This is a genomic window from Shimia biformata, from assembly GCF_016888515.1.
Taxonomy (GTDB): domain Bacteria; phylum Pseudomonadota; class Alphaproteobacteria; order Rhodobacterales; family Rhodobacteraceae; genus Shimia_A; species Shimia_A biformata.
Window position 1 is genome coordinate 1 of the sequence record NZ_JAFEJK010000005.1, and the last position, 57,671, is coordinate 57,671.

General features: G+C 65.6%; 49 protein-coding genes and 2 pseudogenes (1 of these 51 running past the window's edge). 24 read left to right on the forward strand and 27 right to left on the reverse strand.

What is annotated here, in order from left to right; translation table 11 throughout:
- On the reverse strand, positions 1-1,722 hold a 1,722-nt coding region (locus JQ863_RS18895), incomplete at its 3' end, for a glycosyltransferase family 2 protein (RefSeq protein ID WP_204115909.1).
- 266 nt (positions 1,723-1,988) lie between these two features.
- Here JQ863_RS18895 and JQ863_RS18900 point away from each other — a divergent pair.
- Genes JQ863_RS18900 through JQ863_RS18910 form a run of 3 tightly spaced genes read left to right on the forward strand, consistent with a single transcriptional unit; the run spans position 1,989 to position 5,988 of the window.
- On the forward strand, positions 1,989-3,410 hold the full coding sequence (locus JQ863_RS18900) for a mannose-1-phosphate guanylyltransferase/mannose-6-phosphate isomerase (protein WP_204115910.1): 1,422 nt from the start codon (positions 1,989-1,991) through the stop codon (positions 3,408-3,410).
- Between the two features lie 23 nt (positions 3,411-3,433).
- Complete coding sequence (locus JQ863_RS18905) at positions 3,434-4,360, forward strand: hypothetical protein (RefSeq protein WP_204115911.1); 927 nt, start codon at positions 3,434-3,436, stop codon at positions 4,358-4,360.
- Entirely contained in the window at positions 4,357-5,988 is a 1,632-nt protein-coding gene (locus JQ863_RS18910; protein ID WP_204115912.1) for a sulfotransferase family protein, read from the forward strand. The genes JQ863_RS18905 and JQ863_RS18910 overlap by 4 nt, the downstream gene beginning before the upstream one ends.
- A 163-nt stretch (positions 5,989-6,151) precedes the next feature.
- On the opposite strand, the gene JQ863_RS18915 is transcribed toward JQ863_RS18910, so the two are convergent.
- The 3 genes from JQ863_RS18915 to JQ863_RS18925 all read right to left on the reverse strand — a co-directional run bounded on the left by JQ863_RS18915 (position 6,152) and on the right by JQ863_RS18925 (position 7,685).
- Positions 6,152-6,361, reverse strand: coding sequence for a DUF2793 domain-containing protein (locus JQ863_RS18915; RefSeq protein WP_204115913.1), 210 nt, complete (start codon positions 6,359-6,361; stop codon positions 6,152-6,154).
- Between the two features lie 81 nt (positions 6,362-6,442).
- Positions 6,443-6,619: a hypothetical protein gene (locus JQ863_RS18920; protein ID WP_204115914.1), complete on the reverse strand. Its 177-nt coding sequence runs from the start codon at positions 6,617-6,619 to the stop codon at positions 6,443-6,445.
- A 25-nt stretch (positions 6,620-6,644) separates the two neighbouring features.
- Positions 6,645-7,685, reverse strand: coding sequence for a replication initiator protein A (locus tag JQ863_RS18925; RefSeq protein ID WP_204115915.1), 1,041 nt, complete (start codon positions 7,683-7,685; stop codon positions 6,645-6,647).
- Between the two features lie 511 nt (positions 7,686-8,196).
- Here JQ863_RS18925 and JQ863_RS18930 point away from each other — a divergent pair.
- Positions 8,197-9,594: an AAA family ATPase gene (locus tag JQ863_RS18930; protein WP_204115916.1), complete on the forward strand. Its 1,398-nt coding sequence runs from the start codon at positions 8,197-8,199 to the stop codon at positions 9,592-9,594.
- A gap of 85 nt (positions 9,595-9,679) precedes the next feature.
- Complete coding sequence (locus JQ863_RS18935; protein ID WP_204115917.1) at positions 9,680-10,729, forward strand: ParB/RepB/Spo0J family partition protein; 1,050 nt, start codon at positions 9,680-9,682, stop codon at positions 10,727-10,729.
- A 66-nt stretch (positions 10,730-10,795) separates the two neighbouring features.
- Here the strand turns inward: JQ863_RS18935 and JQ863_RS18940 are convergent, their stop codons facing one another.
- From JQ863_RS18940 to rfbC, 6 genes are all read right to left on the reverse strand, one after another.
- Positions 10,796-12,124 (reverse strand): UDP-glucose dehydrogenase family protein, encoded by a 1,329-nt coding sequence (locus JQ863_RS18940; protein WP_204115918.1) that lies wholly within the window; start codon positions 12,122-12,124, stop codon positions 10,796-10,798.
- Positions 12,125-12,235: 111 nt separating this feature from the next.
- Positions 12,236-13,111, reverse strand: coding sequence for a glucose-1-phosphate thymidylyltransferase RfbA (rfbA, locus tag JQ863_RS18945; protein WP_204115919.1), 876 nt, complete (start codon positions 13,109-13,111; stop codon positions 12,236-12,238).
- Positions 13,108-13,974: a dTDP-4-dehydrorhamnose reductase gene (rfbD, locus tag JQ863_RS18950; protein ID WP_204115920.1), complete on the reverse strand. Its 867-nt coding sequence runs from the start codon at positions 13,972-13,974 to the stop codon at positions 13,108-13,110. The genes rfbA and rfbD overlap by 4 nt, the downstream gene beginning before the upstream one ends.
- Before the next feature lie 83 nt (positions 13,975-14,057).
- Positions 14,058-15,041 (reverse strand): UDP-glucose 4-epimerase GalE, encoded by a 984-nt coding sequence (gene galE / locus JQ863_RS18955; RefSeq protein ID WP_204115921.1) that lies wholly within the window; start codon positions 15,039-15,041, stop codon positions 14,058-14,060.
- Positions 15,042-15,198: 157 nt separating this feature from the next.
- Positions 15,199-16,239: a dTDP-glucose 4,6-dehydratase gene (gene rfbB / locus JQ863_RS18960; protein WP_204115922.1), complete on the reverse strand. Its 1,041-nt coding sequence runs from the start codon at positions 16,237-16,239 to the stop codon at positions 15,199-15,201.
- Positions 16,236-16,805, reverse strand: a complete 570-nt coding sequence (gene rfbC, locus JQ863_RS18965) for a dTDP-4-dehydrorhamnose 3,5-epimerase (RefSeq protein WP_204115923.1) — start codon at positions 16,803-16,805, stop codon at positions 16,236-16,238. The genes rfbB and rfbC overlap by 4 nt, the downstream gene beginning before the upstream one ends.
- Before the next feature lie 197 nt (positions 16,806-17,002).
- On the opposite strand from rfbC, the gene JQ863_RS18970 reads away from it, so the two are divergent.
- Positions 17,003-17,977, forward strand: coding sequence for a glycosyltransferase (locus JQ863_RS18970; protein WP_338055553.1), 975 nt, complete (start codon positions 17,003-17,005; stop codon positions 17,975-17,977).
- Between the two features lie 32 nt (positions 17,978-18,009).
- On the opposite strand, the gene JQ863_RS18975 is transcribed toward JQ863_RS18970, so the two are convergent.
- Entirely contained in the window at positions 18,010-18,840 is an 831-nt protein-coding gene (locus JQ863_RS18975; protein ID WP_204115925.1) for an ABC transporter permease, read from the reverse strand.
- A 33-nt stretch (positions 18,841-18,873) separates the two neighbouring features.
- Here JQ863_RS18975 and JQ863_RS18980 point away from each other — a divergent pair, with 33 nt between their 5' ends.
- The 3 genes from JQ863_RS18980 (at position 18,874) to JQ863_RS18990 (ending at position 22,493) form a co-directional block, all read left to right on the forward strand.
- Positions 18,874-20,220 (forward strand): KpsE/RkpR family capsule polysaccharide export protein, encoded by a 1,347-nt coding sequence (locus tag JQ863_RS18980; protein ID WP_239113641.1) that lies wholly within the window; start codon positions 18,874-18,876, stop codon positions 20,218-20,220.
- Positions 20,221-20,233: 13 nt separating this feature from the next.
- Positions 20,234-20,890: an ABC transporter ATP-binding protein gene (locus JQ863_RS18985; protein WP_204115926.1), complete on the forward strand. Its 657-nt coding sequence runs from the start codon at positions 20,234-20,236 to the stop codon at positions 20,888-20,890.
- A gap of 139 nt (positions 20,891-21,029) precedes the next feature.
- Positions 21,030-22,493, forward strand: a complete 1,464-nt coding sequence (locus JQ863_RS18990) for a calcium-binding protein (protein WP_204115927.1) — start codon at positions 21,030-21,032, stop codon at positions 22,491-22,493.
- A gap of 9 nt (positions 22,494-22,502) precedes the next feature.
- On the opposite strand, the gene JQ863_RS18995 is transcribed toward JQ863_RS18990, so the two are convergent.
- Complete coding sequence (locus JQ863_RS18995) at positions 22,503-24,440, reverse strand: M10 family metallopeptidase C-terminal domain-containing protein (protein WP_204115928.1); 1,938 nt, start codon at positions 24,438-24,440, stop codon at positions 22,503-22,505.
- A gap of 272 nt (positions 24,441-24,712) precedes the next feature.
- Here JQ863_RS18995 and glf point away from each other — a divergent pair, with 272 nt between their 5' ends.
- Positions 24,713-25,852 (forward strand): UDP-galactopyranose mutase, encoded by a 1,140-nt coding sequence (glf, locus tag JQ863_RS19000; RefSeq protein WP_338055554.1) that lies wholly within the window; start codon positions 24,713-24,715, stop codon positions 25,850-25,852.
- Between the two features lie 44 nt (positions 25,853-25,896).
- Here the strand turns inward: glf and JQ863_RS19005 are convergent, their stop codons facing one another.
- The 13 genes from JQ863_RS19005 to JQ863_RS19065 all read right to left on the reverse strand — a co-directional run bounded on the left by JQ863_RS19005 (position 25,897) and on the right by JQ863_RS19065 (position 42,813).
- Positions 25,897-27,057: a hypothetical protein gene (locus JQ863_RS19005; RefSeq protein ID WP_204115930.1), complete on the reverse strand. Its 1,161-nt coding sequence runs from the start codon at positions 27,055-27,057 to the stop codon at positions 25,897-25,899.
- The gene (locus JQ863_RS19010; protein WP_204115931.1) at positions 27,051-28,049 is read right to left on the reverse strand and encodes a hypothetical protein; all 999 of its coding nucleotides are present in this window, start codon (positions 28,047-28,049) and stop codon (positions 27,051-27,053) included. Before JQ863_RS19010 ends, JQ863_RS19005 begins: the two co-directional genes overlap by 7 nt.
- Before the next feature lie 3 nt (positions 28,050-28,052).
- A complete protein-coding gene (locus JQ863_RS19015; RefSeq protein WP_204115932.1) occupies positions 28,053-29,915 on the reverse strand; it encodes a glycosyltransferase in 1,863 nt (620 codons plus the stop codon).
- A 14-nt stretch (positions 29,916-29,929) separates the two neighbouring features.
- A complete protein-coding gene (locus JQ863_RS19020; protein ID WP_204115933.1) occupies positions 29,930-31,108 on the reverse strand; it encodes a hypothetical protein in 1,179 nt (392 codons plus the stop codon).
- Positions 31,109-31,228: 120 nt separating this feature from the next.
- The gene (locus JQ863_RS19025) at positions 31,229-34,312 is read right to left on the reverse strand and encodes an FG-GAP-like repeat-containing protein (protein ID WP_204115934.1); all 3,084 of its coding nucleotides are present in this window, start codon (positions 34,310-34,312) and stop codon (positions 31,229-31,231) included.
- Positions 34,313-34,414: 102 nt separating this feature from the next.
- Positions 34,415-35,419 carry a hypothetical protein gene (locus JQ863_RS19030; protein ID WP_204115935.1) on the reverse strand — a complete coding sequence of 335 codons (1,005 nt, stop codon included), beginning with the start codon at positions 35,417-35,419 and terminating at the stop codon, positions 34,415-34,417.
- Between the two features lies 1 nt (position 35,420).
- Positions 35,421-36,281: a sulfotransferase family protein gene (locus tag JQ863_RS19035; RefSeq protein WP_204115936.1), complete on the reverse strand. Its 861-nt coding sequence runs from the start codon at positions 36,279-36,281 to the stop codon at positions 35,421-35,423.
- A gap of 68 nt (positions 36,282-36,349) precedes the next feature.
- Entirely contained in the window at positions 36,350-37,291 is a 942-nt protein-coding gene (locus JQ863_RS19040) for a sulfotransferase family protein (RefSeq protein WP_204115937.1), read from the reverse strand.
- A 103-nt stretch (positions 37,292-37,394) separates the two neighbouring features.
- On the reverse strand, positions 37,395-38,345 hold the full coding sequence (locus JQ863_RS19045; RefSeq protein ID WP_204115938.1) for a hypothetical protein: 951 nt from the start codon (positions 38,343-38,345) through the stop codon (positions 37,395-37,397).
- Positions 38,346-38,399: 54 nt separating this feature from the next.
- On the reverse strand, positions 38,400-38,837 hold the full coding sequence (locus tag JQ863_RS19050) for a hypothetical protein (protein ID WP_204115939.1): 438 nt from the start codon (positions 38,835-38,837) through the stop codon (positions 38,400-38,402).
- 183 nt (positions 38,838-39,020) lie between these two features.
- Entirely contained in the window at positions 39,021-40,274 is a 1,254-nt protein-coding gene (locus JQ863_RS19055) for a tetratricopeptide repeat protein (protein ID WP_204115940.1), read from the reverse strand.
- A complete protein-coding gene (locus JQ863_RS19060) occupies positions 40,271-42,007 on the reverse strand; it encodes an SEL1-like repeat protein (RefSeq protein WP_204115941.1) in 1,737 nt (578 codons plus the stop codon). The genes JQ863_RS19055 and JQ863_RS19060 overlap by 4 nt, the downstream gene beginning before the upstream one ends.
- A 44-nt stretch (positions 42,008-42,051) precedes the next feature.
- Positions 42,052-42,813 carry a prepilin peptidase gene (locus JQ863_RS19065; protein ID WP_204115942.1) on the reverse strand — a complete coding sequence of 254 codons (762 nt, stop codon included), beginning with the start codon at positions 42,811-42,813 and terminating at the stop codon, positions 42,052-42,054.
- A 153-nt stretch (positions 42,814-42,966) separates the two neighbouring features.
- Between JQ863_RS19065 and gspG the strand changes: the two genes are divergently transcribed.
- From gspG to gspM, 7 genes are read left to right on the forward strand one after another with little or no spacing between them, the layout of a single operon-like run.
- Positions 42,967-43,446, forward strand: coding sequence for a type II secretion system major pseudopilin GspG (gene gspG, locus JQ863_RS19070; protein ID WP_204115943.1), 480 nt, complete (start codon positions 42,967-42,969; stop codon positions 43,444-43,446).
- Positions 43,443-43,928, forward strand: coding sequence for a prepilin-type N-terminal cleavage/methylation domain-containing protein (locus JQ863_RS19075; protein WP_204115944.1), 486 nt, complete (start codon positions 43,443-43,445; stop codon positions 43,926-43,928). Before gspG ends, JQ863_RS19075 begins: the two co-directional genes overlap by 4 nt.
- Positions 43,913-44,284 (forward strand): type IV pilus modification PilV family protein, encoded by a 372-nt coding sequence (locus JQ863_RS19570; protein ID WP_204115945.1) that lies wholly within the window; start codon positions 43,913-43,915, stop codon positions 44,282-44,284. The genes JQ863_RS19075 and JQ863_RS19570 overlap by 16 nt, the downstream gene beginning before the upstream one ends.
- The gene (locus tag JQ863_RS19085) at positions 44,281-44,946 is read left to right on the forward strand and encodes a type II secretion system protein GspJ (RefSeq protein WP_204115946.1); all 666 of its coding nucleotides are present in this window, start codon (positions 44,281-44,283) and stop codon (positions 44,944-44,946) included. Before JQ863_RS19570 ends, JQ863_RS19085 begins: the two co-directional genes overlap by 4 nt.
- 8 nt (positions 44,947-44,954) lie before the next feature.
- On the forward strand, positions 44,955-45,941 hold the full coding sequence (gene gspK / locus JQ863_RS19090; RefSeq protein ID WP_204115947.1) for a type II secretion system minor pseudopilin GspK: 987 nt from the start codon (positions 44,955-44,957) through the stop codon (positions 45,939-45,941).
- A 60-nt stretch (positions 45,942-46,001) separates the two neighbouring features.
- Positions 46,002-47,213: a type II secretion system protein GspL gene (gene gspL, locus JQ863_RS19095; protein ID WP_204115948.1), complete on the forward strand. Its 1,212-nt coding sequence runs from the start codon at positions 46,002-46,004 to the stop codon at positions 47,211-47,213.
- On the forward strand, positions 47,210-47,707 hold the full coding sequence (gene gspM, locus JQ863_RS19100) for a type II secretion system protein GspM (RefSeq protein ID WP_204115949.1): 498 nt from the start codon (positions 47,210-47,212) through the stop codon (positions 47,705-47,707). Before gspL ends, gspM begins: the two co-directional genes overlap by 4 nt.
- A 36-nt stretch (positions 47,708-47,743) precedes the next feature.
- Here gspM and JQ863_RS19105 read toward each other — a convergent pair whose 3' ends face one another.
- The gene (locus tag JQ863_RS19105; protein ID WP_204115950.1) at positions 47,744-48,259 is read right to left on the reverse strand and encodes an outer membrane protein assembly factor BamD; all 516 of its coding nucleotides are present in this window, start codon (positions 48,257-48,259) and stop codon (positions 47,744-47,746) included.
- A 90-nt stretch (positions 48,260-48,349) separates the two neighbouring features.
- Here JQ863_RS19105 and JQ863_RS19110 point away from each other — a divergent pair, with 90 nt between their 5' ends.
- The 4 genes from JQ863_RS19110 to JQ863_RS19125 all read left to right on the forward strand — a co-directional run bounded on the left by JQ863_RS19110 (position 48,350) and on the right by JQ863_RS19125 (position 53,692).
- Positions 48,350-48,850 carry a hypothetical protein gene (locus tag JQ863_RS19110; RefSeq protein ID WP_204115951.1) on the forward strand — a complete coding sequence of 167 codons (501 nt, stop codon included), beginning with the start codon at positions 48,350-48,352 and terminating at the stop codon, positions 48,848-48,850.
- A 106-nt stretch (positions 48,851-48,956) separates the two neighbouring features.
- Complete coding sequence (locus tag JQ863_RS19115) at positions 48,957-50,954, forward strand: secretin N-terminal domain-containing protein (protein WP_204115952.1); 1,998 nt, start codon at positions 48,957-48,959, stop codon at positions 50,952-50,954.
- A 64-nt stretch (positions 50,955-51,018) separates the two neighbouring features.
- The gene (locus JQ863_RS19120; protein WP_338055555.1) at positions 51,019-52,461 is read left to right on the forward strand and encodes a GspE/PulE family protein; all 1,443 of its coding nucleotides are present in this window, start codon (positions 51,019-51,021) and stop codon (positions 52,459-52,461) included.
- A 31-nt stretch (positions 52,462-52,492) separates the two neighbouring features.
- A complete protein-coding gene (locus JQ863_RS19125; protein ID WP_338055556.1) occupies positions 52,493-53,692 on the forward strand; it encodes a type II secretion system F family protein in 1,200 nt (399 codons plus the stop codon).
- Here the strand turns inward: JQ863_RS19125 and JQ863_RS19640 are convergent.
- Positions 53,683-53,904 (reverse strand): annotated as a pseudogene (locus JQ863_RS19640) (helix-turn-helix domain-containing protein); the annotation flags it as partial. The gene JQ863_RS19125 and the pseudogene JQ863_RS19640 sit on opposite strands and share 10 nt — an antisense overlap.
- Before the next feature lie 204 nt (positions 53,905-54,108).
- Between JQ863_RS19640 and JQ863_RS19135 the strand changes: the two are divergent.
- The 3 genes and pseudogenes from JQ863_RS19135 to JQ863_RS19145 all read left to right on the forward strand — a co-directional run.
- Positions 54,109-54,255: pseudogene (locus JQ863_RS19135) on the forward strand (transposase); the annotation flags it as partial.
- Between the two features lie 117 nt (positions 54,256-54,372).
- On the forward strand, positions 54,373-55,080 hold the full coding sequence (locus JQ863_RS19140) for a hypothetical protein (protein ID WP_204115954.1): 708 nt from the start codon (positions 54,373-54,375) through the stop codon (positions 55,078-55,080).
- A gap of 335 nt (positions 55,081-55,415) precedes the next feature.
- On the forward strand, positions 55,416-57,671 hold the 5' portion of the coding sequence (locus JQ863_RS19145; RefSeq protein ID WP_204115955.1) for a calcium-binding protein. 399 nt of this gene lie beyond the right edge of the window; only the first 2,256 of its 2,655 coding nucleotides appear in the window; its start codon is at positions 55,416-55,418; the stop codon falls past the right edge of the window.

A 57,671-nucleotide genomic window follows, 5' to 3' on the forward strand; every position in this document is an offset into this window, starting at 1 on the left:
CCGCAGCCGGTTGCCCAGCCCGTGCTGGGCATCGATGAACAGCCGGGCCCGGCCGGACGTCACCGCTGGCGCGGCCCTGTCTGCCCCGGCGCCAGTCCCAGCACCAGTCAGCGCGGCCACCGCCGCGCCATCGAGGATGATACGCAGATCCGGCCCTGATGTTGCGGGCAGGTCACCACGCATCAGCGCCTCGGTCGTGATCGAGGCGGGCGTGCCGATATTCTCCCAGGTGGGGACGAATGGCAGGCTGCAGGCCAGGGCGCTGGCCTCTGGCGGCAGGGCCATCAGATCGGCGCGCAGCACCAGGTCCTTGCCCTGTTCCGCGGCCAGACCGTCCAGCCGTTCCAGGGCACGGGCAGAGGCGTTGTCCCCCGACGGGATCTCGGTCTCGAGATCGACCACCAGGTAGCCCCCCGGCGCCGGGGACATCCCGGGCCGGCCGGCCAGCAGCACCTCGACGGTCAGCGGGCTGAGCCGGTCGAAGGGCTGGCTGGTCAGGGTCTGCAATCCGGCGCGGTCCAACCCCAGCACCCGCCATCCCAGCCGCCAGGCGGTCATTTCCAGCAGTGCGTAGTAATCGGCATCGGCGTCGATCTGCGGCGGCACCGGGTTGGGCAGCCAGCCCGACCGCACCAGCCGCATGTCCCCGCCGGTATCGGCATCGCCTTCCAGCGGCAGCGGAATCTTGTTCCTGTCCCAATAGGGCATCACGTTGGCCAGGAACCGGTTGCGGCGGATCCGGTACATGGTGCCGCCGGTGATCTCGCCGCGAGCCGAGACCTCCTCGTCGCTTCCGGCGCCAATCCGCTCGGCATCCGAATGAGGCAGGTGGAAGATGGTCCGGGGGTCGACATCGCGCCGGTCCGCCCCATGCGCGGTCAGCCGTTCATAGATATCGTCATCGTCCCAGCCATAGGTGGTGATGAATTCGTTGAAGCCGCCGACCGCCGCCAAGTCCGCCTTGTGCAGGTAGAAAAACCCGTTCACATGGGCCTGATCTTCCTGCGCCCGGCGCCAGTTCCCGGCGATGAAACAGCCGGGATCAAGCCGGTTGCGGGCAAAGAAATCCGAACTCAGCGTGATATCGGCATCCGCTTTCAGGATCCGCCCGCCCCGCGCCACGCGGAAACCGATATTGAAGGCATAGGACAGGATCCAGCGCGGTTCGCCATCGACGCGGATCACCCGGACCCGCGCATCGTCGACCCCCGCTGCGTCCAGCGCCGCGCGCACCGGGACGTCGGAACTCCAGTCCACGATCACGATCTCGGCGATCTCGGGACAGGCCAGCCAGGTCGGCAGCGCCTTGAGCAGGTTCTCGGTCCGGTTCATCGCGCAGGTCACCAGGCTGACGCTGTTGGTGCCATCCGCGGTGATCGGTCCCAGCGCAACCGGCGCCCCGGTTGACGCCCCGGTCGGGGCCGTCGGACCGGGCTCCGCCATCGCGGGTCTGCCTGTCGCTTGCAGGTCATGTGAATCGCCCGGATCGCTGTCTGCATCACCGGTCCCGGTCAGGGTCAGCTTGTAGGTGCGCGCCAGAAGAGAGACCACATTGCGGCGCTGGGAATCAAAATCGGCGTCACCGGTCTTGCCAAGCGCATTGGCGCGGTTCAAACCGGCTTCCGCAGCAGCCAGATTCCCTGCAATCGCCGCCTTTTGCGCGGCATTGATGCTTTTCCAGAATTCAACAAAATCGGGCACAAACAATCCACTCTGAAACATCGCGGCAGTCCCCTTGCCCGGCGAATTTGCACAAAAAACAGACAAGGTACCGATACCGGGGCTTCAAACCACACTCACCTTTAGGTTTCAAGGCGCTCAATTTCCCTGCCTGCGTATATGTCCGCCCCTACCCCCCGCCCTGCCCCGGTCTGCCCGGTGGCGGGCAGGGCGCACAGATTTTCATCCGGCCAGAGACAGGCTTGCAGACCCGCTCAGATTTAACGATACCTTGTACAAATTTTTGACCCGATCGGAGTACATTTTATATGATCGTTCCCGTTCTGCTGTGCGGCGGCTCTGGTACCCGGCTCTGGCCGCTCAGCCGGAAGAGTTACCCCAAGCAATTCCTGCCCCTGACCAGCAAGGACACCCTGTTCCAATCAACCCTGGGGCGTTTGTCCGGTCCCGGGTTTGCCGCCCCGCTGGTGCTGACCAATGACGCGTTCCGCTTCATCGTCTCTGAACAGCTGTCCGAGCAGGGCATCGACCCGGCCGCCATCCTGATCGAACCCTCCAGCCGCAACACCGCGCCGGCGATCCTGGCCGCCGCCCTGTGGCTCGAGCGCACCGATCCCGAGGCGCTGATGCTGGTGGCTCCCTCGGATCACGAGATTCCCGATTCCGAGGCGTTCCACGCCGCCGTCGCCGCCGGTGAAGCCGCAGCGCGGGCCGGCCAGATCATCACTTTCGGCATTCAGCCCGACCGCCCGGAAACCGGCTATGGCTATCTTGAGCTGGACCATGCCCCCGGCACCGGCGTCCACTGCGCCATCCCGCTGCGCCGCTTCGTCGAGAAACCGTCTCTTGAGCGCGCCGAAGCGATGCTGGCGGCGGGCAGTTACCTGTGGAATGCCGGGATTTTCCTGTTTTCCGTCAAATCCGTGATCGCGGCGTTCCGCGCCCATGCCCCGGCCCTGCTGGAGCCGGTCGGCGCCGCAGTAGAGAAGGCAACCGCCGATCTCGGGTTCATCCGGCTCGATCCCGCCGCCTGGGACGGCGCCGAGGACGTGTCGGTCGATTATGCGATCATGGAACACGCGCCCAACCTGTCGGTGGTGCCCTTTGCCGGCAAATGGTCGGACCTGGGCGGCTGGGATGCGGTGTGGATGGATTCGGGCCGGGACGGGCGCGGCGTGGCCGTGTCGGGCCACGCCACGGCGATCGACTGCGACAACGCGCTCCTGCGCTCCGAGGACAGCCGCGTCGAGCTGGTCGGCATCGGACTTGAGAACATCGTGGCCGTGGCCATGCCCGATGCCGTTCTGGTGGCCGATCTGTCGCGCACGCAGGACGTCAAGCAGGCGGTCACCGCGCTGAAGGAAAAGGGCGCGAAACAGGCCACCGAATTTCCCAAGGACCACCGCCCCTGGGGCTGGTTCGAAAGCCTGGTCATCGGCGACCGCTTCCAGGTCAAGCGCATCCACGTCCATCCCGGCGCCGCACTCAGCCTGCAAAGCCATCACCACCGGTCCGAACACTGGATCGTGGTCGAGGGCACGGCGAAGGTCACGATCGACGACGAGGTCCGGCTGGTCAGCGAGAACCAGTCGGTCTACATCCCGCTCGGCGCGGTGCATCGGATGGAAAACCCCGGCAAGGTGCCGATGGTGCTGATCGAGGTGCAGACCGGCAGCTATCTCGGCGAGGATGATATCATCCGCTACGAAGACATCTATTCCCGCGGCTGAAACGCGGAAGACAGGGACCCAACATGCTGATCTGGCACAATCCGCGCCATGACCTCTCGACGCTGGCCGACTGGCTGGCGGCGGCGGCCGGGGCCGCCGTGGTCCGGGACCTGACGGCGGCGGAAACCGCGCTGGACCAGTCCGGCACCCCCCCGCTGGTGCTGCTGAGCGCGGATCCGCGGAGCGTGATTGCCACGGCGCTGGACCGGGGCACGCCCCCGACCGAAGCGCTGCGCGACTGGAGCGCCGAGACCGAGGCGATGCTGGGGCTGTTCCGCCGCCACCGGCGCCTTGTCCACCTCGTCGATGCCGCCAGCGCCCGCGCCTACCCCGAGGCGCTGGCCGACCTGCTGGAGCTACCCGGTGATCTGCCCGATGTCCCCGCCGACGGGTCCGGGCCGGACCCGCTGTCGCTGGTTCTGGCCGAACACAGCCTGCGCGCTGATCTCACCGCCAGCCTGCTGGCCGACGAACTGGCCGCCAGCACCCCCGATCTCACCGATGGCGCGCTGCCGCTGCCGGCTGACCCGGCCGCGGCCTTCCTGTCCCTCCAGCTGTCCCGGTCGCAGCTGACCGAGATGACCCGCCGCGCCGAAACCGCCGAAACCGCGCTGAACGTCCAGCTTCGGCTGACCGAGGCCGCCACCAACGAGATGGACCGGCTGCAGCAGCGGCTTGAACAGGTCAATGCCGGGCTGGACAGCAGCCAGGCGCAGCTGGACGAGGTGACCACGCAGCTGGCGCGGCGCGACAATCAGATCACCGCCCTGTCCGGCCATCAGCAGACCCTGCGCGCCCAGATCCGGGACCGAGAAGAGGAACGGGCCGCGATCCAGGCCGAACTGGACCGGGTGATGGCCTCGCGGTCGATCCGGCTGACCGCCCCCCTGCGCCAGCTCGGGGATCTTGTGCGGCGGGCCCAGCAACGCCTAAGACGAGGCCGGACATGACAGGGTTTCGCGCCGGTATTCTGGGCGCGATCGCCGAGGGCGGCTCGTATGACGTGCTGCTGCACCTGGGCGCGGGATCGGGGCGCGACCTTGCCGCCTGCCTTGCCACCGACATCCCCCGGCTGGTGCTGACCGAGGCCGACCCGGTCCGGGCCAGGGCGCTGCGCCGCGCCGCCGGCAAGGACCCGCGGGTCGAAATCCTCGATCTGGCGGTCACCGATCACAACGGCCCCGCCACCCTGCACCACCTGTCCCTGCCCGACCGCTCGGGACTGCGCGCCCCCACCGGATTGAAAACGCTTTATCCCGGGTTGCGCGCCCTTGGCGAAACGGATGTCGAGGCCATCGACCTGCCAACCCTGCTGACGCGCACCGCGCTTCCCGATCCGCGGTCGCCCTCGGGCCCGGGAACCGGCATCCTGATCCTGGACGGGCATGGCGAAGAGGCGGTGATCCTGGAGCAGCTGGACGCGGCGGGACGGCTGATCGGCTTTACCGACATCCTCCTGCGCCTGCCCGCGCTGCCGCTTTACGAGGGCGCGCCGGACGGCGATGCGCTGCAAAGCTGGCTCGAGGCCAGGGACTACCGGGTGGCGGCCGAGGATCGCAGCGACCCCGACCTGCCCGAGATGCATTTCCGCTTTGGTGCTCAGACCGGCCGTTCGGGCCGGGCCGGGCAGGTTCCCGACACCCCGGACAGCCCCGACAAGATCCTGACCCGCCTGGTGGCCGATATGGACCTGGCCGTGGCGCGGCTGGCCCGGGATCCGGGCGCGACGCAGGGGGTCGCCACGCGACTGGCCGACCTGCGCGACCAGGCCCGCGCGCTAACCGGCACCGCCCCGCGCCACCTGCGCTGCCTGCATCACCTGGCCTGCACCGGTGGCACCTTGATTGCCCAATGTCTCAGCGCCCAGCCCGACACCTGGCTCCTGAGCGAGGTCGACCCGCTCAGCCCGATTGCCCATACCCACCCCTTTGTCCCGACCGACATGATCGGGCTGGCGCGGTTCAGCTCGCAGCCGGGTGGGGATGACCTGGACCTGGCCCTGTTCCGGGCCGGGCTGGACGTGCTTTACGACACCGCCCGGGACCGCGGCCTGTCGCTGATCCTGCGCGATCACGCCCACGGCCATTTCAGCCACGGCCCGGAGATTCCCGACCGTCCAACCCTAGACGAGATCCTGCTTGAGACCTACCAGCCGACCAGCCTGGTCAGCGTCCGCCATCCGCTGGATTCCTATCTCAGCCTGATGAACAACAAATGGGTGCATTTCACCCCCGGCACGCTGGCCGAATATTGCCGCCGCTACCATGTCTTCCTGGACCGGCACCAGGGCATGGCGCGCCTGCGGTACGAGGATTTCGTGACCGAGCCCGACCGCCACATGGCCTGGATCTGCGACCTGTTCGACCTGGCCTATTCGCCCGATTACGCCCGGCTGTTCCCGGACATCATTCTGTCGGGCGGCAGCGGCCGTGTCAGCCGGACCATCGGCCCGCTGCGGCCGCGCCGCCCGATTCCAGCCGACCTGACTCCCGAGCTGCGCGACAACGCCCCCTACGAGGCGCTGTGCGACCGGCTTGGATATGACCCGGACCCCGAGGCCCCGTTCCAGCCGACCTGATCTGACCGGGCGGGCTAAGGGGGCGCGGCAGGGTCGCACCCTCGGGCAGGCCCGAGAAATCGAACGTCTCGCCGTTCAGCGTCAGCACATCGCCTGCGACACTGGCCGCAAGCGGGGTGACAAAGCGCCAGGCAGTGTCGTCGCAGATCGCCAGCAGCCCGCCCTACCCTGCCCAGTCGCCCAGCGGGGCCGGGCCCAGGGCGTGGATCTCGCCCGGTTCGGGCACCGGCGGCGGGGTCTCGGCATCAAAGGTGGCAACCGTCATCTGGACCAGCCCGTCAAACTGCAACAGTGCTGTGTTGTGGGTCACGTGTTTCTGCGCCTGAGAGGGTTGCAGATAAGGCAGGCCCAGCCGGGCGGAAAGTTCGGGCATGACGTCTTCCTAGAACAGAGATTGCAGGCCCGGTTCTAGGGACAGGCGGTTAAGACTTGGCCGCGCGGTCGTGCGCCGGGTTTACCCCTGCTCAACCTCCGGCGGGGTCTGCTGTGCCGCCGCAGCCTCTTCCTGCGCGGCCAGCTGCTTTTCCAGCGCGATCCGCGCGCGGGTCTCGCGTTCCAACATCATCTGCGCCAGTTCAAGCTGTGCCCTGAGAAGTTCAATCTCGGCCTTGGGGTCAATATCGGAACCCATGCTCACCTCTTGCCATATCCGCGCCTCACCCTGCCACCGCCCGCTTGCGGACCCAGCCCAGGAAGGCCGTGTCGGGGGTCTGCGCCCCCGGCTGGCGGCCCAGGCTGCGCCATTCCGCCTCCAGCGCATAGACATCGGCGCCCGGCATTAGCGCCCGCGCCTGTTGCAGCGTTTCCGGTGCCAGCGGCCCGTCCTCGACCACCTGGCCGAGGCGGGCAAAGCGGATCAGGTCGCCCTCCTGTTCCGTCATCTCGTAATCGGGCACGTTGGCTTCTGCGATCATCTTGCGCAGCGCCGCCCGGAACACCCGCACCGGCGCGGTCGATCCCGACTTCTTGTGCAGCACCTTGACGCTGACCCGCCACTCGGGCTGACGGCCGCAATGTTTGCGCACCAGTTCATAGATCCGCCGCTCCAGCGGTTTCCTGAGCCGGAAGTAATCGCGGCTGAGCGTCAGCACCGATTTCGACAAGACCGCGCGGTAAAGCCAGTCGCTGAGGGTCACGGTCACGCTGACCATGCGCCCGCCCCCCTTGCTTGACCTTGGTGACTTGCGCACGATTTCCCAGCTTTCGATCAGGCCGAAGCCGGTGGTAGTCTCGGTGCCGCCGGTCTCAAGATTGGTGGTGATGCGCGTGCCCGCCAGCCGTTCAAACGCCTCGCGCAACCGGCCATAGCCGTCGCCCGAAGTGTCGCGATTGGTCGCCACCAGCAGGTCATGCGCCTTCAGCGTCAGGGTGCGGCTGATCTGGCGCCCGGCATTCAGCGCCGCCATCAGCTGGCTGATGCAATAGATCAGGATATCCTTGTCATGGATCGTGGCGCGGCCCTTCACGCTGGGCGTGACCTGCACGGTGGTGCCATTGTGTTCATAAGACAGGATGCGCCGGTCGGGTCGCGTCGAAAGCGAAAAGATCGGATGCTCCATCGAGGCCAGATCATCCTTGGGGCTGGCATCGAAAATGTCACAGATGAAGAAGTCGCCATTGGGATGACGGTCCGGCAGCAGGCCACCCGCCTGCACCACGCCCTGCCCCGCTTTCGCGGTCCCGCCTGTCACGGTCATGCCTGCCTGTCCCTCCGGCGCCGTCTGCCCCGCGCCATCTACCCTGACCATTCGGTCTTGTTTGTGTTCGATGGGGCCGCGCGAATCCCCGCCCCCGTTTTTCGGGGTTTCAGTGACACTCACCCTAAAGTTATCCACAAGCTGCGTCCAGCATCGCCCCGCCCCCGATCGTCGGATCAGAGTCGGCGCAACGTGGGATCAGAGTCATTCTATCGGGGTTTCAGAGTCAGACAGCCCCAAAAAAAACGCCGCAAACCCTTGGAAATCAGGCTGCTGACAAATACCACCAATCCCTGTAACCTCTATATAACAAAAAAATAACAGGATATGGCGGAACAAAGCACCGGGCGGCGACTGTCCTGATCCCTATCCCTGGCCTCAAACCCCGGAATTTACTGAGAAAAGCTCAAAAAACGGATCGGTGTGCGCAAAAAACTTCCATGTGCGGGGTTTTTCGGTATTCTGGCAAAAAAGGCGAACATCGCCAAAACCAGATGCACGAGCAGAGCAGATGAAGCCCGACACCGCCACCCCCCTGCCCCCCTATTTCAACATCAATCCCGACCAGGCGCTGGCGCAGCTGGGCGAGCCGGCCACCACCGCCGGGTTCGAACGCATTGCCCGCGCCTGCGAAGCCGGGCGCAGCGACCTGGCCAGCCGGGGTCTTGAGGAAAGCGGGACGCGATCCCTGCGGCTGTTCTCGACCTGGGAAATCACCCGCTATCTGATCCCCGTCGCCACCGGCCATTTCCGCCGCGTGCTGAAACAGAACCCCGACCTGCCGCAGGGCCGGTCGGAAACCCAGGGCGGCGCCAAGTGGTTCACGCTCGATGAGGTCTTGCGCCTGCGCGCCCATTTCGCCGCCGAAGGTTCCAAGGCCAAGGACTACCAGCCCTATCGCCCCGAAGGGCAGCCCGCCAAGATGGTGGCCGTGGCCAATTTCAAGGGCGGGGTGGGCAAGACCTCGACCGCGGCGCATCTGGCGATGTCGGCGGCGCTGGATGGCTACAGGGTGCTGGTGGTGGATCTCGATAGCCAGGGGTCCATGACCTCGATCTTCGGCGGCAAGGTGGCGGATGAATGGCAGACCGTCTTTCCGCTGATCGCGCGCCACTATGGCCGTCAGCTGCAATCGGACAACCAGCGTCGGCTGGACCGGGGCGAGGCGCCGCACCCTCTGGATGACAGCCTGGCCGAGGCGCTGGATGTCTCCGCCCAGTCGCTAGTGCAGAAGACCCACTGGCCCAATATCGACCTCATTGGCGCGCAACTGAATCTTTACTGGGCCGAGTTCCAGATCCCGGTCTGGCGCATGGCAGCGCGGGGCTGGAAACTGTGGGACGCGCTGACCGAGAGCTTTGTCGCCGACGGTATCCTCGATCAGTATGACGTGATCTTCCTCGATACGCCCCCGGCACTTGGCTACCTGACGATCAACGGGCTGGCGGCGGCGGATATACTTTTGGTACCGCTTGGAGCATCTTTCCTCGAGTTCGACTCGACGGGGCGGTTCTTTGACATGCTGCATTCGACCTTTTCTTCAATCGAAGAGGCCGAGAACATGGCTGCGCGTGCTTTGGGGCGCGAGGGGCTGAGTTTCGAATGGGACGCGGTGCGCGCCGTGGTCACCCGCTATGACGGTAGCCAGCAGGCCGAGCTTGCGGCGCTGATGCAGGCCTATCTTGGCCCCACCCTGTCGCCGCACCGACAGGATTTCACCGCGCTGATCGGTCAGGCCGGCGAACAGGTGCAGGGCATCTACGAGGCCGATTACCGCGATTTCAACCGCGAGACCTATGTCCGTGGCCGCGAGACCTTTGATGCCACCTATGCCGCGTTCAAGCAGCTCCTGATAGGAGCCTGGCGGCGTGACGAGATGGCAGAGCAGGCGGCGACGGCGGCCGAATGAGGTGTTTCGCGCGCGAAACGAGTCGGCGCGGTGACCATCTGTTCATTGTTAACGGGCAGGATCGGGCGAAAGAGGAGACAGAGACATGGCCAAACGCAAACGTCTGAGCGGCCCCAACCCCGACTACCTGCCGAAGGGCGGGCTTGAAACCGAGGCGATGTTCCCGGCCTATGCCGACGGGGGCTATCTCCGCCCTGCCCCGCCCATTGCCGAGGTTGCCGGCGAAGCCGCGGCGACGGCTGCGCTGGACGAGGTATCTTCGGCCTGGGAAACCGCGCGGCTGAACGGGCGGCTGGTGCTGGAACTGCCGCTGTCGGATGTGCAACTGGATTACCTCGTGCGCGACCGGGTGGCCGAGGATGATGACGAGATGCGGTCGCTGATGGCCTCGATCGCGGCGCGTGGCCAGCAGACCCCGATCGAGGTTGCGGACCTTGGCGACGGTACGTTCGGCCTGATCTCGGGCTGGCGGCGCTGCCGGGCGCTGGACCGGCTGCTGGAGGACACTGGCGAGGACCGGTTCGGCACGGTGCTGGCGCTGTTGCGGCGCCCCGAGGAGTCGTCGGATGCCTATCTTGCCATGGTCGAGGAAAACGAGATCCGCGTCGGCCTCAGCTATTTCGAGCGCGCCCGCATCGTGGCGAAATCCGTAGATCAGGGTGTGTTCGTGACACAACGGGACGCGCTGCAGGCGCTGTTTGCCAATGCCAGCCGCGCCAAGCGGTCCAAGATCGGCACATTTCAAAGCATCGTGCGGGCGCTGGACGGGCACCTGCGGTTCCCCGAGGCCATCGGCGAACGGCTGGGCCTGCAACTGGCGAAGGCGCTGGATGGCGACGGCGAGTTTGCCTCCAGGATCATCACCGACCTTGAACGTGCTGCGCCAACATCCGCCGAGGCGGAACAGGCCATCCTGCAGGCGGCGCTGGCCCCTGCCCCCGTTTCGGCACAAAAACAGTCCCTAACAGGCGGTTTAGAGACTGATATTGCGGTTTCTGACAGGTCGGAGACGGTCCAGCTGCGGCCCGGTCTTCAGGTGCAGACCCGTGTCGACGGCAGCCTTGTGATCAGGGGCGCGGCGGTGGATGCGGATATGCGCGACGCGTTGATTGGTTGGCTGGAGCAGAATTTCTGACAAATCGCCGTTTGTCTTGAAAAGGCAAAGGTCAAATTTTCGTAAAATGTTTCGCGCGCGAAACACTCACTCGGCGCTGTTCAAAAATCCCGTGCGTCCGATGCCTTCGTAGCCGATGAACCCGGCGCGCTTTGCATCCCGGGGATCATAGATATTTCGGAAATCGGCCAGCAGCGGGGTTTCCATCTTGCGGGCCAGCTTTTTCAGGTCCAGCGCGCGAAACTCGTTCCACTCGGTCAGGATCACCAGAAGATCGGCCTTCTGCGCCGCCCTATAGGCATCTTCGACCCAGGTGACACCGGGCAAAAGCGCCTCGCCCTCGTGGCGGCCCTGCGGGTCGGTGACGCGCACCTTGGCCCCGCCGCCGACCAGTGCCGGTACGATGGTCAGGCTGGGCGCGTCGCGCATGTCGTCGGTATTGGGTTTGAAGGTCACGCCGAGGATGCCGATGGTCTTGCCGTTGAAGCTGCCGCCGCACAGGTCCAGAAGCTTGTCGACCATGCGCCGCTTGGTTTCCTCGTTCACCTTGATCACGGTCTCGGTGATCTGCATCGGCACCGCGTTGTCCTGACCGATCCGCGCCAGCGCCTTGGTGTCCTTGGGGAAACAGGACCCGCCATATCCCGGCCCGGCATGCAGGAACTTGTTGCCGATCCGCCCATCCAGCCCCATGCCCTTCGACACCTGCTTGATATCCGCGCCCACCCGTTCGCACAGGCTGGCGATTTCATTGATGAAGGTGATCTTGGTGGCAAGGAAGGCATTGGCGGCGTATTTGATCATCTCGGCCGACTCCAGGTCGGTTGTGACAATCGGAAAATCGCGCAGATAGAGCGGGCGATAGATTTCGGCCATCACCTGTGCCGCGCGGTCGTTCTGGACGCCGACCACAACGCGGTCCGGTTTCATGAAATCCTCGATCGCGGCGCCTTCGCGCAGAAACTCCGGGTTCGAGGCGACGTCGAAGTCAAGCTCCGGGTTGGCCTTGCGGATCGCCTGCTTGATCTGCCGGTTGGTGCCCACGGGCACGGTCGATTTGGTGACCACGACAAGATAGCCGCTGGCGGCGTGGGCGATCTCTTCCGCGGCGGCCATCACATAGGTCAGGTCGGCATGGCCGTCGCCGCGCCGGGTTGGGGTGCCAACGGCGATGAACACCGCCTCGGCGCCCTCGATCGCGGCGTTCAGGTCCAGCGTGAACGACAGGCGTCCCGCGGCCACGTTCTTGGCCATCAGCGCATCGAGGCCGGGCTCATAGATCGGCACCTCGCCGCGCTCCAGCATCTCGATCTTCCTGGGATCCTTGTCGACACAGACGACCTCGTGTCCGAAATCCGAAAAACAAACCCCCGAGACCAGGCCGACGTAGCCCGTGCCGATCATTGCGATTTTCATGTCTGTGCCCCTTGCCGTCGGCTGTCACAGCCTGCCCTGTTTGTCGGCAATATATGGTCTTGGTTGCGTTACTTGAAGCTGAAACCACACCGCATCGGGCCGGGTCCTGACCTAGCCGTCTAGAAGCCGCAGCAGGTAGGCACCATAGCCGTTCCTGCCGACGGTTGCGGCGCGTGCGCGCAGTTGGTCGGCGGTGATCCATCCTGCGGCAAAGGCGATTTCCTCGGGGCAGCCGACCTGCTGGCCCTGGCGCTCGGACAGGGTGCGCACGAAGTTTCCCGCGTCCAGCAGGCTGGCATGGGTGCCGGTGTCAAGCCAGGCAAAGCCGCGGCCCATCTGCTCGACCGTCAACAGGCCGTCTTTCAGGTAGCTGTCCAGCAGGTCGGTGATCTCAAGCTCGCCGCGAGCTGACGGGGTGACGGCGCGGGCGCGGGCCGGGGCATCGCCATCCAGGAAATAAAGCCCGGTGACCGCAAAGGGCGAGGGCGGATGTGCCGGTTTCTCGACAATGGCGCGGACCTGGCCCTGGCTGTCGCAATCGACCACGCCATAGCGTTCGGGATCGGCCACGCGATAGCCGAACACGGTGCCGCCACTGGTGCGGGCATCCGCCGCCGCCAGCACCTCGGGCAGGCCGTGGCCAAAGAAGATGTTGTCGCCCAGCACCATGGCGCTGGGGGCCCCGTCGAGGAAGGCATCTGCCAGAAGATAGGCCTGCGCCAGCCCGTCGGGAGAGGGCTGTTCGATGAAACTCAGCGACAGCCCCCACTGGCTGCCATCGCCCAAGGCGCGGATGAACTGGTCACGGTCCTGGGGGGTGGTGATCACCGCGATCTCGCGGATGCCGGCCAGCATCAGCACCGACAGCGGGTAATAGATCATCGGCTTGTCATAGACCGGCAGAAGCTGTTTCGACACGCCCATAGTGACGGGGTAAAGCCGGGTGCCCGCGCCCCCCGCCAGGATGATGCCCTTGCGCTGTGTCATGCTTGTCCTTCCAGCCTGTCGATCACACGGGCCAGCCCCGCCTTCCAATCCGGTTGTGTAATGGCGAAATCGGCCTGAAGTGCGGCGCAATCCAGCCGGGAATTGAGCGGCCGTCGCGCCGGGGTGGGGTAATCGGCGGTGGTGATCCCGGTGACGTCGACGGCGCGACCCGCGATGCGGAATGTTTCGCGCGCGAAACCGGCCCAGCTGACCGCCGGGGCGCCGGCATAGTGATAGATCCCGCCCGGATGTCCCGCGATCAGAGCTTGTGCCAGCGTGATCAGGGTCTTGGCGATGTCATCGGCGGCGGTCGGGCCGCCGATCTGGTCGTCCACCACCCAGAGCGCCGACCGGGTGTCCGAGAGCCGCAGCATGGTTTTGACGAAATTCCGCCCATGGGACGAGAATACCCAGGAGGTGCGCAGGATCAGCGCCTGCCCACCAGCCGCGGCGATCGCCAGTTCGCCTGCCCGTTTCGAGCGGCCATAGGCATTCAGCGGTGCGGTGGTGGCGTCCGGGGCAAAGGCGGTGGTGCCGCTGCCGTCAAAGACGTAATCGGTCGACAGGTGCAGGAAGGGCAGGCCGCGCGCGGCGGCGGCCCGGGCCATGGCGCCGGGGGTGTCGCCATTAACGCGCGTGGCGGTGGCTTCGTCCCGTTCGGCGCCGTCGACATCGGTATAGGCGGCGGCATTGATCACCGCATCGGCATCGGTGGTGGCGATCCGGGCCATGCAGGTCTCGGGATCGGTCAGGTCGGCCTGGTCCCGGCCCAGAGCGGTGACATGCAGGCCGGCATCTGCGGCCGCCAGCGCCTGCAGCACATGGGCCACCTGCCCGGTCCTGCCAAAGACCAGAAGCTTCATCCCTGCCCCGCTGCCGTGACCATTGCGCCGTCCCTTGCTGCCCCGTCCGTGCCGCCCATGCTACGCGCGCGCCGGGTCCGGGTCTATCTTTCGAAATGTCCGGTCTGATGCCAGCGCCAGGCGTCGGCGATCATGGTCTGCAGGGTCGAGCGGTCCGGCCGCCAGCCCAGCTCGGCCTCGGCGCGGGTCGAGCCCGAGACCAGCCGGGTGCAGTCGCCTGCCCGCCGTGGCCCCTCGGTAAAGGGCACATCGCGGTTGGTTACGGCGCGGGAATGGTCGATCACCTCGCGGACCGAGAACCCCTTGCCGGTGCCCAGGTTGAAGACGCGGCTGTCCTTGCCCGCCAGCAGCCATTTCAGCCCCAGCACATGGGCATCGACCAGGTCACAGACATGTACGTAATCGCGGATGCAGGTGCCGTCGGGCGTGTCGTAATCGGTGCCGTAGATGGTGAGCGCGGCGCGCTTGCCGGCAATCGCGTCCAGCATCAGCGGAATGAGGTGGGTCTCGGGCTGGTGGAACTCGCCGACCTCAGCCTCGGGATCGGCACCGGCGACGTTGAAATAGCGGAAGATCACGTGGCGCAGCCCGGTTGCGGCGCCGAAATCGCGCAGCATGTCCTCGATCGCCCGTTTCGAGCCGCCATAGGCGTTGATCGGCAATTGCGCACAGTCCTCGTCCAGCGTGACCCCGTCCTGTTCGCCATAGGTGGCGCAGGTCGAAGAGAAGACGATGTTCAGGCAGTCCGCCGCCACCGCCGCCTCGATCAGGTTCAGCGCACCGGTCACGTTCTCGCGCCAGTAGCGGCCCGGGTCGGTCATGCTTTCCCCGACCTGGCTGAGCGCGGCGAAATGCATCACCGCAGCCGGGCGATAGGTGGCAAAGACCTGCTCCAGTCGCGCCCGATCCAAGAGGTCGCCCTGCTCGAAGGGGCCGAATTTCACCGCCTCGGCCCAGCCGGTCGACAGGTTGTCATAGGTGACCGGTGTGAACCCCGCCGCCTTCAGCGCCTTGCACGCATGAGAGCCGATATAACCGGCCCCGCCCGTCACGAGGATATGTGTCACTGTTCCACTCCGGCTTGTCCCTGGCGCTTGTTGCCGGCCCCTTTCTGGCGGCAATCGAATCCGCATTCAACCGCCCGTGCGCCGGCTTGTGTCAATTTGTGACAGAGGGGGCAGGGCAGGGGGGGCGGTCCTCTGTTCAGCCCCCGTCAGCTTTCCGTCAGCCGCCCGTGCCCAGCCGTTCCCCGACTCCGTCCCGCGCCTGCAGCGCGCGCCACCAGTCTTCGTTGTCGAGATACCAGCGCACGGTGCGGCGCAGCCCCTCGTCCAGCGTTACCGAGGGCCGCCAGCCCAGTTCGCTGCGAATGCGGGTTGGGTCGATGGCATAGCGCAGATCGTGGCCCGGACGGTCGGCGACAAAGGAAATCAGGCTGGAATAGGGTCTGTTCTGCGGGCGCATCCCGTCGAGGATGGCACAGAGCTTGTGGACCAGGTCGATATTGGTGGCCTCATTCTCGCCGCCGATATTGTAGCTGCGCCCGACCACGCCCTTTTCCAGCACCAGAAGCAGCGCCTCGGCGTGGTCCTCGACATAAAGCCAGTCGCGCACATTTTGCCCCTGCCCATAGACCGGGATCGGCTTGCCGGCCAGCGCGTTCAGGATCACCACGGGGATCAGTTTCTCGGGGAAATGATAGGGGCCGTAGTTGTTCGAACAATTTGTGATCACAAATGGCAGGCCATAAGTTTCGCCCCAGGCGCGGACCAGGTGATCGCTGGCGGCCTTGGACGCGGCATAGGGCGAGTTGGGCGCGTAAGGGGTGTCTTCGGTGAACTGCCCGGTGGGGCCAAGCGTGCCATAGACCTCGTCGGTCGAGATATGGTGGAAGCGGAACCCGGCGGGCCGTCCCGCGCGTTCCCAGTGGCGGCGCGCCGCCTGCAACAGGGCCATGGTGCCGGTCACGTTGGTCTCGACAAAGGCGGCGGGGGCGTCGATCGAGCGGTCGACATGGCTTTCGGCAGCCAGATGCATCACCGCATCCGGGGCAAATTCGGCGAAAACAGTGTCTAACATGGCGCGATCGCGGATGTCGGCATGGACAAAGTGATAGTTGGGCGCATCGGCGACGGGGGCGACATTGTCGAGGCAGGCGGCATAGGTCAGCGCGTCGAGGTTGAGAACCTCGTGGCCCATCGTGACCGCGCGGCGCACCACGGCGGATCCGATGAACCCCGCGCCCCCGGTGACCAGAAGCTTCATGGCGTGACCTCGTATCGGAAGGGGCTGGGGCTGTCGGCCAGGGTCGGGGCGGCGGCGTCCTTGTCAGACAGGATCGCCGCGGCGCGCGTCACGCCCCAGTCGATTGCCAGCGCCGGATCGTCGAAGGCGATGGCGCGGTCGCAGTCGGGAGCGTAGTATTCCGAGCATTTATAGACGATCTCGGTCTTGTCCATCAGCGTCACGAACCCATGTGCGAAACCTTCCGGGATCAGCAGTTGGCGGCCGTTTTCCGCGCTGAGTTCCTCCGCCACCCATTGGCCATAGGTCGGTGATCCGGTGCGGAGATCGACCGCGACATCCAGAAGCGCACCCTGCCCGCAGCGCACCAGCTTGGCCTGCGCATGGGGCGGCGCCTGGAAATGCAGCCCCCGGACGGTGCCTTTCTGCGCCGAGACCGAGTGATTGTCCTGCACGAAATCAATCTCGATCCCGGCTTCGGCCATCCGCTGGCGGTTCCAGCTTTCGCTGAAAAAGCCGCGCGCATCGCCGAACCGCGCCGGGGTCAGGATGATAACGCCGGGAAGGGGGGTGGTTTCGATCTGCATGTCCGCCCTGTGCCTGCCTTCCTGTCCGTGCCGTGTCGCTGCCTTGTGCCCGCCCAGCAGTAGCAAGCCAGCCGGGACCTGTCACGGGAGCAGTGGCGGGAGGGTGACGGTGGCGCGGCTTGGTTTGACAGGGCTTGGTTTGACAGGGGCGGCATTTCATGGTGACTGCCGACATAGGACGAGTGGAAGGACGTTTCGTGGCAGGTGCAGGACAGCTGGCAGCGGTGATCGTGACCTATAACCGGCTGGACAAGCTTCAGGCGACGGTGGCCCGGTTCCTGGAAAGCCCGGCCTTAGAGCTGGCGCATCTGGTGGTGGTCGACAATGCCTCGTCCGATGGCACGGCAGACTGGCTGGCGACCCAGACCGATCCCCGGCTCTCGGTCCTGCGCATGGCCAGCAATACCGGCGGGGCAGGCGGGTTCGAGGCCGGCATGCGCCACGCGGTGGCGGGTTTTGATCCCGACTGGCTTCTTCTGACCGATGACGATGGCCGCCCGGCCCCCGGCGCGCTGGCAGCGTTTCACGCGCTGGACCTGTCACGCTGGGACGCGGTGGCGGCGGCGGTCTATTTCCCCGATGGCGCCATCTGCGAGATGAACCGCCCCTCGCGCAACCCGTTCTGGCATGGGCGCGAGTTCCTGCGCACCCTTTTGCGCGGCGGCGGGCGCAACGGGTTTCACCTCGACCCGGCGGCCTATGACGCCGGGGTGGGGCGGCCGGTCGACATCACCTCATTTGTCGGTTTCTTCATCTCGCGGGCGGGGGTGGTCCAGGCGGGATATCCCGACCCGGGGCTGTTCATCTATGGCGATGATGGCATCTACACGCTGGAACTCAGCCGCCGCGGGGGGCGTATCGGCTTTGAGCCCTCGGTGCGGTTCGAGCATGACTGCTCGACCTTCGGCAGCGATCAGCGCGGTCGCTTCCGGCCCCTGTGGAAGGTCTATTATTATCACCGCAACCTGTTGCTTCTCTACCGGCTGGCGGCGGGTTGGCTGTTCTGGCCGCTGATGTGCCTGATCCTGCCGAAATGGCTGCTGAAGGTGCGCTACCACAAGGGCGAGCGGCGTGCATTCCTGCGGCTTCTTGGCGCGGCGGTCGGAGACGGGCTGCGCCGGCGGCTGGGGCGCGGGCTGGCTGCGGTCACGGCCCTGGCCGGGGTGAAGTGACGCCCGTCAGTTGGTCCGGTCAGTTGGTCCGATCAGTCGTTCAGGATGTCGCGGTGATAGCGCCCGATCAGGATGACTCCGAAGGCCAGCAGCACCAGCCCGACAAACAGCACATAAGCCACCGAGGGGTAATCGGGTTGGTAATTGGGGTAGAACCCCATGCGCATGTAGCCGGTGATATGGAGGACCGGGTTGTACCACAGGATGTCCTGCGCCGCTTTCGGCATATCCTCGTAGAGGAAGAACACCCCCGAGGCCAGGAACAGCGGCCGGGTTGCGATCGACCAGACCCGGTCCCAGGCCGGGATCTTGCCGATGAGGGCGCAGTTCAGCGTGCCCATGCCCAGCCCCACCAGAAGCGCCAGCGCCAGCGCCAGGAAGATCGGCGGCGCGTCCAGCACGATCCTGGTGTCCAGCGTGAGGATGATCCCGGTCATCAGCAGGTAGATCACCAGAAGCCCGGTCAGGCTGTTCAGGATGAACCGGGCCAGGATCGCGTCGACCCAGGTGACCGCCGGGTAGAACAGCAGGGCCTTCGAGAACTGCAGTGACCGCGCCACCGTGTTTTCGATGCCACCATAGAGGCTGAAGGGCAGGAAGCCGGTGGAGAAGAACAACAGGAAACTGCTGCCCAGCGGCGGGGTCCGCACCACCAGCGCAAAGGCAAAGCCCAGGACGACGATGCCGCCCAGCGGTTCGAGGATGGCCCAGAGATACCCCCCCGGCGAGCGGCCATAACGCGACGACATCTCGCGCAGGATCAGCGCCATGATGGTGCGCAGGGTGGCGAAACTGCGGGTCGGCAGGGGCTGGGCAGGGGTGTCAGGAAGCGATGACGGGAAAGCATCAGGAGGCGACGACATCTTGAACCTGTTCTAGCGTTTGGCACGGCGATTATGTACAACAACCAGGATGTTTTCAAACTGACAATGCCGGGCAAGTTTTTGACGGATAACGCAAATACCGATGAATCGCCGAAGGCCGCCGCTGGCGCCGGGGCAGAGACCAATGGCGCGGCCAGTGCAGGTCCCGATGCGGGGCTAAATCCCGGCCAGAAACCGGGCCAGAAATCGGGCAAAGGCGGCAAGCGCAAGGGCCCCCCGGTGGTCGAGATTCGCCCGCAGGCGGAACCGGCGCGGATGAAGCGGCGGCATTGGCGGCTGATGCTCAGCTTCGTGATCCTGGTGCTGGTGCCAACCGTGCTGGGTGGGATCTACCTGTTCGGGGTGGCGCAGGATCAGTATGCCTCGACCGTTGGCTTTACCGTGCGCAGCGAAGAGGGGGCGGATTCGGCCGACCTGATCGGCGGCCTGGCGCAGTTTGCCGGGGCCAGCGCGGGCACCGGGGCCGATGGCGACGTGCTTTATGAATTCATCCAGAGCCAGGGCATGGTCGAGCGGATCCAGGACCGGCTGGACCTGAAGGCGCATTACGCCGCCTATCACGATGTCGACCCGCTGTTCTCGTTGACGCCGGATGCCAGTATCGAGGACCTTCTGGATCACTGGTCACGGGTGGCGCGGGTGACCTATGACCAGGCCACCGGCCTGCTGGAATTGCAGGTCCTGGCCTTCGATCCCGATTTTGCCCAGGAGGTCGCGCAGCAGGTGCTGAGCGAAAGCCAGGAGATGATCAACGCGCTCAACACCCAGGCGCGCGATGATGCCATGCGCTATGCGCTGACCGATCTCGACACTGCCGTCGCCCGCCTGAAACAGGCACGCGAGGCGCTGACCGCCTTCCGCACCCGCACCCATATCGTCGATCCCGCCGCCGATGTGCGGGGCCGGATGGGGGTGCTGAACAACCTGCAGCAGCAGCTGGCCCAGGCCCTGATCGAATATGACCTTCTCAGCGAGACCGACGTGCGGCTGCCGCAGGCGCGCCAGCGCATCGCGGTGATCCGCGAGCGCATCGAGGAAGAGCGCGCTTCCTTTTCCAGCGACTCCGGCAGCACCGCCACCCGCGAGGATTACCCCGCGCTTCTGGCCGAATACGAGGGGCTGGTGGTGGACCGGGAGTTTGCCGAGGAAAACTATCGCGCGGCCCTGGCCGCGGTCGAGGGCGCGCGGGCGCAGGCCTCGCGGCAGAGCCGCTACCTGGCCGCCTATATCCAGCCCACCCGCGCCGAGACCGCGGAATATCCGCAGCGGGCCATGGGGCTGGGGCTGTTGGGGCTTTTGCTGCTGCTCAGCTGGGCGATCCTGGCCCTGGTCTATTACTCGATCCGCGACCGCCGCTGACCGGGAGGGGGGCATGATCCGGTTCGAGAACCTGACCAAGAGCTTCTGGGTCAACGGCAGCCGCAAGGTGGTGATCGACAACCTCTCGGCCACCCTGCCGACCGGCAAGTCGCTGGCGCTTCTGGGGCGCAACGGGGCGGGGAAATCGACCCTGCTGCAGATGATCGCGGGCACGATGCGCGCCGACAGCGGGCGGATCATCTCGGAGGGGACGATCTCGTGGCCGGTCGGGTTCGGCGGGTCGTTTCACCGCCAGCTGACCGGCGCCCAGAACGTACGGTTCATCGCCCGGATCTACGGCGTCGACACCGAGGAGCTGATCGAGTTCGTGCGCGTCTTTGCCGAGATCGGCAAGCATTTCCACATGCCGGTGCGCAGCTATTCCTCGGGGATGAAATCGCGGCTGGCCTTCGGCACCTCGATGGGAATCCGTTTCGACACCTACCTGGTGGACGAGGTGACCGCCGTCGGCGACGCCAGGTTCAAACGCAAGAGCCGCGCGGTGTTCCGCGAACGGATGAAGAAATCCAGCGCCATCCTGGTCAGCCACGACATGCAGCAGGTCCGCCAGTTCTGCGATGCCGGGCTGGTGCTGGAACATGGCAAGATCCAGTATTTCGACGACCTCGACGAGGCGATCGCGCTGCACGAGCGCCTGATGCGCCTGTAATCCTGCCTGTAACCCCCGCGAAGGGCCGCCAAGATCGGGGGCATTTTCCCTAAACGCCGCAATTCCGCCCGGATCGAAACCGCATTGCCGGCACCCGTCCCGGCCAGGGTGACCGGGTTGGGAAAACCGTGGGGCGGGTATGGACAGTTTAGGCTGGACCGATGGGATTGCGTCCAGGGCCGATGTGACCAGCATCGGCATCCGGGATCTGGAACATGTGACGGTGGCGGGGCAGGAATTCGTGGTCGCCACCACCGGCGATGGCGGGGTCTGCCTGTTTTCGCTGCTGCCCACCGGTGCGCTGGTGCATCTGGGTACGATCGTGCGCGCGCCGGGACAGGAGCTGGGCGGGATCACCGCGTTCGAGGTGCTGGAGGCGGTGATCGGCGGCCCGGACCGTCCACCCCTGGTGATGGCCGGGAACGCGGGGCCGGGACCGTTCCCGAACCCCGCTCCTGATCCGACACCGGATCCCGAGCCGACGCCCGATCCAGACCCCGAACCGGCGTCGGTCCCCGGGGTCGCGGTCACCGGGTCCGCCGGGGCGGATACGCTTGAGGGCACCGCGGGCAATGACACGCTGACAGGGCAGGGCGGCGCGGACTGGATCACGGGCGCGGAGGGCGATGACCTGATCCTGGCCGATGGCGGCGCGGATACGGTTGCGGGCGGCAGCGGTGATGACAGCATACTTGGCGGGCCGGGCCGCGACGACCTGCGCGGTGGCGGGGACGAGGATACGTTGCGCGGCGGTGCCGGGGACGACCTGCTGTATGGGGGCGAGGGCGCGGACTTCCTGCAGGGCTGGACCGGCGATGACACTGCCGATGGCGGCGACGGCAATGACACGCTGCAGGGCAATGAGGGCGCGGACTGGATGGACGGCGGCACTGGCAATGACTGTCTTTTAGGCGGCGGTGGGAACGATACGCTCTTGGGCGGTGACGGTGCGGACGTCCTGCGCGGGGGCAAGCTTGACGACAGTCTTGAGGGTGGCGACGGCAACGACAGCCTTTATGGGGGCGACGGGGCGGACACGCTGTTGGGCGGCGGCGGCGCGGACGTCCTGCGCGGGGGCAAGCTTGGCGACAGTCTCGACGGCGACGGCGGCGACGACAGCCTTTACGGGGGCAGCGGGGATGACACGCTCAGCGGCGGGCTGGGTGATGACCTGCTCAAGGGCGGCGGCGGCGTGGACGACCTGCGCGGCGGCCATGGCAATGACGAGATGCACGGCGGCGCCGGTGCCGACCGGCTTTTCGGCTATTACGACGACGATCTGTTGATCGGCAACAACGGCGAGGATGTGCTGAACGGGGATGCGGGAGACGACACGCTGGATGGCGGCTCCGGGCGCGACCGGCTGACCGGCGGCGCGGGCGCGGATTGCTTTGTCTTCCGGCCCGGCGGCCACCGCGACCGGATCACCGATTTCACCCCCGGCACCGACCGGGTCGAGTTCCACATTTCGGGCCTTGGCTGGGATGACCTAGAACGGTTCGACCGGGACGACGGGGTGCAGATCGTCTGGGATGGCGGCGGGGTGCTGCTGGAAGGGATGGTGGAAACCGCCCTCGACCCGGACGATTTCCTGTTTTTCTAGGGTCGGGAGTCAGACCAGGGCGATGTCGTCGGCCAGGTCCGCGGTGCTGGTCAGCCCCTCAAGGGTGATGCTGTCGCTGCCGCCGAAGTCGAACACCACGTCGCCGCCGATCACCGAGGCGAATTGCGTGACCACCTCGACCGCGGTGAGGGCGCCGCTCCAGAGACCGGCATCCAGTTCCAGCATGTCATGTCCAAGCTCGAAATCGGTGACGGTGTCATGGCCGATCTCGCCCTTTTTCAGCAGGAAGCGGAACTGGTCGGCCCCGGCATCGCCGGTCAGGATGTCATCCCCGGCATGGCCCAGCAGCCGGTCCTTGCCCGCCCCGCCGATCAGCGTGTCCTTGCCCGCCCCGCCATTGAGCCGGTCATGGCCGGTGCCGCCTTCCAGGATATCCTTCCCTCCGCCGCCAAGTAGGAGGTCGCCCTGGGCGTCACCCTGCAGCTCGTCCGCGCCGCCGTGACCATAAAGCTTGTCCCGTCCGCCGCCGCCGCTCAGCTCGTCGCCGCCGGTGCCACCAAACAGCTGGTCGTTGCCAGCTTCGCCCATCAGGATGTCGGCCTTGGCGTTGCCGCGGATCACGTCATTGCCATTGCCGCCAAGGATCTGGTTCGCGGCGCCGTTGCCGGTCAGGATGTCATCGGCGCCGCCGCCTTTCAGGTTCTCGATCACGGTGTTGGCGTCGATGACCACATTCCCGGCAAGCCCGGCGAGATTCAGGATTGTGCCGGGCGCGAGGTCGATGACCTGGGCCGTGGTCGCGGTCTCGAGGTTCAGCGTGTCGATGCCGCCGGTGTCGTAGATGGTGAAGCCGATCGGCCCGCCGTCATAGATCGCGGTGTCGATGCCCAGGAATAGCTCGTTCATGACATCTTCCAACCAGCCGCCGACATTGGAATGCGCGCCCCAGACGGTGTTGCCGCCATAGACCGAGGCGGCCCCGTAAAGCGCGGCGATGGCGGCGATATCGGCCGACATCGGCGACACGACGGTCACGTCATCACCCGAGACATTGGGGTTCTCAGCGACCGAGAAATAACTCATCAGCGTCATCTGGGTGCTGTCGTTGACATAGACATTGTCGACCCCGAATGTCGCCGATCCGTCATAGGGCCCGGCATGGCCGATCCCCAGCGCGTGGCCGATCTCGTGCAGGAAGGTCTGGAAGGAATAGCTGTCGATCGTGGACCCATAGGCCGAGATCCAGGTGGTCGAGATATTGACCGTCGAGGCCGCGTTGATCCCGTCGACCGGGTTGAAGGAACTGGGTCCGGCAAAGGCGCCGGGCTGGCTGTCGTCAAAGACGATATCGGCCGAGGAGGAAGAGGTGCGCCGGAAGGTGATCCCCAGCGCGGTGCCCCAGGTTTCAAGCGCCCATTCCGCCAGCGCCTGGCCATCGGAGGTGAGACCCGAGATATTGTAGGTCAGCGTGTCGCCGGGACCGGCGTCGAAGTGGATCGGCACGCTGTAGCCCCAGCCGAACTCGGTCATGTAGGTGGCGATCTGGTCGACCGAGAAGGTCGAGGTTGACACTTCCAGCGCGTAATCGCCGGTATTGGTGCCGAAGCTGCCGACATTCAGGTAATAGGTGCCGGTTGTCGGAGCGGTGAACTCGACCAGCGAGAACAGGTTGTTGATCTCGACGTCGTCATTGAAGGCAAGCTGGGTGCCGGAACTGTTATGGACCGCAAGCGTGGTGTCCGAGAGCCCGTCGAAATAGCCGTTCACCCCGCGCACCCAGAAGACGTAATCCTCGCCGGCGGTCAGTTCGACCGCGATCCAGTCCTGGTCGCTGCCCGACCCGATCGTGCCCAGGAACGTGTCGTCCACCGACACCGAGGCCGTGGTCGCCGTGCTTGCGGCGGCATCGCCGGATTCGGCGATATCGGCCCCCAGAAGGGCGCTGCTGGTGGGATTGAACCCGTCAGGGCTGGATTTGGCAGTCATGTTGTCGCTCCGCTTGAGTGCCCCATGCTGGTGGTCTCGGGCTGTGTGTTGTCCGGTTACGTCTCCGGCGGCTCCGCAAGGCATGGTTCCGGGGACCAGTTCTAATCTAACTTGCGGTCGTGTTTATAGACCTGATTTGATGGCAAAAATGGGGCGTTCCGTTGCGGGTTTGGCGATGGTTCGCCCAAATGCGCAATTGCCAAGCCCGTGGTGACATGGGAAACGACATCCGGGGGGCGGCGCCCCATGACCACAGGCAGGAGACAGGACGCGTGGAAATTTTGCTGGTTGGCGCGGGGCTGAGCGGGGCGGTCACGGCGCGGGGTCTGGCCGAGGCCGGGCACCGGGCGCGGATCGTGGAAAGCCGCGACCACGTGGCCGGCAACTGCCATACCGAGCGCGACCCCGAGACCGGGGTCATGGTGCATGTCTATGGCCCGCATATCTTTCACACCGACGACACCGGGGTCTGGGACTATGTCACCCGGTTCGCCCGGTTCCGCCCCTACAAGAACCGGGTCAAGGCGACCACCCGCGGCGAGGTGTTTTCCCTGCCGGTCAACCTGCACACGATCAACCAGTTCTACCGCAAGACCCTGCGCCCCGACGAGGCCCGCGCCTTTATCGAGGAACAGGCCGATACCTCGATCACCGACCCGCAAAGCTTCGAAGAGCAGGCGCTGCGCTTTGTCGGCCCTGATCTCTACGAGGCCTTCTTCAAGGGCTACACGCTGAAGCAATGGGGGTTGCACCCGCGCGAGCTTCCGGCGTCGATCCTCAAGCGCCTGCCGGTGCGCTTCAGCTATGACGACAATTATTTCGCCCATGCCCACCAGGGCATGCCGGAAGAGGGCTATACCGCGCTGGTCGAGAAGATCCTCGACCATCCCGGCATCAGCGTCGAATTGAACACCCGCTTCAGCCGCGACATGGGCGCAGGCGCCGACCACGTGTTCTATTCCGGGCCGCTGGACGGGTATTTCGACTATCAGCTCGGGCATCTTGGTTATCGCACGCTGGATTTCGAACGCTTCACCTATCAGGGCGACTGGCAGGGCTGCGCGGTGATGAATTACGGCGAAGAGGACGTGCCCTTCACCCGGATCACCGAACACAAGCATTTCGCGCCCTGGGAGGAGCACGCGGGCTCGGTGCTCTATCGCGAGTATTCCCGCGCCTGCGCCCCCGGCGACATCCCCTATTACCCGATCCGGCAATTGCGCGAGAAGGCGCTCCTGGCCGATTACGTGGCGCTGGCGGAACGGACCAGCGGCGTCACCTTCCTCGGCCGGCTGGGGACCTATCGCTATCTCGACATGGATGTCACCATCCGCGAGGCGCTGAACGTGGTCGAGATGTTCAACACCCGCGGCGCCGACGCGATGCCCGCCTTCGCGGTGCCGCCGCTTTAGCAACAGTATTTGTCAATCGGCTGACCGGGATAACGGATCGGGGATCAGCCCCGGGTCAGCGCCTTGATCCGGGTTTCGCGGAAATGCTTGGGCCAGGGCTGACGCTTGTTGTGCATCATCTCGGAAATGAGATTGGCCAGGGCCACGAGGTCGCGGATCTCGTCGGCGCTGAAATGGTCCTCGGGGCGCAGGCTCTGGGCGGTTTCGGGGGCCTGGTCGACGGTCTTTTCCAGCTCGGTCTGCAACAGCGGCCTCCCGTCAAAGAAGGTGCCGTCCATGTCGCGGGCATCGGTCATGTAGACCTCGGCCATCCGTCGGGCCAGTCCCTTGTGGATGCGCAGCTTCTCGTCACTGGCGCCGGGGGCCGTGCCCAGGTGCCGCGCCACCGCCCAGCCCAGAGCCAGCCGGTGTTCGCGCGGGATATCGCGCACCCGGTCTTGGATCAGCCGGACGATCATCAGGTCGCGCAGCGGCAGCGATTCATTGGCCGCCGTCACCTGGTCCAGCCGATAGGGGGTGCCGTCCAGGGTGGCCTGCAGGAAATCCTCGACCACCGAGCCCTGGTGCAATTCGGCACGGATCATCGGGCGCAGGGTGAAATCCGCTCCGAAGGCGCTGTGCCACCTGCCGAAACGGGGGGCATAGATGAACCGGCCATTCTGCTGCACCCGGTCGAGGAAATCCTCGATACGGTGGTCGTGGAACAGGCCGATCTTGATCTGTTCGACGCAGCTGGACAGCACCCGGGCGGCATGCGGACGGACATAGGCGATGACCTGCATCGACTGGGCGCACTGGCTGAAATGCCGGTCCCAGACGGCCCGGGCCTTGTCCGGGCTGACCCCTTCCAGGTCCTCGCCCGAGATCACGGTGAAATCGGCATGGAGCCCCGAGATCTGCCGGGCCAGCTGTGCCAGCGGCGCGGCGGCCTCGCCCCGGCCGGCGGCATCGAAGGATTTGCGCAGGTAGTTATGGGCAAGCTGGGCGGGGTAATACAGGGTCTTGCCCTCAGGCGTCACACGCCCCGCCGCCAGCGCATACTGGATCGAGGTCGACCCGGTCTTGTGATCGCCCACATGCAGGATCAGCTTGCCGGTCTTCGGTGCCCCCGCGGGCAGAGGTGCCGGGGGGGTGCCGGTTTTCCGACCGGGTTTCTGGCCCCGGCCGGGCCGGGCGGCGCGCATCCGGCGCAGGATGTTCAGCATGGCGGAATCCTTTCCTTGGCGCGGTGGTCCGATGCGGCGCGCAGCATGTCAATGAAATCGGCCTCCTCCCAGCGGGGCGCGGGGGGATCGGGATACATGTCGAACCCGGTCTCGAAGCGGAACGGCGCGCCCTGCCACTGCCAGTCGCGGGCCAGCCGGTCATTGGCGGCGTCGAAATGCGCAAGAAAGGCGCGTGCCTCGTCGCGGGTGGGCAGGAAGTCGCCCTCGGGGGGGAGGGCGTTGAGAAGGCTGAGGCGGTCCTCTTCGGCAAAGCCCTCGCGGATCAGGTAGAGGCCAAGGGCGGTCTGGTTCCCGGCCCAGGAACTGTTGAAGGCAAGTGGCGTCTTGTTGCGGAAGGCCAAGCCGCAGCGATGGGCAAAATCATCGACCGCGTCGGCATTGACCAGCGCATCGCGCCGGTAGGGGATCACCTGCACGTTGTCCTTGCCGAAGGCCGCCGCCCAAAGATCGCCCAGCTTGGCCGCATAGTCGAAATAGGACTGCAGATGTGGCCGGTATCTGGGCAGCGGGGTCACGTCGATGCCATAGAACCGGGTTGCCAGCGTCCCGGCGATCACCTGTTTGCGATGGGCCAGCGCCAGCCGGTCCTGGCGGCGCAGGTAACACAGCACGGTGACAGCGTCGAACCGGTCGCGCAGCATTGCCGCCAGCGCGTCCAGCGCCGCCGGGTCATCCAGCCAGAACAGCAACTCGTTCGAGGTCACATGAAGGCCGCCCTCCGGCTGCGGGCGCAGCACCTGCTCGGCGGCGGCCAGGTCCAGAGTGACGCGGAACCGGTCCAGTCGGCCCCGCCATTGCAGGATCCGGGTCTCGGGCCTGCGGATGTCGAGGTAATGCACCCCGCGCGGCAGGTGCTGCCGGCAGGCGCGCTGGATCGAGGTGGTGCCGGTCTTGTGCGAGCCGATATGCAGTACCAGCTGGCTGGACCCGGAGGATTTGCCTTTGCCCCTTGTGATCGCCTTCCAGAACATGCCTCAGGCCCCGCTTTCGGTTTCCGGGCGCGGGGCACCCTCGGCGGTGATCCCCATGCGCCGGGTCCAGAAGGCGGTGCTGGCCAGTGCGGGATAACCCGCCCGCCAGTCCCGTTTCAGCCCGTCATAGCCGCGCCAGAAGCGCCGGGACAGGCGCAGGAAGGCCAGGGTCTGCGCCGCCGCGCGCCGTTTGGAGTGGCGCAGGGTGAAGCGCTTGCCGGTCTCCGGGTCGTGATAGGTGATCTCTGCCGCGCCCCAGACCCGGTGCAACTGCCCGCGCATGCCTGCCTCAAGCACCACCCGGTTTCCCAGCAGCCGGAAGAACGGGATCAGGTGGCCGTTCAGCGAGGCGATCATCAGCCAGCGCACCAGCCGGTAATCGGGGTTGATCCAGCGCCTTTCGGTGTGCAGGGGTGTCTCGGGGGTCTGCCATGCCTCGTCCCGGCACATCGCCGCGATCTTCGCGCGCCGCTCGGCCATATCTGTATTTTTTGCAAAGAAATCAGGACCTTCCATGAAGTCTGAAAAGGACAGGTTCAGCGCCTCGAGGGTCTCGTAGTGGCATTGGAACAGGCTGCGGGCAAAGAACCACATGGCAATGCGCAGCGTCGCGCGTCGGCCGATGTCCATGTGATCCACCGCCATGTGATGCGCCAGGTGGCTGCGCAGGTCGAGATAGAGCGTCTGCAGCGATTCCTTGTTGGCGAAATTCTCGTCCTGGAACGAGATCACGCCGGGCAGGGTGACGATGGTGAAGTCATGCACCAGGCAGAAGCTGATGTCGTCGCCGCGCACGAAGAAGGGAAAGGGCATGTGGTTGGCGGCGGCCACCGGAAAGGCGAAATACCACCAGCCGCCATAGAAATTCGGCGGTTTCGGCGCGGCGCTGTCGCGCTCGAGCTGGCGGACATTGTCGGGTTCACGCAGGTCCATGCCGATATGGGCCGGGCGGCAGGCGCGGTCGAAGATCGCGCCGTTTTCCCACAGCCGCCACGGGTCGACGGCATTGGCCAGCGCCCCGGCAATGGCCAGCCTGTCATCGCGGGCATAGGCCAGAAACGCCCAGGTCCGCCCCAGCGCCGCCATGTGGATCGAGGCATCGTCATCCATGAACAGGCAATGGCTGGCGCCGCGCGCCCGCGCTGCGAGCAGCCCGCGGGCAAAGCCGCCTGACCCGCCGAGGTTTTCGTTGGCGACCGGGGTCACGTGGTCAGAGGCGGCGATCTCGGCGGTCTGGCCATTGTCGACCACCACCAGGTGCAGGTGATCCGCCAGCGGCGAGGCGGTGATGAAGCGCTCGAACCGGTCCACAGTGGCGCGCACCGCCTGTTCGCGGCGGAAGGTGGTGATGGCAAGCACCATCTTCGGGGTCCGACGCGGCACCTGGGCGGTGAGCCAGTCGGCCCCGGTCAGTGTAGCTGGCCCCTGTGCCGTCAGCGCAAAGTCGATCAGGTCATCCGGCCCGAAGCCGCCGGGGACGGTGATGTCCAGCGCGGTCTCCGCGTTTTGGCCAGCGTTTTGGTTCAGCTCCAACTCCTGGCACAGCAGCTCGGTTTCGCGCCAGTCCGTGTCCCCGGCCGGGCGCTGCAGGCGCACCCGCACTGTCACCCGCCCGGTCCCCGAAAGCCGCAGAGCAAGGTGTTCCAGCGCGCAGTGGCGCTGCCATTTGCCCATCGGGAACAGGTTGGCATAGCTGTCGAACCGGGCCTCGGCGCCGGGTCCAAGGCGCAGGGACGGGTGGTCCGACCCGCTGCCGGCAAACTCCGCACGCCCGGACAGCCGGGCATAAAGCGCCGGGTCGTCGCAAAGGGCCGGGTGGGGCCAGAGCAGGGTCTGCAGCACGGGGTTCGGGGGCAGGTCGGGCATAAGGTCGGGCCGGGTCAGGTCGGTGTGGCGGAGGCCGCCGCGCCGGATCCGGCCGAGAGCGCGTCAAGGAAGGCGGTCATCGCGGGATCGGGGTCAAATTCGGCGACGGCCCCACTTTTCCCCCCGGCCCCACCTTCACCCCCGGCATGGCGCAGGGCGGCGATCTGGTCCAGCGCGATGGCGGTGGCCTCGGCTTCGGGCATCGGGCGCGCGATCAGCATCTGATCGAGGTCGGGGAAGAAGGCGGTCTGGCCGGTGACCTCGCGCAGGAAGGCCTCATGCGGCTGGAACGCGTCATACATGCGCTGGCGGTTCTCGGCGCCGAACAGCTCGATCTCGGGGTCGGCGGGCAGGTCCAGGGTCCGGCGCAGCGCCATCAGCCCGTGGCGCAGCTCCTCGGCCTGGTCGGGCGCAAGCTGGTGGTTACCGCGGCGGATGATCTCGCGCAGGGCGACCGGGATCGAGGGGTTGGCCCGGTCGACGGGGATCAGGTTGTCAGGCCAGCCGATGTCGGTCCGGGCCATGAAATCCGCAACCGAGCCTCCGGCGCGCAGGATGTCGGCATAGTTGCGGATATGCAGCCGGGCGTCGGGGCAGCGCTTGAGCCAGGGTTCCAGCATCTTGCGATAGTTGAAATGGATCGAATTGACATAGCCGTCCAGCGCATCGGCGCTGAGCGGCTTGAGCTTGTGGCCGAATTTCAGCCGCTGCCCGTGCCAGGAGGCAAGGTAGTCATCGGGCCGGCGCAGGGCGCAATAGATCTCGAGATCGACATCGCCCAGCATGGCAAGCAGCTGGTCGATCAGTTGCGGTCCGGCGCCGCCGAAATTGGCCAGTACCTCGGAGCAGATCAGCACCGTCTCGGGGTCGAGAAAGGTAAACTGGTTCTGCAGGATCGCCGCGATCTGGTTCGGGCCGGGAATGGAGGTGTGAAACGGCGGCATGCGGTGGTTTTCCAGCTGCGCCATCAGCCGGAAGGCCAGCGCGTTATGCGGCTCGCGGATATTGATCGGCAGGTGGTCGTCGAAATCCCGCCCGGCCACCGATTTGGCGATCATGTAGCTCAGGCCCTCGCTTTCGGTGGCGGGGTAGAGAATGCCATTTTCGAGCAGGCGAAAACTGTTCTTGGCGAGGAATTGCTGCAGCGCCGTCGAGCCGACCTTGTGATGCCCGATATAGAGAATGACCTTCATTAATACTCCGGGGAAAGCCGGCCTTGCACCTGTCCATGGTTGTATATCCCCCCCGGTTCACAGAGGGAACCCATGTCCGGCCCGATCGGGCCCGATCCGGTCTGATCCGGGGTGATCCGGTCAGGGGCGGGTCACGTGATACTGTCGGCCCGCGGCAAAGGGGCCGGGCAGGGTGGTCTCTGTCCCGTCCGCCCAGCGGATCACCAGCGGTCCGGCCGCATCGCTGTGCCCCTCGCCCAGCCCGAAGCTGACCCGGGGCGCATCGAAGGACATGAAGCCGCCGCCGGACTGGATCTCGCGGCGCAGGACCCGGCCCTCCGCCGTGGTCAGGTCCACAACCGCCCCCAGCCCGGCGCGGTTGCCGACGTGATCCTCAAGCGTCACCACCAGCCGCGGGGCCTGGGCATTGTTGAAAAACACCGTCAGCGGGCCGTTGACCGGGTGGGTCAGGAGATCTTCGTCGCCGTCGCCGTCCAGGTCCACCGCCAGCGCCGCCGCGGTCATCAGGTAATCCTCGAGCCCGAAGGGACCCGAGGCCTCGGTGAAGGTGCCGCTGCCGTCATTGAGGAAGAACAGGTTTGACGGCGAGACCTCGTTCGGGACCCATGTGCCGTTGACGATATAGACATCGAGATCGCCATCGAGATCGGCATCGGTGAATTTCGTGTCCCAGCTCCAGCCGCCCACATCCAGCCCCAGCGCCCCGGCATTGTCGCCATAGGCCGCGCCGTCATGTCGCAGCAGCACGTTCGAGCGCAGGATCTGCGGATGAGTCAGGGCGATTTCCTCGGCGGTAGGGGTGCGGGCGGGGCGGAAATGCAGGTCGCAATAGGCCCGCGCCACGGTCTGATCGGCCGGGATCAGGGCGCAGATGCTGGCGTCATCGCGCTGGATCGCCAGATCCTTGATCAGCATCGCCTTGCATTCGCCCTGGTAGCGCGCCGCCATGTCGCCCAGCGTCGCCGGGGTCATCTCCTGGCAGCGGCTGGCATAGGTCGGATCAAAGCTGTTGCCCGAGCGGTACCAGCGCTTGATTTCCATGTTGCGGGTGCAGGTGGCCCTGGCCGCGGCATCCTCGATCCCGTCGCAGTAAAGCCTGAGATCCTGCATCTTCAGCGTCCGCGACACACCGGACGAGCGCCCGGCGATCTGGGCGAAGTAAAGCTGCGGCAGCGGGTCAGCGGCAAGATCGCCGGTCAGGTCGCCGGTCTTGACCGCCATGGTGGTGGTGGTGGTGTGGGGGATGGCGCCGCTGGCATGGTCGAGCATGGTGAAACCACCCGCCCCGTCGCCGAGATAGATGTAATCGGGAATGTCGAAATCATTGCCGACGATCAGGTCCGCCGCCCCGTCCCGGTCGATATCGGAAAACAGGATCGACAGGGTTTCCCCCGGCAGGCCGGGCAGGTCGGTCTGGCGCGCGCCGGGCACGCCGTTCTCGGTCCACAGGATGCGGTTGCGGCTTTCCTCGCCGGGGACGCGCCGGTACCAGCCCGCCGCCCAGTTGCCGAGCGCGATATCGAGGTAACCGTTGTGGTCGGCATCACCGAAGCTCAGCGCCATGGCCAGCGGCGCGTCGGCGCGATTGGGCAACAGGACGGGTGGCTCGGGACCGAAGGTGCCGCCGGCATTCTTCCAGTACCAGACCCCGTGCAGGTAGGTGGCCAGCACCAGGTCGGGCCAGCCGTCATTGTCGAGATCCACCAGCGCGGCGTTGAAGACATGGTCGGTGGGCAGGGGGTTGGCCAGCGCCTGCCGGGTAAACCGCCCGGCGCCGTCATTGTCGTAAAGATAGATCCCGGCCTCGGTCGAGGCCACGGCAAGGTCAAGGTCGCCGTCACCGTCGATATCGCCGGCACTGAGCGACCGCCCCTCCCAGAACGGGGGCCACATGTCGCGCATGGTGAACTCGACCGGCTTGTCGATGCCGATGCCGATGGCCTCTTGCCGCGTGAAGGGCAGGGCGGCGGGGGCAGAGGGCGGGGCCAGCGGGGTGGCGGTCACCGTGACCGCATCCAGCCCGGCGGCCTGGGCCGCGCCCCAGGGTGGGACCGGGGCAGCCTCCGACAACAGCAGGTCCAGCGCCCGGTCGCTTTGCCACTGGTGATAGCGCTCGGCCCCCCAACCGCCAAGCGCGCCCAGGATCATCACCGCCGCCGCCAGCATCCAGCCCGCCCGCAGCCCCAGCGCGCCCGAGACGATGAGGAAGGAATAGACGCTGAAGGTGCCAAGGGTGAACAACAGCGCCATCACATAGCCATGCGACAGCCCCAGCCCCAGAAGCGCCCCCGCCATCACCACGTCAAAGGCGATGGGCACGGGCAGGAAGGTGCCGACCACCGCGATCGCCAGAAGCGCCCAGATCGACCAGGGCAGCCCGAGGATCAGGTCCTGCGGCAGCGCGGTCGCCACCAGCGCCCCGAGAAACCCGGCCAGAAGCATCATCGGCACCGTCATCTTGATGATGAACCACAGGTTCTTCAGATAGCCGGTGACCACCGCCCAAAGCGCAGCCGGGAAGCTTTCGGATTGGCCGGAAGGATCGCCCTGCGCCAGTTCACCGGCGCTCCAGGGGGTGGGGGCGGCGACCTCTGGGGCGATCTCGGTCTGGGGCAGGGTGCGGCAGATCAGCGGCACCACCACAAGGATCACCAGAAGCGACAGGGCGATCTTGGTGACCACCATGTAAAGCGGCATCAGCGACACCAGCATGGTCAGCACGATGATGTTCAGCGTCGGCGAGGCGACCATGGCCGAGAGCGTCGTCTCGGCCCTGAGACCGGCGGAATACATGCCCCGCGCAATCGGCGCGGCGCAGTTGACGCAGACCCCAAGCGGCGTGCCGATCGCCAGCCCCAAAAGCGAATTGGCAAAGCCGCCGCGGAAACTGCGCTGTTTCAGATAGGCGGCGGCGGTCAGGAAGGCGGCGGCAAACAGGACGCCGAATGTCATGCCCTTCTTGTTGGTGTTGATCCAGTTCAGCGTCGACCAGAACACCTTTTCGGCAAAGCCCATGTCGTCAGACAGCGGGAACTTGGCCTCGAACGACAGGCTGTCCTCGAGCTGGATCGCCCCCGACATCATCGCCTTTTCATCCAAGGCGGGATAGCGCGAGCCGGTCCAGAAAAGGTAGGCCAGGATGATGATGATCAGCGAGGCCAGGAAAAAGCGCTTCTGGTACAGGGGGGAGACGAGAGAAGACATCAAATACGCCGCCAGCAAATAAAGGGATTTTCCAGAATCCTAGCGCAACTGCGGCGTGCTGGGTAGGGAAAACGCCGCCCGGGGGCGGGTCGTACCGGGGGCTTACCGTATCGGTGCCTTCTGGCGAATTTTCTCCCACCAGTAATCCAGGCCCAGCTGTTCCAGCAGGGCGCGCCGCTTGTCGGGGTCATCCTGGCGGGGGGCATATTGCGCCTGCCAGAGCTGCAGTTTTTCCAGGCTCAGGCTGTCCTCTGTCCAGTCGGGCACATGGACAACGGGCAGATCAGCGTAGCCGTCGCTGGTCGGGTTGCGGCGCATGATCGGGATCGCTCCATGCAGCAGGGCGTGCCAAGCCTTTGGCGCCGGGTCCAGCCCGCCGCCCTCGACGCAGAGAACAAAAGCGTGGCCGTCAATCAGGCGCAGATAGTCCGGCAGGGGGATCGGAGCGTCCAGCACCGTGCACCAGTCCGACCAGGCGTGTTTTGCCAACCCGCTCACGTGCCTGCGCGGTTCCCACTGTGGCCCCTCGCGATGGTGATGGGCACACAGGACCCGCAAAGGTCTTTGGCCAAGCGGTGTCGTCGGCGGAACGGCAATCCCGGTTTCGGGATAGCCCTCGGGGAATACCAGGCCAATGGGCAGCGGCGACATGCGGGCGATCCCGTCGGTGTCCAGATTCTCGACAAACCAGTGCCGCAGATACGGGCTGTCCAGGATGGCGCGGACGTCGTCGGCGAACTGGCCGTCGCCGCGCGGCCAGCGATGGTCAATCTGCTGTGGCAGGGTGGCGTCCTCTGAGCCGGACACCAGAATGAAATCCTGTGACAGGCGGGGCAGGATATCCTCGGCGAACCTGCGCAGCGCGATCTGGGGCGCGCGCAGGGACAGGAAAATGTGGCGCGGCGTGTCGGTCCCGGTGTTGCGGACCAGGTGGGTTTGCGGCTGGATCCAGTCGCTGAGGAAAACCCAGTCGCACCTGGCCGCAATGCCCTCGATGCGATAGGCATCCGCACCCTGCCCCTTGGGAAAGAGGCGCGTGGACTGAACAATCAGCCGATCCGGGTCTTGCTGGTTTTGGGGCGGGTTTTGCGGCGGATGGGATTTCATGTCAGGACCGCGGTGTCCCGGTTTCATCCACGTCATAGCCGAATCTTTGCGCCACGTCCCGGCATAGGCCCCAGACATGTTGCACCCTGGGGTCGGGGAGATTGAAAGCCTGTCGGCGGCTGTCATTGAGGTCCGGCCGCCTTATGTCGTGGATCGGGATACCGAGGAAGTCGGACAGGGTCCCGGAAAACCGGTCCCAATCGTCAAAGATATCCTCGTAGCGCACGACGCAATACCGGTTCTCGGCCCCAAGGGTCTGGCCAAGCCGCTCGATGGCCGCCACCTGGTAAAGCCACGATACCGTGTTGTGCATGATCTGCCGCTCCAGGATCTCCTGGTCGGGGTCAACGTCCAGGGCTGGATAGCCTGTCCCCAGCACCGCCTTTCCGACACGGTGATGCGGATCCGACGTCACATGCTGCTTGCGCAGGCAGCAGGTCACGGGATGGCGGACCATATGCACCACCTTCGTCCCGGGAAAGGCCTGCAGAACCTCGGGAAGAACAAAGATCGTTTCGGGCAGTTTCCAGCCCCAGTGCGAAAACGACCGGTCCTCGGCACGTTTCAGGATGGCCTGCGCGTGGGTAAGAAACTGTGCCGCCGTGTCGGGAAGATGCAACTGGTTGGGAGCGATCCTGGCCTCGATCTTGGCAATGGCGGCGTCATAGATCACATCCCGCCATTCCATCGAGTCATTTGTCGGATTGATATCCGTCCCGAGGAATATCCCGGCATCCATGGCAATCTGGCTGAGCAGGCGGGTTCCGCTACCGCCACGCCCGACAAGCACCGTCGGATGCGCCAGAAGGTCTTGGGCCCGGTGGTTTTCCGCACCGGTGTCTTGAGAGGGCATCGTGTTCATTCAGGGGGCCTCAAAATGCTGGAATTCGGCGGGCACAGAATGGCGCCGCAGGACCGTCATGTGTAAGATCAACAGGTGGAAGATGGCCCCGGCACTGGGGTGGGGTCGCTGGCCGGGACCTGTGGGGTGATATCATAGCCGAGGGTTTCCATGTCGGACCCGGTGATTTGCAGGATATCCCGCTCCTGGTCCGGGGTCAGATCGCGGGTCCATTTCGTCAGCGATGATTGATCTATCGGGCGGGTCCGAAGCGTCCGACCCGGTCCGACGCCGACAAAAACGCCCTGGTGGGACAGGACCGCCGGATCCCAGGGCAGACCGCTCTGTGCGATAACGCGGCGGCACAGGGCATCGGGCGTGGTGGTCAGGTCTTCGTAGCGGAAGGAAAAGACCCGAAGCCCGGCATCCCGGAACCATGCCTGCTGGGTCGATTTGATGCGCCAGACGATCGCCCGGCGAACATGCAGGGGCACAGCCGTGTCTTCGAGCATGCGGATCTCGGTTTCCCAGCGCGCCACGAACTCGGGGTTGGCGCGCAGCAGCGCGGCCTGGTTTTCCACCATCGGGATTTCACCAAGCCGGGCCATGGACGCCACTACGGGGCGGGCATCGCGCACCGGGTATATGATGCGGACGGGGACATCCAGCGCGGCAAGATCGCGGAACCGGTAAAGCAGATTGGGGGCCTTCAGAACCAGGTGGGTGATCTCGGGCGCCAGTGCCGCGCCGCCATCCGGGGCGGGGACAAACCGGTCGTCGGGGTCGGCATATTTCGCTAGGGCTCCGCCCAGGAATCTGTGGAAAGACGCCCCGTGCAGGGTGGTCTCGCCGGACAGAAGCCCGTCAAACCAGGTGTAAAGCCCTTCCTGCTCGTCCAGGAGCAATGCGTTTGGATGCGCCCCGAGAATCTGACCGGTCAGGGTGGTTCCGCTGCGCTGGCAGCCGACGATGACCGTCAGATGCAGGTCGGGGGTGGGGGATCGACGGGCAACGGTGTTGGTGGTCTGCATTGAAAAGGTGGGTCGCGTCTGCTGTGGGTGGCAGTGTCAAAGCCAGAAAACAACGGCCCCAGCAAGGGACCGTTGTCATGTATCTCGAACCGAGGCGTCGGGTTTACGGGCAGGACCCGATCGAACACGAGACGCCGCTGCCGGTGCTGAAGGTACAGGCCATGGTGTCGACCTGCATACAGGTACCGCCGACTGTCAGGCTGCCCGCCAGTGTCATATCGCCAGAGGGGGACAGGGTCATGGCATTCGCGCCGCCGCCCGAAAGCAGCTCTTCGAAGACGAGGTTCAGCCCGGCGCCAATTTCCCATTCCCGCGAAACGGCCGTGTTGTCCAGGATGATCTGCGGGTTCCCGTTGTTCTCGAGATGCAGCATGACTTCCGGCCCGGCGTTGGCGGTATCCACGACATGAAGCGGTGCGGCGGGGCTGGAGGTGCCCAGGCCGACATCCCCGTCGGTATCGACGAAGATCGAGTTTGACGGGGCCGAGGGGCGGATCCGCAGCGGCAGCTGGCTGCCATTGGTGGCGTCGCGCACGAAGAAGTTGGTTTCGTTGCCCGCCACGTCCCAGGTTTGGGCGGTGAAGCCGGACGAGCCGTCCTGCTCCAGGCGCAGGGTCGGGGTGTCTCCGTCCTTGACATGCACTTCGACCACCGGGGTTGAGGTGCCCAGACCGATGCGGCCGCCATCGTCGACGTAAAGCGAATGGCTAGGGGCGCTGGCCTCGATGGTGAAGGGGGTGCGCCCGCCGTCGATATCGTCGATCGAGAACTTGTTGGCGCCGCCGTTCGAGCTTTCGTTGAAGGTGATCTGCCAGTCATTGGTCGGGAACGAGGCTGAGGCCGAGGTATCCTGAGCCTTGATGCGCAAGTTGTTTTCCTTCAGGCGGATCGTGTCGAAGCCGAAGCTTTCGCCGTTCACGCAGTCAAGACCGATACAGGCCGAGCCATCGACGATCAGGTCGTCCAGGATCACCTGGTCTGCCTGTGCCGTGCCGAGGCCCAGAGCGGTGAGGCCGGCGCTGGCAAGAAGCAGGCGGGTCGCAGAAAGTGCCATTTTTCTTCTCCTTGTTGAACATGTCGGCCGGGCGTCCGGCCAGGATTCACCAGATTAATTGTCTTCCTTGATGTCTTCGGGGGTGATGATCACCCCTCGGGACACGGTGAAATGCCCCGCAGTAAAAAACGGTTTGGCGCGGGTATCGCGCTGGTTCTCGCCGCGGCCGTTGTTGATCGGGTTGATGATCTCGGCCTGTTCGTCGGTGGCGGCGCTGAGTTCATAGCGATAGACCCCGTCCAGCACCTTGGATCCCGACAGATGGAAGACCGGGGTGCCGGTGGCGGCGAAGATCTCGGTCAGGCGGCCATCCGGCGCGGCGACGGTCAGCGTGGCATTGCTGAGCCCGCGCCAGTTCTCGAACCAGAAGGCGTTGGAATTGTGCTGTTCCACCGGCTCGCTGGCAAGGGCCGCACCGGTGGCGAGGATGGTCAGGACGCCCCCCAGGGCGAAGTTGCGGAACTGTCGGACAAGGCGCGTGGTGCCGGTCACGATGGTCGTCTCCCTAATAACCTGACAGGCCGCCGGGCGGCCTTTTCAATACCAAAATCAGGGCCGCTGGCCCCTGTTCGCTGCAATGATGCCCCAGCGTAACACACAGGGTGAGCTGAATCCTAAGAGAATCTTAACAAATCTTAATAAAAGGGTGGTTCTCTACGGGGATAAGGGCGACGGTCACCGGTCACCGGCGCGCGGGCGAGGCGTTCCCGGCTGCTCCTGCGGCGCCCCTCCGACCAGTGCCCTCTCTTGGGCCCTCTCCTGAGCTTCGGTGATCTGGCCCGGCGTCATACGGGCGTGGAAGTGGCGGCTCAGGGTCAGCGCGTCGGGCATCTGCGCGGCGCTGGCCAGGATCAGCCACATCTGCCCCAGCACATAGTCCTGCGGCACCCCGCGCCCGTCGAAATAGAGCAGGGCCAGGTTGATCATCGATGGCCCATGCCCGGCGCGGGCGGCGGCGTGGAACAGCCGCGCGGCGCGCGACAGGTCGACCGTCGAGGCGCCAGGGGTCCCGGTCAGCAGCCAGCCGGACTGGAACGCCGCCACCGGGTCACCGGCCTCGGCCGCGCGCAGCAGGGCCTGTTGCAGGGCCGGGTCCTCGGGTGGGGGCATCAGACGCGGATCATAGCGCAGCCCCGGCCCCTCGGCCCCGCGCTTCGCCTCACGGTAGAGCGCGGCGGCGCGCGCCTCGTCCAGTTCGACGCCAAAGCCGTTTTCATACATCACCCCCAGGTTGGTCAGCGCCTGGTCCAGCCCCTGTTCGGCGGCGGCGGCAAACAGCGATGCGGCCTTCTGGTAATCCTGCGCCACGCCATGGCCGCGCACGTAGAGCAGGCCAAGGTTGTTCAGCGCCCGGGCATGGCCGCGCGCGGCGGCGCCTTCATAAAGCGCAAGGGCGCGGGCGTAGTCGGTCTCGACGCCGCGCCCCTCCTGATAAAGCACGCCAAGGCTGACGGCGGCATCGACGTGGCCCGCCTCGGCTGCGCGGGCATAGACCGTGGCGGCCTCGGCGGTGCGGTCGGCGGACTGTTCCAGCGCAGCGCCGTAGTCGAACAGGAACTGCGGGTCGCCGCTTTCCGCAGCCATGCCAAGCCAGCGCAGCGCCTGGTCGCTGTCGCGGGGCACGCCCAGCCCGGTATGGTAATACTGCCCCAGAAGGTTCTGGGCGCGGGGATCGCCGGCTTCGCCTGCGCGGGTGGCCCAGGTCGCGGCGGCGGTGAAATCCTGAAGCACTTCCTGGCCGCCGTGATAGAGGAAGGCCAGCGCGGTCATCGCCGCCACGTCGCCGGCCTCGGCCCGGTCGGTCAGCGCGGCGGGATCGGCGGGGCGGCCCTGATGTTGGCCCGTATTCTGGCCTGTTTCCTGCGCCGCGCCGAAACCCGGTAGCAGGACTAGCGCCAGAAACAGGGTCGGAAGCAGACGCGACCTCATTGCGAGCGCTCCGGTGCCGGGGTCTCGCGCTGCTGTTGCCGGGTTTCGGGCGGCTGAGGTTCCTCTTCGGCGAACCAGCGCCGGGCGGCGGACTGGGCCTCGGCGATCTGCTCGGGCGTCATCAGGGCGCTGGCAGTCTCGCGCAGGTCGCGGGCGGCGTCCTGGCCCAGCGTGGCAGCGATGTTGAACCATTTATGTGCCGCGACATAGTCCAGCGCCACGTGGGTCCCGGTCATGTGCATCTGCCCCAGCCGCAGCTGCGCCGCGGCATCGCCGCCCTGTGCCGCGGCCTGCAGCAATGCCGCGCCCTTGGCGGCCCGGGCGTCGTCGTCACCGTCGAGATAGAGCGCGGCCAGCCCCGCCTGCGCCGCGCGCGACCCGGCCCCGGCCTGGGTTTCAAGCCAGTCCAGCGCCGCCGCATCGCTGGTTTCGGCCGCCGCCAGCGCCCAGGGAATGGCGACCTGCGGTGCCACCCGCCCGTCCAGCGTGCCATCGGCGGCCAGCTGGCCCAGCCGGACCATGGCGCGCCCGGCATCGGCGGTCTCAAGCGCCTTTCGGTAAAGCGCGATCGCCTGATCGGTGTCCTGCGGCACGCCGCGCCCGGTCTCGTGGAGCGCGCCAAGCGCGATCATCGCCCGGCCCAGCCCGTATTCCGCCGCGCGGCGATACCACCGGGCGGCCTCTGCATCATCCCGCGCCACGCCTTCGCCGGCGGCATAGGCCCGGCCCAGGTTCGACATTGCGCCGGGATCGCCCGCCCGGGCCGCGGCGACAAGCCAGCGCAGCCCCTCGTCGGTGTTCTGCTCCACGCCGTTCCCGGCCAGGTAATGCGTGCCCAGCATGCGCTGCGCGATCGGTAGGCCGCCTTCGGCCGCGCGCCGGTACCAGCCGATTGCCTGGCTCATGTTCTTCTCGGTGCCATTGCCCAGTTCCAGCGCCTGGGCCAGGAAATACTGCGCCCGCAGATGGCCGTTCTCGGCCGCCTGCGTCAGCCAGTGGATCGCCTGACCCGCATCCTGACCGGTGCCCAGTCCGCGCGAGTAGATCCGGCTGAGTTCATATTGCGCCGCGACATGATCCTGCCGTGCCGCTGCCAGCATCCAAGTGAACGAGGTCGCCAGATCCTGCTCGACCCCGGTTCCGGAGCGATAGAGCTGGGCCAGGTAATACTGCGCCTCGGCACCGCCAAGCGGGGCGGCGCGCAGCAAGAGTTTCGCCGCCGCCTCGGGGTCGCGGGTGGCCTCGGGCACCTGGTCCTGGTCCTCGAAGCCGGACGATAGATAGACCCGCGCCAGAAGGGTCATCGCCCCGACATGGTTCTGTGCCACCGCCTTTTGCAGCCAGTCGATGGCGGCGTCGATGTCGCGCGGCCCGCCGCGGCCCTGCAACAGCACCTGGCCATAGCGGAACTGCGCCAGCGCGGTGCCGGTTTCCTCGGCATGACGTTTCAGCCCCTGTCGCACGAAGACGTAATCGCCGCGCTGCCATGCCTGTTCGATCGCCGCCATCTCGGGGCGGGGATCGGCGGTTTGGTCCGGGGTCTCGTCAGAGGTTTGATCGGGGGCCGGATTCGTCGCCTCTCCGGTCTCGGCGGGCGGGGTCGATTGCGCCCCGGCGGGCAGGGCGGCCAGACTGGTCAAACCGGGCAACAGGGCAATCAGCAGCGGCAGAAAAAGGGCAGGTTTCACAATGATCTCGGTCTCTTGGAAAATCTGTTCGGGCGACGGGCCCATGATGCAGGGAATGCGGCGCGGGTCAAACTGAATTGGGTGCCGTCTCAGAGCGTCAGCACGAAGACCAGCCCCGCCGCGCCCGCCAGCGCCGCGCCGAAGGGCAGGGGAGCGGTGGCGCTCAGCCGTGCCGTGCCGGTCAGGTGGCGCAGCCCGGCCACGGCCAGCAGGCTGGCCGCCGCCACCAGCACCACCAGTGGGATCGCGAAAGGCCCCAGAAGCGCACCGATCCCCGCCATCAGCTTGACGTCGCCCAGCCCCAGCCCCTCGCGCCCGCGCAAGGTCCGATAGGTGACGCGGATCAGCCAGAAACTGCCCCCGCCGATCCCCGCGCCCAGAAGCGCCATCAGCACCGGCGGGCCATGGCCCGCGATGGCCAGTACCAGTGCTAGCACAAGAAGCGCCCCGGTCAGAAGGTCGGGCAGGCGCAGCCAGAGCAGATCGGTCAGCGCCAGCGCCAGAAGCAGCCACAGCACCAGCGCGACCAGCCCGACAAGGGCCGGGGGCATCCCCGCTGACATCCCCGCCAGCACCGCCCAGAGCGCCAGCCCGGTGGCGGCGATCTCGGTCAGCAGCAACCAGCCGGGCAGGGTGGCGCCGCAATGCCGGCAGCGCCCGCGCAGGGCGATGAAGGACAGGATCGGCACCAGGTCGCGCAGCCCCAGCCGCGCGCCGCAGTCGCGGCAGGCCGAGCGCGTCATCCCCACCGGTTCGCCGCGCGGCAGCCGGTCGGCCAGAAGCCCGATGAACGAGCCCGCCACGGGGCCGCAGAGCAGGATCAGGACAGAGGCGAGGGTCAGGAACTCCATATGCCCTGCCTAGCGGGTTTGGACGCGTCGGCGAAAGGCCGATTTGCCGCGCCGCGCCATCTGGCCCCGGATTTCCGTCGATTTGACCTTGGCCACGATGCGCGTGCCATGTTCTAGTCGCTTTCAAAGGCAATGAACCGGACCGGGAAACCCATGACCGACGTAACGCAGATCGAGGATGAGAACCAGAACGAGAACCGGACCGACAATCGGCGCGACGCGGGGTTCTCGCTTCTTGAGCTGATGGTGGTGGTGGTGATCCTGTCGATCCTGGCGCTGGTGGTGGTGCCGCGGGTGATCGACCGCCCCGACCAGGCGCGCGCGGCGCGGGCGCAGTCGGATATCGCGGCGATCTCCAGCGCGGTGAAGCTCTATAAGCTGGACAATTTCCGCTATCCCACCACCGAACAGGGGCTGGCGGCGCTGGTCACACGGCCCAGCAGCGCGCCGGTGCCGCCGAACTGGGCGGCGGGCGGGTATATCGACCGGCTGCCGGTCGATCCCTGGGGCACGCCCTATCAATACCTGTCGCCGGGTGTGCATGGTGAGTTCGACGTCTTTTCCTATGGCGCCGATGGCGCGGCGGGCGGGACCGGGACCGATGCCGATATCGGGTCCTGGGCCGCAGAGTGAACCCGCCCCCGGCCACGTCTGTCCCGCAAGCGGGACCCGAGGCGGGCTTTACCCTGATCGAGGCGCTGATCGTGACCGCGGTCCTGTCGGTCTTGGCGGTGGGGCTGGTTCTTGGCCTTGGCAGGCATGGGCCCGGCAGCAGCGATCAGGCGCGGTTTGCCCGGGCTTTCGGAACTGCGCAGGCGCTGGCGGTGCAGGGCCGCGAGACGCGCGGGATTTTTGTCACCGACAGGGGCATGGGGCAGGCGGTGCTGACCGCCGAGGGCTGGCTTGAATTGGGCCGGGGCACGCGCTGGCGCGGCCGGGTCAGCCTGTCGGCGGTGCGGTCCCCGGGCCTCTCCGACGCGCCCGAGGTCATCCTCTTGCCCACCGGCGAGGCCAGTGTCTTTTCGGTCTCTTTTGCCGACGCGGGCGGGACGGCCGGGGCGGACGGGCGTTGTGAAAGTGACGGCTGGAGCGGATTGACATGCGTGGGTGGCTGAAACCGCGCGGGGCGGGAACGGATCGGGGCCTGACCCTTCTGGAGCTGGCGGTGGCAGTGCTGGTGCTGGCCATCGGCACGCTGGCGGCGCTGGCGGCGGCGGACCAGTCGCGGCTGGCGATCGGGCAGGCGAAACCCCGGCTTCTGGCGCGGATCGCGGCGGAAAACCGCGCCGCCGAACTGCGTCTGCCGGGGATTGCGCTGCCGGGGACGGTCGAGATCGGCGGCATGCCCGTCACCCTTCTTGCCCAATATGCCACCACCGCCGCCGGCCTCAGCGAGGTCACGATCACCGCCCGCACCGCCGCCGGACCGGGCGCGGTGCTGGTCACATGGCTGCCGGGGGTGGCGCCATGAGGGGGGGCGCCGATGATCGCGGCCTGACGCTGATCGAGCTTGTCGTGGTGATGGCGCTGTTCGCGCTGATCGCGGTGATGGGGCTGCAGGGGCTTCAGGGTTCGATCCGGCTGGGCGAGCGGCTGTCGGGCATGGACGAGGACACCGCCCGGCTGGGCCTTTCTGCCGACCTGCTCCGCAATGACCTGTCGGCGGCGGTGCCGATGCTGTTCTTCCCGCCGGGCGGGGGGCAGCCGCGCTCGGCGCTGCGCCTGGAGCAGGACGCGGGCGGCGCGGTGCTGGCCCTGTCGGTGGGCGGGCAGGCCGGGCTGTCGGGCGATCTGCGGATGCACCGGGTGGAATGGCGCTTTGACCGCGCCGGGGCCACCCTGTCGCGCCGGGTCTGGCCGCTGCTGACCCCGGCCAGCGCCACGGCGCTTTCCCCGGAACGGGTGTTCCTTGACGATGTCACCGCACTCCGGGTCGAAAGCTTCTGGGACCAGTTCGGCTGGATGCCCGGTGTCTCGGGTCCGGCGTTGTCGGCCCCGGCGCCGGTGGCCGGCGACAGCGACACGATCGGCCCCGCCCCTGAGGTCTATTCCGACCGGCTGCCGCGCGCCGTGGCGGTGGTGATCACCACCCGCAGCCATGGCGAGATCCGGCTGGTGGAGGGGCTGCAATGAGGGCGGCCGTGACCCCGGAGGACCGCGGCTTTGTCCTGGTCAACGCGCTGGTCCTGGTGGCGGCGATGGCAGCGGTGGCGGCGGTGCTGCTGATGCGGGCGGAAACCGGGCGGGCGCGGCTTGAGGCGGGGCAGGGGGCGGCGCAGGTGGCGCAGTATCTTGGCGGCGCCGAGGCGCTGGCGGTCACGCTTCTGGACCGCGACCGGGCGGCGGGGTCGCTCGATCACCTGGGCGAGGCCTGGGCCGGGGCGGATTTCAACGTCGCGCTGGACCGGGGCCGGGTGGCGGGCACGATCACCGACCTTCAGGGGCTGTTCAACGTCAACTGGCTGGCCGACCCTGAGGACACCGACATGCAGCTGGCCTTTGACAATCTGGCGCGGCGCATCGGGCTGGCCCCGGCGCGGGTCACCGCGATCCGCGCCTTCCTGCAACCGGGCGGGCCGCATGCATTGGGCGGCCCCGGCGCGCGTGCCGCCTATGCCGCGCGGACGCCGCCCTCGGACCCGGTCGGCGGCGCGATCCTGATGCTCGACCAGCTGGCCGAGGTGCCGGGGATCACGCCGCGCGACCTGGAACGGCTGCGCCGGGTCGCCACGGCGCTGCCCGGTGACAGCCTGCTTAACGTCAACACCGCCCCGCCCGAGGTGCTGGCCGCCTTTCTGCCCGGCCTTGGCGCGGCGCGGATCGACCAGCTGATGCAGTCCCGCCGGACCGCGCCCTTCCCCTCGGGTGAGGCCTTTGCCGATGCCGCCGGTCTGCCCGGCGCCGACCGGGAGGGCGAAGAGGAGACAGGCGGGACGGGGGAGGCCGATCCCGGCGCGCCCCTGATCACCCGGGCGCGGCTGGCGGCGGGGTCCGAGTGGTTCCGGCTCGAGGCGGCGGCGCAGCTCGATCATCGCCGGGTCGCGCGCCATCTGGTGCTGCACCGCCCACCCGCGCCGGGGCGGATCACGGTGGCATGGCGGATCAGCCACGCGGTGGGCGCGCAATGAGATTTCAATCGGCCCCGAAACGCTTTAGCGTTCCGGCAGGATAGTGACAGGAGGGCTGGCGTGGCCAGGCTGGAACAGGCAGAGGCACAGGACGGCACAGGAGACCGCACGGAGGATGGGCGGTTTGTCCGGCTGGACGCGGGCGACGGATCCGGCGTGGTTCCGCGCCCCGGACAGGTGGCGCTGGTGGACGGCGCGCTGGTGCCGATGATGACCTTCGACCTGCCACCCCGCCTGCGCGGACAGGCGCGCGAAGACGTGGCCCGGCGGCAGCTGCGCGACCGGCTGGGCACGGGCGGCGCCGGTCTGGAACTGCTTCCCTGTCCCGGAACGGGCCATCCCGACCAGTGGCAGCGGGCGCTGGTGGCCGAGACCGGCGACATCGCCACATGGCGCGCGGCGGCGGGGCCGGGCGCACGGGCGGTGCTGCCGGATTACCTGGCCCTGCCCACGGCGCCGGATCTGTGGACCATCTATGGCTCGGGGACGCGCGTGCTGGTGCGGCTTGGCCTGGAAGACGGGTTCAGCGCCGCGCCCGAGGTGGCGCTGGCGATGCTGGAAGCCGCGCTCGAGCCCGGCGACGCCAGCCCGAAGGCAGTGCTGCGGCTGGGGGCCGAGTTGCCCGCGATCGACGCGCTGATTGCGGCGCGCGGGCTGGCGGTGATCCGCGATGCCGGCGGCGCGCGCGCGCTGGAGCTGGAGCCGCCGGTGGTGCTGGGCCATGGCGAGGCCGGCGCCGACCTGCGCCGCGACCCGCAGGCCGCCCGCAACCGGCTGCGCCGCCGGGTGCTGCCCTGGCGCTGGACGGTTCTGGCCGGGATCGCGGCTGTGGCCTTGTGGTCGGCCGCCGAACTGCACGAGATCGGCGTCATCGAAGACCAGACCGCCGCGCTCAGGGCCGAGACCGAGGCGCTGGTGCGCCAGCATTTCCTGCCCACCGGCCCGATCCTCGACGTGCGCGCACAGGTGGCCCGCGCCATGGCGGGCCCGGCGGCCGACACAGAGGCGGCGGCGCTGCGCCCGCTGGCGGTGACGGCGGTGCTGGCGGATGTGGTGGCGGCATCGGGGGCGACCTCGGCCGCGCTGACCTATGCCCGGGGCGACGGGCTGGAACTGACCGTGGGGCTGACGGATTTCTCGGCCGCTGCGCGGCTTGAGGCGGCGCTGACGGCGGCGGGGATGACCGTGACCCGCGAAGCCGCCCATGCCCGCGCCAGCGGCGACGGGGTGCGGGCGGTCTTTGCGATCACAGGAATGGAGGCCACGAGATGACCTCGCGGCTGATCGAGATGCTGCTGCGGCTGGCCCCGCGTGAACGGCTGCTGCTGGCGGCGCTGGTGCTGGTGGTACTGCCCCTGGCGCTGGCGCTGGCCTGGATCGAGCCGCTTGCCGCCCGCCACGCCGCAGCCGAAACCGCGCGCTCCGAGGCGCTGGCGCTGCGGCAATGGGTGGCCGGGCGCGCCGCTGACCACGCCACCCGTGCCCCGGCAACCGCGTCGCACCCGAAAATGCCGCCGATTGGCCTTGGCGGGGTCGAGGAAAGCCTGGTCGCCGCCGGTCTGCGTGACGCGGTGGCCGATCTGGGCGCCGGGGCGGATGGCGGGATCGAACTGCGCTTTGCCGCGGTCGAGTTCACCGCGCTGATGCGCTGGCTGTCGGAAGCAGACCCGCGCTGGGGCTACGAGATCATCGATTTCCGCATCGAGGCCAGCGATACCGAAGGGTTGGTCGAAGCGCTGTTCCGGCTGGAACCGCAGGGGTCCTGACCGGGGTCCTGGGTGGCATCTTGGGGGGTCCTGGCCCTAAAGCGCCGCCAGCTGTACCTTGATCGAGGCCAGCCGCCCCGACAGCGCGCCCAGCGGGTCGAGGTCGGGGTTGGAATTCACCACCTCTGCCATGGCCGATTGTGCCTCGGTCAGAAGCGCCTTGGCGCTGGCGGGATCGCCGGATTGTCGCGCGGCGAGGCCCAGTTCATGCGCCGCCGTACCCGCCACGGCCAGTGCCGCAAGCCGGGCATCGCCGCTTTGTTCCTGTGCCAGTGTGCCGGCACTGACCCGCGCCCCGGCATAATCGCCCGCGCGCAGCTGGGCATGGGCATATTCCAGTTGCAGCCGCGGCGCGGCGCGTCCCGCATTGGGGATCATGCGCTGGTAATGGCGGATGGCGACGTCATAGCGCCCCTCTTCCAGGGCGGTGCGGGCCACGGTGTATTGCTTGCGGAACCCGTCACCCGAAGTGACGCCGCCGGATTCACACGAGGCCAGAAATGTCAGAAAAGCGCCCGCAAACGCGGCGCGTAGAATGAGACCTGCCTTCATAACTCTGCTCTTTTTAAGCGGTTTTTTGTTTTGTAGCTTGGGGTGAAGATATCACAGGTCGGCCTTGTCCGTCCATGAAAAGAGGGTTTGATGCGCCTGGTCGCCTGGATTTTGACAATTGTGTTGCTTGTCGGCGCCGCCCTGTCCGGGGTGCGGCTGTGGCAGGGCATGACCACGCCGCCGCCCGATCTGCCGCCGCTGGCGCTGGCGCCGGGCACCGGTGAGGCGCAGCCCCCTGAGCCGCCATCCCCGCCCCCGTCCTGGCCGCCGCTGTTCGGCCGCTACCAGAAACCCGAACCGCAGCCGCCCGCGCCGCCACCCCCCGCCCCCGAACCGCAACCGCCCCAGCCCCCGCTGCCGCCGCTGGACAGCCTGGGTTACACGGTCACCGGCATGATCCGCACCGGAGACGGGTCCGGTGATGGAACAGGTGGCTCTGTCTGGGCCATGGTCTCGCATCCCACCGGCGCGGTGATCCTGCGCGAGGGCGATCGGCTGGGCGAGGACATGCGCGTCGTGCGCATCGACAATGACGGGGTCTGGCTGGACCGCGGCCGGGGCGACCCCGAGCTTCTGGCGTTTGAGGAATAGCATCGCCTCGGACGCGGACCGTGGCGGCGCTGCTGCATATCGTGCCGCGCGGCAACTCTGGACGTGATCTTTGATGGCGGATGGGCTAGACTTGGCCCAAACAACAATGAGCAGGCCGGCCGATGACCCCGAAAACGGGGCGGGGCGGGCAAGATGGGCAGGCATGATCATGAATGCAATGTCAAGGCTGAGGGCCGCTTTCTGCGTCCTGGTGCTGGCGATTGGATATGGGGCGGTGATGCCGCGTGCGGCGCTGGCGCAGGTCGAATTGAACCTGCGCGACGCCGATTTGCGCAGCTTCGTCGAGATCGTCTCGGAGGCGACCGGCAAACGCTTCGTGCTGGATCCCGGTGTGCGCGGCACGGTGACGGTGCTGGCGCCCGGCGACATGAGCGCCGATGAGCTTTACGAGGTCTTCCTGTCGGTCCTGGAACTGAACCGGCTGACCCTGATCGAGGGCGGCAGCGCGGCGCGGATCGTACCGATGAACGTGGCCCGCGAACTGGCGACGGGCGGGGCGGGTGCCCCGGCGGGCTATGCCACCCGCGTCATCCCGGTGCGCCACGTGCCGATGAGCGAGGTCATTGAGGTGGTGCGCCCGCTTCTGCCCTCCGAGGCGGTGCTGACTCCGGTGCCCGGGTCGAAACTGCTGATCCTGTCGGACCGCGGCCAGAACCACGCCCGTATCGTGTCGCTGATCGAGCGGCTGGACAAGCCGCGCAGCGAACCGATCGAGATGATCCGGCTGCGCAATGCCAATGCCGCCGACGTGCTGCAGGTGGTGCAGTCGATGGACATCATCCCCGAAGGGTCGGCGGTGACGGTGGACAGGCGCTCGAACGCGCTTCTGGTGACGGGATCGGACGCGCTGCGCGAACAGGTGCGGGTTCTGGCGACCCGGCTGGACCGCCAGAACAACAATATGGTCAGCCACGCGATCGGGCTGAACTATGCCGATGCCACCGCCATTGCCGACGTGGTCCTGCGCAGTCTCGGCACTGGCTCCGAGGCCCAGGGCGAAATCCGCATCATCCCCGAGCCGCAGACCAATTCGCTTCTGGTGTCGGCGCCGCAGGACCGTATCAATGACATCCGCCAGATCGTCGCCTACCTGGACCGCCGCCCGACCCAGGTGCTGGTCGAGGCGGTGATCTTCGAGATGACGGTCGAAGGGTTTTCCGATCTCTCGACCCAGTTCGCCGCGGTGCTGAACGACGCGCTGGTCGGCGGCGTGCAGTTCACCCTGCCCGGACGTACCAGCCTGATCAACCTGGTCTCGGCGGTCGCCAACGGCGTCACGCCCGATCTTGGTCCCGCCGGGGTCATCGGCGGCGGCCGCTACAGCGACGGCAACGGTATCGTCGGGCTGATCACGGCCATTGCCTCGGTCAATTCCTCGCGGCTGCTGTCGACCCCGTCGATCCTGACCCTGAACAACCAGGAAGCCGAGATCGTCGTCGCCCAGAACGTGCCTTTCGTGACCGGCAGCTATACCTCGACCGGCAACAGCAGCAATCCCGAGAACCCGTTTCAGACCATCGAACGCCAGGATGTCGGGCTGACGCTGAACGTGACGCCGCAGATCAATGCCGACCGCACCGTGCGGCTGGTGATCAAGCAGGAAGTGTCGAACCTGACCAACAACACCTCGTCCTCGGGTGGCGAGATCACTGCGCGGCGGGCGCTGAAGACCACCGCGCTGGTGCGCGACGGCAATGTCATCATGCTGGGCGGTCTGCTGGAAAACGGGTCCGGCGCGGTCAACCAGCGGGTGCCGGGCCTGTCGCGGGTGCCGCTGGTGGGCGGGCTGTTCCGCGGCAAGAACACCACCAAGCAGCAGCGCGTGCTGCTGGTGCTGTTGCGCCCGCAGGTGGTCAACAGCGATGCCGAGGCCGCCCGCATCACCCAGACCATGACCCAGAAGGCGCAGGCGACAAGTGCTTCCATTCGGCCGCTGGATGAAGGAGGCTATCCCCGGGCCAGCATGGGCTCTCTGCCCTATGACGGGGCGGACCTGAACCAACCGTTCGATGCCGGATTCATAGATGATGTCGCCCAAAGCCGAAACTTCCCCCCCCTCCCGACGCGGCTCCAGTTCCGCTGAGGCCGCGGACCCGGGCGGGCCGGGGAGCGCGCGTCTGCCCTTTGCCTTTGCCCGCGATCAGCAGGTGGCGCTGGACAGCGGGTATCTGCCACCGCGCCTGATCCTTGGTCCCGGCGCCACCATGCTGGGCCTGCGCGAGGCGCAGCGCCGGGCCGTGGCGCTCTCGGGGGACAAAACCGGCGAGATTGCGGTGGTCCGCGAAAGCCAGGAGGGGTTCGAGACCCTGCTGGCGCGGCTTTATCAGGAAGAGGACGGGGACGCAGGGGGCGACGGGCTGCTGTTCGATCTCGAACAGACCGGCCGACAGGGGCCGCGCGACCTTCTGGAGGATGCCGAGGACGCGCCGGTGATCCAGCTTGTGAACCAGCTGCTGCGCCGCGCGGTGCAGGCCGGCGCCTCGGATCTGCATGTCGAACCACACGAAGGCGGGCTGCGGGTGCGGATGCGGGTCGACGGCTTCCTGCGCCAGGTCATGGACCGGTCCGATGTGCCGGTGCGCCGGGTGGTGTCGCGGCTGAAGGTGATGGCCGGGCTCGACATTGCCGAGACCCGGCTGCCGCAGGACGGGCGTATCCCGCTGAAACATGGCGGGCGGGTGATCGACACGCGGGTTTCGTCCCTGCCGGGGCAATATGGCGAACGGGTGGTGTTGCGGATCCTTGACCGGTCGTCGGGGCTGATGCCGCTGGCCGACCTTGGCCTGTCGACAGAACAGGAGGCGCTTCTGAACCGGCTCTCGGCCCTGCCCAACGGCATTATCCTGGCCACCGGGCCAACCGGGTCGGGCAAGACCACCACGCTTTATTCCCTGTTGCAGCTCGCCAACCGTTCCGAGCGCAATATCGTCACCGTCGAGGACCCGATCGAATATGACCTGCCCGGCATCGGCCAGTCCCAGGTCAACCCCGAGATCGGCATGACCTTCGCCGCCGGCCTGCGCGCCACGCTGCGCCAGGACCCGGACGTGATCCTGGTCGGCGAGATCCGCGACGGCGAGACCGCCAGCGTCGCGGGGCAGGCGGCGATGACCGGGCACCTGGTGTTTTCCTCGCTGCACGCCAACGGCTCGGTTGGCGCGGTGGTGCGGCTGCGCGACCTCGGGGTCGAGGATTACCTGATCGCCGCCACCCTGCGCGGGGTGATCGCGCAGCGGCTTTTGCGGCGGCTCTGCCCCGACTGCCGGACCGCGCGGGCGCCGGATGCGGATGAGGCGGCGCTGTTTCAGCGCCACCGTCTGGCGGTGCCGCCGGAACTCCATGATGCCGGTCAGGATGCGGGCTGCCCCCGCTGCGACGGGGTCGGCTATGCCGGGCGGGTCGGCATCTTCGAGATGGTCGAGGTCGGCGAACGGCTGCGCGTCGCCATCGACCGCGGCGCAAGCGAGGCCGAGATGAAGGACATCGCGCTGGCCGCCACCGAGACGCTGACCGGGCAGGGGTTGATGCAGGTCGCGCGGGGTCGCACCAGCCTGGCCGAGGTGCAGCGTGTGGTGGGGGACATGGTATGATGCGTCCCGCAACCGGTCAGGAGCGCGCCGCGTGAAAGCCTATCGCTATACCGCCTATACCGACAGCGGCCGGATGCGGCGCGGCGCGGTGGTGGCCGAGACCGAGGCCGCGGCCACGGCAGAGCTTGCGGCGCGCGGGCTGTTCGTGTCGGAACTGGACGAGAAACCGCCCCGCCCGGCGCGCTGGCGGCGCGGGGCGCTGAACCGCGACCTGCAAATGGTGATGACCCGGCAGCTCGCGGTGCTTCTGGGCGCGGAACTGCCCGCAGATGATGCGCTCGAGGCGGTGCGGCTGGGCGGCGACAATGCGCTGGAAACCGTGGCGGCGCGGGCGCGGGCGGCGCTTCTGGACGGGGCGCCCTTGTCGGCGGCGCTTGAGGGCAGCGGCGCCGGTTTCCCACCCTATTACATCGCCGCGCTCAGGGCCGGCGAGGATGCTGGCGACCTGGCGGCGGTGTTTTCCGAACTGGCCGACCATCTTGAAACCATCGGTTCCGACCGCGCCCAGATCGGCGCGGCGCTGGTCTATCCCGCCTTTGTCGCGGCGGTGTCGTTCCTGGTTGCGGGTATCCTGATGACCACGGTCGCGCCCGAGATCGTGGCAATGTTCGAACTGACCGGACGGCCCCTGCCAGAGCTGACCCGCGTGGTGATGGCGGCCAGCGACTGGATCCGCAACCACGCGGTTCTGTTGTCGGGGTTCTTTGTGGTGCTGGTTCTGCTGATGGTCCTGGCCGCGCGCGTCCCCCCGTGGCGGCGGGCGAGCGATCAGGCATTGTTGCGCCTGCCCCTTGTCGGGCGGCTGATGTCGCTGGGTGCGGCGGTGCAATACATGCGCACCCTGGCGCTGGTCCTGGGCAGCCGCCACGCGGTGATCACCGCCGCTCAGAGCGCCGCCGAGGTGCTGACCGTGCCGCGCCTGCGCACCGAGGGGGACGCGGTGGTGACTGCGCTTGGCCAGGGGGAAAGCCTGACCGACGCGCTGAACCACATGTCGATCATCCCGCCGGTGGCGCGCCAGCTGATCGGCGCGGGCGAGACCTCGGTCCGGCTGGCGCCGATGACCGCGCGGGCGGCGGACATGGTGGAAAACAGCCTGTCGCTGGAACGCAAGCGCATCGCCGCGCTCCTGGAACCGATGCTGATGATGGTGGTCGGGGGGTTCGTGCTGCTGATCGTGTTGGCGGTGCTTCTGCCGATCTTCGACCTGCAGGCGGTGGTGGCGGGCTGACCGGGGGCCATCAGATGGGCCGCGGCACCATAGAAGCCGTCACACTTGGGCATGCACTCATCGCTGAAATAGTTCCGTTTGATCTCACGGTGGATCGTGGCTTTCGAGCACTTTGGCACACGCGCTATCTCGCGAACAGGGACCATTGCATGTCGCCAGCGTTCAAATCTGCGACGTTCCTCAATGCTCAGTTGCGTGTAAACAGCTCCCATGGCACAATCTCCTCATTAGATAACTCATTGTTTTCCAATAGGAGTCGCACTTCAGGGTAGCGCGCTCCGGCCACAAATTTTTCTGCACATAATTTGTATTATGTTAAAAGAAGTTTGTGAAAGGTCGTGCTGGCAGTTTGTTTGGGGTGCCCCTAGATTTGTAGACGCTTTGCTTGGCAATTTTGGAAGCAAAGGACGATGCAGATGTCAGGGCAAATTCGCTACTCGGATGAGTTTAAGATTGACGCAGTGGCGCAGGTCACGGAGCGGGGTTATTCGGTCAAGGAGGTGGCGGAGCGGCTCGGGATCAGCACCAAATCTCTGTACACTTGGCTGGCGAAGTTCTCGAAGCTACAAAGGCAGACTTGCAAACTTACAAGTCGAGTTTTCACAATAGTAACCAATTTCGCAAATAGCCGATGAAAAACGGCCACCTTTGTGAGTATGGTTCCCACTGTGGAGGGAGTCATGTTCTTTGGCATTTTGTTACTGTTGGGCGGCGCGGCTTTTGCTGGTTCGTTAGCTTTTGATGGATTCTCCGAACAAGATTCAGACGAATCGAATAACCCGGAAGACGAGGAAGATCATGATGCAGGCAATCCAAGCCCGACCGAAATAGAGCCAAGCATACTTGATGTCCTTTTTCCCTCAGAGCCCGGGGTTCAACTAGATGCCGATCAGCAAATTGAAGTTGGAAGCGTTGTTGAAGTCACCATTTCGGACGAAAAGATTGAAAACCTTCCAGGGCCATTGTCGGATTGGGTTGTCGAATCTGACGTGGAACGTGTGACGGCAGGAGAGGAAGACCAGGTCAGTTTTGAGTTTCCTGAGGGAACCGAAGGTTCTCTGATAATTGTTCCGGCCAATTACATCGAAGTGCAAGACGACGCGATCGGCGACGCGGAAAATACCCACACCGGCTTCAACTTGTACTTTGCTGCAGAGGGAGATGAGTGGCCAGAGGGCTACAAGTGGTCCGAACAAGGAGCTTCCCTCTACAATACTACTGATATGCCAGACCGAGAGGAAGATTTTGGGAGCATTAGGCTAATTTCTCGAATTGAAACGGGATCATTCGGAACAGAAATGGATGCTAATGGCGAAGTGCAGTTTATCTATGACTTCCGCCTGGGAATTCCGGAGATCGAAAGCAATATCGACATTGTCAGAGTTTAGAAATTTCATCAAATTCAAGCTGCGCGAATTGGATGATATTTGTGCATATTTCCAAAAATATTTTCGCCCCTATTTCAAGATGTAGTACTAGCTATATATTTTGGGGTGCTGTGCGCAACCTCCCATCTAAGAATTGCTGAATTAGCACAAATTCAGGGAAAACTTGAACTATATACATAATCTAAAAGCTGCGCACAAAATTTTCTCACAAGTTTTGAGATGGCAAGATTTTCAAAAAAAACTTCATAATATTCAGCGTTTAGCCTCATTTTCCTCCAATATTGGATGATTTGAGCGCGAATTATCACGCCATCATTTGGGGTGAGGACTTCGGCATGCCTAGCTATACCATTGTAGATAACAATAATTATTCTACAGAACAAATTGGTATCGAAATGTTTGGCGCGAATTTCGTCACAACATACGACTATGAGTTTTCCGAAGATGATAACCTAAATGAGGTTTTGGAAGCTCTTGGTGTAAGTACTTTTCGATTTCCGGGAGGCGGAGTGACTGAAGGGGAGTTCGCAGAGGCATCGTTCCTAACCGGGAACTGGTCCGCCGAATCAATGGAGTGGAACGGCGAGGCGCGAACGCTAACTCCTCTTGCGGATTTCTTTGCAACTGCCGGTCAAGTAAATGCCGATGTTCAACTAGTTATCCCTACTCGAATAGCATTTTTGAAATCAGCTGGTCAGGCGCTTGCTGAGGGCAATTACGGAGGCCGAAACGAGTTGGATCCCCAGTACTTCGACCTGTTGCGGGATTTCGTTGACCAGGCACTTGAAGAGGCCGAGGCGAACGGAATTGAAGTTACGCGCTTCGAGATCGGAAACGAATTCTGGTTAGGAGGGGAAATGTCAGCTGCTGAGTATGGCTTTGTGGCGGCAGAGATAGCGAACTTTCTGGACCATGAGTATCCTGGGGTTGAAATCATCGTTCAGGTTGTCGCGAGAACAGGAACGTTCAGTCCTGTTGAGGCTCGCGAAGTATTTTTGGAACCGGATGGATCAGGAGACTTCATCATACACCAAGCCTCGTCTTTTGATGGAGTTCCTCCTTCTGATTGGATTGTTGCGACAATGCCGCCAAACGGCAACACGATAACCCAGACACGCTCAATTGCTGATGCGATTCTGGCCAACCCACCAGCTTCAAACGTTATCGACGGTGTGGTTGAACATGTTTACTTTGATGGCGGATTTGATGGCGTGGATGGCCAGCGTGATTTTGCGCTGGCATCGATTTTCGACCATTTTTGCAGCAGAATTGGCAGAACCAATCTCGACTACTTTGTGACCGAATGGTCTCCGAGGAATCCTCGCCATACCGATGGGGCTGACAATCTTGGGAACGCCAACGGGCTTCAATATGCTCACATGACGGTCGAGGTCTTTTTTGAGTTGGTTTCAAACGGAATTGACGGTGCAAACTTTTGGCCAATGACTTTCGCCAACCCGAATACGGAAAGTCGAACATTGATTGATAGCGTGGATGGTGAGTTGACGTTTGGTGGTGTGGCATTCGCCTGGTTGTCGAGGGCGACGGTTGGAATGTCCGCTATCGCAGATTTTGAGGTGCAAGGCGAGTTGTCCGTGCATGCCTTTGGAGATGATGATGGTGTGGCAATTTTTGTTGGTGATCGAGACGGTGAGGCCAATACCGGTTCGAATGAAATTACTCTGAATTTGGAGGGTTTAGGGGTCAGCAACTTCTATTTTGTCACGATATCCGGCCTTACTTCTGAAAATGGAGTACATGACGAGAATTCAGCGAACGCTGTTGTGGCGAACTCAGGTGGCTATATGGCAAACGGTGATTTGTCTTTTGAGTTAGGTGCTTGGGAACTGGCGTTGGTTGATATTCAACTTGTTTCGAACGAAGACGACCAACTCCACGGGTCGAATTTGAACGATGTTATCCGCGGAATGGGAGGAAACGACTGGATCAATGGGCTCGGCGGAGACGACTCAATTGAAGGCAAGCAGGGCAACGACACTTTGCGTGGTAGCGAAGGCGACGACACTCTAAAGGGGGGCTGGGGCGAAGATATTCTGTACGGAGGAACCGGGAATGATTGTCTAGAAGGCAGTCATGGCCAGGACGAGCTTCACGGTGGAATCGGAAACGATGTGCTTCGTGGGGATGATGGAAACGATGTCCTTCTTGGCGGTGATGGAAATGACACAATCTATTCGGGCGAGGGATCTGATCATGTGCTTGGTGGCGACGGGAGTGATTTGATTTTTGTTCGGACAAGTGAAGTGGCTGAGCTTGGTTGGAGCGGACTGAACGTTAACGGAAACGGTCAAGTTGGTACAATGCGCTATGTAAGTATAGACGGAATGAACAGGTACTCCGATGTAGTTGATGGTGGCAGCGGAATCGATACACTCGTCTTGAGTGATCAAAACGATGCATACTTTTTGCAAGACGACTTTGCGGACATGCCGGACGGCGTCGATACAGAACTAAGCCCTTGGGGAAATGAGAGTCCTGCACGTTTCCGGAATATAGAAATAATAGATGCGCGTGGCGGAAACGACCTGGTGGACATGACCAGCCACATGTTTGTTAGTGGTGGCGTAACT

Bases quoted from the DNA above. Each gene is read 5' to 3' on its own strand.
- JQ863_RS18900 (WP_204115910.1), top strand. From the start codon at position 1,989: ATGATCGTTCCCGTTCTGCTGTGCGGCGGCTCTGGTACCCGGCTCTGG.
- JQ863_RS18905 (WP_204115911.1), top strand. From the start codon at position 3,434: ATGCTGATCTGGCACAATCCGCGCCATGACCTCTCGACGCTGGCCGAC.
- JQ863_RS18910 (WP_204115912.1), top strand. From the start codon at position 4,357: ATGACAGGGTTTCGCGCCGGTATTCTGGGCGCGATCGCCGAGGGCGGC.
- JQ863_RS18915 (WP_204115913.1), bottom strand. From the start codon at position 6,361: ATGCCCGAACTTTCCGCCCGGCTGGGCCTGCCTTATCTGCAACCCTCT.
- JQ863_RS18920 (WP_204115914.1), bottom strand. From the start codon at position 6,619: ATGGGTTCCGATATTGACCCCAAGGCCGAGATTGAACTTCTCAGGGCA.
- JQ863_RS18925 (WP_204115915.1), bottom strand. From the start codon at position 7,685: ATGACCGTGACAGGCGGGACCGCGAAAGCGGGGCAGGGCGTGGTGCAG.
- JQ863_RS18930 (WP_204115916.1), top strand. From the start codon at position 8,197: ATGAAGCCCGACACCGCCACCCCCCTGCCCCCCTATTTCAACATCAAT.
- JQ863_RS18935 (WP_204115917.1), top strand. From the start codon at position 9,680: ATGGCCAAACGCAAACGTCTGAGCGGCCCCAACCCCGACTACCTGCCG.
- JQ863_RS18940 (WP_204115918.1), bottom strand. From the start codon at position 12,124: ATGAAAATCGCAATGATCGGCACGGGCTACGTCGGCCTGGTCTCGGGG.
- rfbA (WP_204115919.1), bottom strand. From the start codon at position 13,111: ATGACACAGCGCAAGGGCATCATCCTGGCGGGGGGCGCGGGCACCCGG.
- rfbD (WP_204115920.1), bottom strand. From the start codon at position 13,974: ATGAAGCTTCTGGTCTTTGGCAGGACCGGGCAGGTGGCCCATGTGCTG.
- rfbB (WP_204115922.1), bottom strand. From the start codon at position 16,239: ATGAAGCTTCTGGTCACCGGGGGCGCGGGGTTCATCGGATCCGCCGTG.
- rfbC (WP_204115923.1), bottom strand. From the start codon at position 16,805: ATGCAGATCGAAACCACCCCCCTTCCCGGCGTTATCATCCTGACCCCG.
- JQ863_RS18975 (WP_204115925.1), bottom strand. From the start codon at position 18,840: ATGTCGTCGCCTCCTGATGCTTTCCCGTCATCGCTTCCTGACACCCCT.
- JQ863_RS18980 (WP_239113641.1), top strand. From the start codon at position 18,874: ATGTACAACAACCAGGATGTTTTCAAACTGACAATGCCGGGCAAGTTT.
- JQ863_RS18985 (WP_204115926.1), top strand. From the start codon at position 20,234: ATGATCCGGTTCGAGAACCTGACCAAGAGCTTCTGGGTCAACGGCAGC.
- JQ863_RS18990 (WP_204115927.1), top strand. From the start codon at position 21,030: ATGGACAGTTTAGGCTGGACCGATGGGATTGCGTCCAGGGCCGATGTG.
- JQ863_RS18995 (WP_204115928.1), bottom strand. From the start codon at position 24,440: ATGACTGCCAAATCCAGCCCTGACGGGTTCAATCCCACCAGCAGCGCC.
- JQ863_RS19005 (WP_204115930.1), bottom strand. From the start codon at position 27,057: ATGCTGAACATCCTGCGCCGGATGCGCGCCGCCCGGCCCGGCCGGGGC.
- JQ863_RS19010 (WP_204115931.1), bottom strand. From the start codon at position 28,049: ATGTTCTGGAAGGCGATCACAAGGGGCAAAGGCAAATCCTCCGGGTCC.
- JQ863_RS19015 (WP_204115932.1), bottom strand. From the start codon at position 29,915: ATGCCCGACCTGCCCCCGAACCCCGTGCTGCAGACCCTGCTCTGGCCC.
- JQ863_RS19020 (WP_204115933.1), bottom strand. From the start codon at position 31,108: ATGAAGGTCATTCTCTATATCGGGCATCACAAGGTCGGCTCGACGGCG.
- JQ863_RS19025 (WP_204115934.1), bottom strand. From the start codon at position 34,312: ATGTCTTCTCTCGTCTCCCCCCTGTACCAGAAGCGCTTTTTCCTGGCC.
- JQ863_RS19030 (WP_204115935.1), bottom strand. From the start codon at position 35,419: ATGAAATCCCATCCGCCGCAAAACCCGCCCCAAAACCAGCAAGACCCG.
- JQ863_RS19035 (WP_204115936.1), bottom strand. From the start codon at position 36,281: ATGAACACGATGCCCTCTCAAGACACCGGTGCGGAAAACCACCGGGCC.
- JQ863_RS19040 (WP_204115937.1), bottom strand. From the start codon at position 37,291: ATGCAGACCACCAACACCGTTGCCCGTCGATCCCCCACCCCCGACCTG.
- JQ863_RS19045 (WP_204115938.1), bottom strand. From the start codon at position 38,345: ATGGCACTTTCTGCGACCCGCCTGCTTCTTGCCAGCGCCGGCCTCACC.
- JQ863_RS19055 (WP_204115940.1), bottom strand. From the start codon at position 40,274: ATGAGGTCGCGTCTGCTTCCGACCCTGTTTCTGGCGCTAGTCCTGCTA.
- JQ863_RS19060 (WP_204115941.1), bottom strand. From the start codon at position 42,007: ATGGGCCCGTCGCCCGAACAGATTTTCCAAGAGACCGAGATCATTGTG.
- JQ863_RS19065 (WP_204115942.1), bottom strand. From the start codon at position 42,813: ATGGAGTTCCTGACCCTCGCCTCTGTCCTGATCCTGCTCTGCGGCCCC.
- gspG (WP_204115943.1), top strand. From the start codon at position 42,967: ATGACCGACGTAACGCAGATCGAGGATGAGAACCAGAACGAGAACCGG.
- JQ863_RS19570 (WP_204115945.1), top strand. From the start codon at position 43,913: ATGCGTGGGTGGCTGAAACCGCGCGGGGCGGGAACGGATCGGGGCCTG.
- JQ863_RS19085 (WP_204115946.1), top strand. From the start codon at position 44,281: ATGAGGGGGGGCGCCGATGATCGCGGCCTGACGCTGATCGAGCTTGTC.
- gspM (WP_204115949.1), top strand. From the start codon at position 47,210: ATGACCTCGCGGCTGATCGAGATGCTGCTGCGGCTGGCCCCGCGTGAA.
- JQ863_RS19105 (WP_204115950.1), bottom strand. From the start codon at position 48,259: ATGAAGGCAGGTCTCATTCTACGCGCCGCGTTTGCGGGCGCTTTTCTG.
- JQ863_RS19110 (WP_204115951.1), top strand. From the start codon at position 48,350: ATGCGCCTGGTCGCCTGGATTTTGACAATTGTGTTGCTTGTCGGCGCC.
- JQ863_RS19115 (WP_204115952.1), top strand. From the start codon at position 48,957: ATGAGCAGGCCGGCCGATGACCCCGAAAACGGGGCGGGGCGGGCAAGA.
- JQ863_RS19140 (WP_204115954.1), top strand. From the start codon at position 54,373: ATGTTCTTTGGCATTTTGTTACTGTTGGGCGGCGCGGCTTTTGCTGGT.